Annotated in this window: 52 protein-coding genes and 4 pseudogenes; 29 read left to right on the top strand and 27 right to left on the bottom strand. The window is 70.2% G+C overall.

Annotation, left to right across the window (positions count from 1 at the left end; all coding sequences use genetic code 11):
* The 4 genes and pseudogenes from KUTG_RS62345 to KUTG_RS57280 all read left to right on the top strand — a co-directional run.
* Positions 1 to 339 (top strand): annotated as a pseudogene (locus KUTG_RS62345) (hypothetical protein); the annotation flags it as partial.
* Entirely contained in the window at positions 336 to 1,244 is a 909-nt protein-coding gene (locus tag KUTG_RS43745; protein WP_043725560.1) for an ABC transporter ATP-binding protein, read from the top strand. The pseudogene KUTG_RS62345 and the gene KUTG_RS43745, both read left to right, overlap by 4 nt.
* A gap of 109 nt (positions 1,245 to 1,353) precedes the next feature.
* Positions 1,354 to 2,187, top strand: coding sequence for an ABC transporter permease (locus KUTG_RS43740; protein WP_043725559.1), 834 nt, complete (start codon positions 1,354 to 1,356; stop codon positions 2,185 to 2,187).
* Positions 2,188 to 2,312: 125 nt separating this feature from the next.
* Positions 2,313 to 5,789: an ABC transporter substrate-binding protein gene (locus KUTG_RS57280; protein ID WP_084580495.1), complete on the top strand. Its 3,477-nt coding sequence runs from the start codon at positions 2,313 to 2,315 to the stop codon at positions 5,787 to 5,789.
* A 2-nt stretch (positions 5,790 to 5,791) separates the two neighbouring features.
* On the opposite strand, the gene KUTG_RS43725 is transcribed toward KUTG_RS57280, so the two are convergent.
* The 3 genes from KUTG_RS43725 to KUTG_RS43715 all read right to left on the bottom strand — a co-directional run bounded on the left by KUTG_RS43725 (position 5,792) and on the right by KUTG_RS43715 (position 8,901).
* A complete protein-coding gene (locus KUTG_RS43725) occupies positions 5,792 to 7,081 on the bottom strand; it encodes a TolB-like translocation protein (protein ID WP_232241265.1) in 1,290 nt (429 codons plus the stop codon).
* 242 nt (positions 7,082 to 7,323) lie between these two features.
* Positions 7,324 to 7,941: a lipase family alpha/beta hydrolase gene (locus tag KUTG_RS43720; protein WP_232241264.1), complete on the bottom strand. Its 618-nt coding sequence runs from the start codon at positions 7,939 to 7,941 to the stop codon at positions 7,324 to 7,326.
* A 93-nt stretch (positions 7,942 to 8,034) separates the two neighbouring features.
* Positions 8,035 to 8,901 (bottom strand): inositol monophosphatase family protein, encoded by an 867-nt coding sequence (locus KUTG_RS43715; RefSeq protein ID WP_232241263.1) that lies wholly within the window; start codon positions 8,899 to 8,901, stop codon positions 8,035 to 8,037.
* On the opposite strand from KUTG_RS43715, the gene KUTG_RS62340 reads away from it, so the two are divergent.
* Both KUTG_RS62340 and KUTG_RS62335 read left to right on the top strand, forming a co-directional pair.
* The gene (locus KUTG_RS62340; protein WP_198047513.1) at positions 8,900 to 9,376 is read left to right on the top strand and encodes an Lrp/AsnC family transcriptional regulator; all 477 of its coding nucleotides are present in this window, start codon (positions 8,900 to 8,902) and stop codon (positions 9,374 to 9,376) included. The two genes, KUTG_RS43715 and KUTG_RS62340, sit on opposite strands and share 2 nt — an antisense overlap.
* Positions 9,377 to 9,402: 26 nt before the next feature.
* Positions 9,403 to 9,861, top strand: coding sequence for an Lrp/AsnC family transcriptional regulator (locus tag KUTG_RS62335; RefSeq protein WP_198047512.1), 459 nt, complete (start codon positions 9,403 to 9,405; stop codon positions 9,859 to 9,861).
* On the opposite strand, the gene KUTG_RS43705 is transcribed toward KUTG_RS62335, so the two are convergent.
* Entirely contained in the window at positions 9,812 to 10,705 is an 894-nt protein-coding gene (locus tag KUTG_RS43705) for an NAD(P)/FAD-dependent oxidoreductase (protein ID WP_043725555.1), read from the bottom strand. The two genes, KUTG_RS62335 and KUTG_RS43705, sit on opposite strands and share 50 nt — an antisense overlap.
* A gap of 68 nt (positions 10,706 to 10,773) precedes the next feature.
* Between KUTG_RS43705 and KUTG_RS43700 the strand changes: the two genes are divergently transcribed.
* Together KUTG_RS43700 and KUTG_RS43695 are read left to right on the top strand one after the other, a co-directional pair.
* Entirely contained in the window at positions 10,774 to 11,724 is a 951-nt protein-coding gene (locus KUTG_RS43700; RefSeq protein WP_043725553.1) for a threonine ammonia-lyase, read from the top strand.
* An 8-nt stretch (positions 11,725 to 11,732) separates the two neighbouring features.
* The gene (locus tag KUTG_RS43695) at positions 11,733 to 12,440 is read left to right on the top strand and encodes a class I SAM-dependent methyltransferase (protein ID WP_063753638.1); all 708 of its coding nucleotides are present in this window, start codon (positions 11,733 to 11,735) and stop codon (positions 12,438 to 12,440) included.
* Here KUTG_RS43695 and KUTG_RS43690 read toward each other — a convergent pair.
* The 4 genes from KUTG_RS43690 to KUTG_RS43670 form a co-directional block, all read right to left on the bottom strand.
* The gene (locus KUTG_RS43690) at positions 12,350 to 13,825 is read right to left on the bottom strand and encodes an FAD-dependent monooxygenase (protein WP_052396101.1); all 1,476 of its coding nucleotides are present in this window, start codon (positions 13,823 to 13,825) and stop codon (positions 12,350 to 12,352) included. The genes KUTG_RS43695 and KUTG_RS43690 overlap by 91 nt on opposite strands.
* 35 nt (positions 13,826 to 13,860) lie before the next feature.
* Entirely contained in the window at positions 13,861 to 14,667 is an 807-nt protein-coding gene (locus KUTG_RS66745; protein ID WP_052396100.1) for a TetR/AcrR family transcriptional regulator, read from the bottom strand.
* A 272-nt stretch (positions 14,668 to 14,939) separates the two neighbouring features.
* A complete protein-coding gene (locus KUTG_RS43675) occupies positions 14,940 to 16,328 on the bottom strand; it encodes an MFS transporter (protein ID WP_232241262.1) in 1,389 nt (462 codons plus the stop codon).
* Positions 16,329 to 16,382: 54 nt separating this feature from the next.
* Entirely contained in the window at positions 16,383 to 17,303 is a 921-nt protein-coding gene (locus tag KUTG_RS43670; protein WP_043725548.1) for a hypothetical protein, read from the bottom strand.
* Positions 17,304 to 17,440: 137 nt separating this feature from the next.
* On the opposite strand from KUTG_RS43670, the gene KUTG_RS43665 reads away from it, so the two are divergent.
* Both KUTG_RS43665 and KUTG_RS43660 read left to right on the top strand, forming a co-directional pair.
* Entirely contained in the window at positions 17,441 to 18,085 is a 645-nt protein-coding gene (locus tag KUTG_RS43665) for a response regulator (protein WP_043725546.1), read from the top strand.
* Between the two features lie 201 nt (positions 18,086 to 18,286).
* The gene (locus KUTG_RS43660) at positions 18,287 to 18,652 is read left to right on the top strand and encodes a hypothetical protein (RefSeq protein ID WP_157495210.1); all 366 of its coding nucleotides are present in this window, start codon (positions 18,287 to 18,289) and stop codon (positions 18,650 to 18,652) included.
* A gap of 92 nt (positions 18,653 to 18,744) precedes the next feature.
* Here KUTG_RS43660 and KUTG_RS43655 read toward each other — a convergent pair whose 3' ends face one another.
* Together KUTG_RS43655 and KUTG_RS43650 are read right to left on the bottom strand one after the other, a co-directional pair.
* Positions 18,745 to 20,373 carry a GAF domain-containing sensor histidine kinase gene (locus KUTG_RS43655; RefSeq protein ID WP_157495209.1) on the bottom strand — a complete coding sequence of 543 codons (1,629 nt, stop codon included), beginning with the start codon at positions 20,371 to 20,373 and terminating at the stop codon, positions 18,745 to 18,747.
* A gap of 84 nt (positions 20,374 to 20,457) precedes the next feature.
* Entirely contained in the window at positions 20,458 to 20,880 is a 423-nt protein-coding gene (locus KUTG_RS43650; RefSeq protein WP_043725543.1) for a pyridoxamine 5'-phosphate oxidase family protein, read from the bottom strand.
* A gap of 87 nt (positions 20,881 to 20,967) precedes the next feature.
* Between KUTG_RS43650 and KUTG_RS43645 the strand changes: the two genes are divergently transcribed.
* The 3 genes and pseudogenes from KUTG_RS43645 to KUTG_RS43635 all read left to right on the top strand — a co-directional run.
* On the top strand, positions 20,968 to 21,801 hold the full coding sequence (locus tag KUTG_RS43645) for a patatin-like phospholipase family protein (protein ID WP_043725541.1): 834 nt from the start codon (positions 20,968 to 20,970) through the stop codon (positions 21,799 to 21,801).
* 74 nt (positions 21,802 to 21,875) lie between these two features.
* Complete coding sequence (locus KUTG_RS43640) at positions 21,876 to 22,115, top strand: hypothetical protein (protein WP_043725540.1); 240 nt, start codon at positions 21,876 to 21,878, stop codon at positions 22,113 to 22,115.
* 116 nt (positions 22,116 to 22,231) lie between these two features.
* Positions 22,232 to 22,771: pseudogene (locus tag KUTG_RS43635) on the top strand (IS630 family transposase); the annotation flags it as partial.
* A 118-nt stretch (positions 22,772 to 22,889) separates the two neighbouring features.
* Here KUTG_RS43635 and ltrA read toward each other — a convergent pair.
* Positions 22,890 to 24,323: a group II intron reverse transcriptase/maturase gene (gene ltrA / locus KUTG_RS43630; RefSeq protein ID WP_043714528.1), complete on the bottom strand. Its 1,434-nt coding sequence runs from the start codon at positions 24,321 to 24,323 to the stop codon at positions 22,890 to 22,892.
* 624 nt (positions 24,324 to 24,947) lie between these two features.
* On the opposite strand from ltrA, the gene KUTG_RS43620 reads away from it, so the two are divergent.
* Positions 24,948 to 25,490 carry an IS630 family transposase gene (locus KUTG_RS43620; RefSeq protein WP_369794618.1) on the top strand — a complete coding sequence of 181 codons (543 nt, stop codon included), beginning with the start codon at positions 24,948 to 24,950 and terminating at the stop codon, positions 25,488 to 25,490.
* Here KUTG_RS43620 and KUTG_RS43615 read toward each other — a convergent pair.
* The 4 genes from KUTG_RS43615 to KUTG_RS54700 all read right to left on the bottom strand — a co-directional run bounded on the left by KUTG_RS43615 (position 25,487) and on the right by KUTG_RS54700 (position 28,744).
* Positions 25,487 to 26,638 (bottom strand): ABC transporter substrate-binding protein, encoded by a 1,152-nt coding sequence (locus KUTG_RS43615; RefSeq protein ID WP_198047511.1) that lies wholly within the window; start codon positions 26,636 to 26,638, stop codon positions 25,487 to 25,489. The two genes, KUTG_RS43620 and KUTG_RS43615, sit on opposite strands and share 4 nt — an antisense overlap.
* Before the next feature lie 194 nt (positions 26,639 to 26,832).
* Positions 26,833 to 27,780, bottom strand: a complete 948-nt coding sequence (locus tag KUTG_RS43610; protein ID WP_369794582.1) for a sigma-70 family RNA polymerase sigma factor — start codon at positions 27,778 to 27,780, stop codon at positions 26,833 to 26,835.
* A gap of 185 nt (positions 27,781 to 27,965) precedes the next feature.
* On the bottom strand, positions 27,966 to 28,121 hold the full coding sequence (locus KUTG_RS59705; protein WP_157495208.1) for a hypothetical protein: 156 nt from the start codon (positions 28,119 to 28,121) through the stop codon (positions 27,966 to 27,968).
* Positions 28,122 to 28,414: 293 nt separating this feature from the next.
* Entirely contained in the window at positions 28,415 to 28,744 is a 330-nt protein-coding gene (locus KUTG_RS54700; RefSeq protein ID WP_052396097.1) for a hypothetical protein, read from the bottom strand.
* A 196-nt stretch (positions 28,745 to 28,940) separates the two neighbouring features.
* Between KUTG_RS54700 and KUTG_RS66740 the strand changes: the two genes are divergently transcribed.
* From KUTG_RS66740 to KUTG_RS43590, 5 genes are all read left to right on the top strand, one after another.
* Positions 28,941 to 29,090 carry a hypothetical protein gene (locus tag KUTG_RS66740; RefSeq protein ID WP_369794581.1) on the top strand — a complete coding sequence of 50 codons (150 nt, stop codon included), beginning with the start codon at positions 28,941 to 28,943 and terminating at the stop codon, positions 29,088 to 29,090.
* Between the two features lie 19 nt (positions 29,091 to 29,109).
* A complete protein-coding gene (locus KUTG_RS43600; RefSeq protein WP_369794674.1) occupies positions 29,110 to 30,294 on the top strand; it encodes a CocE/NonD family hydrolase in 1,185 nt (394 codons plus the stop codon).
* 67 nt (positions 30,295 to 30,361) lie between these two features.
* Positions 30,362 to 30,574 carry a CocE/NonD family hydrolase C-terminal non-catalytic domain-containing protein gene (locus KUTG_RS66735; protein WP_369794580.1) on the top strand — a complete coding sequence of 71 codons (213 nt, stop codon included), beginning with the start codon at positions 30,362 to 30,364 and terminating at the stop codon, positions 30,572 to 30,574.
* A 125-nt stretch (positions 30,575 to 30,699) separates the two neighbouring features.
* Entirely contained in the window at positions 30,700 to 31,218 is a 519-nt protein-coding gene (locus KUTG_RS43595) for a carboxymuconolactone decarboxylase family protein (RefSeq protein ID WP_043725535.1), read from the top strand.
* A complete protein-coding gene (locus tag KUTG_RS43590; RefSeq protein WP_043725534.1) occupies positions 31,211 to 31,738 on the top strand; it encodes a TetR/AcrR family transcriptional regulator in 528 nt (175 codons plus the stop codon). The genes KUTG_RS43595 and KUTG_RS43590 overlap by 8 nt, the downstream gene beginning before the upstream one ends.
* 66 nt (positions 31,739 to 31,804) lie before the next feature.
* Here KUTG_RS43590 and KUTG_RS65770 read toward each other — a convergent pair whose 3' ends face one another.
* The 5 genes from KUTG_RS65770 to KUTG_RS43565 form a co-directional block, all read right to left on the bottom strand.
* Positions 31,805 to 32,404 carry a pentapeptide repeat-containing protein gene (locus KUTG_RS65770; RefSeq protein ID WP_052396096.1) on the bottom strand — a complete coding sequence of 200 codons (600 nt, stop codon included), beginning with the start codon at positions 32,402 to 32,404 and terminating at the stop codon, positions 31,805 to 31,807.
* Complete coding sequence (locus tag KUTG_RS43580; protein WP_043725531.1) at positions 32,401 to 34,029, bottom strand: dipeptide ABC transporter ATP-binding protein; 1,629 nt, start codon at positions 34,027 to 34,029, stop codon at positions 32,401 to 32,403. The genes KUTG_RS65770 and KUTG_RS43580 overlap by 4 nt, the downstream gene beginning before the upstream one ends.
* Positions 34,030 to 34,102: 73 nt before the next feature.
* A complete protein-coding gene (locus tag KUTG_RS43575; RefSeq protein ID WP_043725530.1) occupies positions 34,103 to 35,095 on the bottom strand; it encodes an ABC transporter permease in 993 nt (330 codons plus the stop codon).
* 1 nt (position 35,096) lies between these two features.
* Positions 35,097 to 35,993, bottom strand: a complete 897-nt coding sequence (locus KUTG_RS43570) for an ABC transporter permease (protein WP_043725527.1) — start codon at positions 35,991 to 35,993, stop codon at positions 35,097 to 35,099.
* 32 nt (positions 35,994 to 36,025) lie between these two features.
* Positions 36,026 to 37,726: an ABC transporter substrate-binding protein gene (locus tag KUTG_RS43565; protein WP_043725525.1), complete on the bottom strand. Its 1,701-nt coding sequence runs from the start codon at positions 37,724 to 37,726 to the stop codon at positions 36,026 to 36,028.
* A gap of 146 nt (positions 37,727 to 37,872) precedes the next feature.
* On the opposite strand from KUTG_RS43565, the gene KUTG_RS43560 reads away from it, so the two are divergent.
* From KUTG_RS43560 to KUTG_RS43520, 8 genes are all read left to right on the top strand, one after another.
* Positions 37,873 to 38,643 carry a class I SAM-dependent methyltransferase gene (locus tag KUTG_RS43560; RefSeq protein ID WP_043725523.1) on the top strand — a complete coding sequence of 257 codons (771 nt, stop codon included), beginning with the start codon at positions 37,873 to 37,875 and terminating at the stop codon, positions 38,641 to 38,643.
* A 37-nt stretch (positions 38,644 to 38,680) separates the two neighbouring features.
* On the top strand, positions 38,681 to 40,759 hold the full coding sequence (locus KUTG_RS43555) for an alpha-galactosidase (RefSeq protein ID WP_043725521.1): 2,079 nt from the start codon (positions 38,681 to 38,683) through the stop codon (positions 40,757 to 40,759).
* Between the two features lie 563 nt (positions 40,760 to 41,322).
* Complete coding sequence (locus KUTG_RS43545; protein WP_043725519.1) at positions 41,323 to 42,036, top strand: 3-keto-disaccharide hydrolase; 714 nt, start codon at positions 41,323 to 41,325, stop codon at positions 42,034 to 42,036.
* Positions 42,037 to 42,198: 162 nt separating this feature from the next.
* A complete protein-coding gene (locus KUTG_RS43540) occupies positions 42,199 to 43,092 on the top strand; it encodes a GNAT family N-acetyltransferase (protein WP_043725517.1) in 894 nt (297 codons plus the stop codon).
* Between the two features lie 40 nt (positions 43,093 to 43,132).
* On the top strand, positions 43,133 to 44,476 hold the full coding sequence (locus tag KUTG_RS43535; protein WP_157495206.1) for an apiosidase-like domain-containing protein: 1,344 nt from the start codon (positions 43,133 to 43,135) through the stop codon (positions 44,474 to 44,476).
* Positions 44,477 to 44,518: 42 nt separating this feature from the next.
* Complete coding sequence (locus KUTG_RS43530; RefSeq protein WP_043725513.1) at positions 44,519 to 45,295, top strand: isocitrate lyase/PEP mutase family protein; 777 nt, start codon at positions 44,519 to 44,521, stop codon at positions 45,293 to 45,295.
* A 53-nt stretch (positions 45,296 to 45,348) separates the two neighbouring features.
* The gene (locus KUTG_RS43525) at positions 45,349 to 47,244 is read left to right on the top strand and encodes a hypothetical protein (RefSeq protein WP_043725511.1); all 1,896 of its coding nucleotides are present in this window, start codon (positions 45,349 to 45,351) and stop codon (positions 47,242 to 47,244) included.
* Complete coding sequence (locus KUTG_RS43520; RefSeq protein WP_043725510.1) at positions 47,241 to 47,513, top strand: hypothetical protein; 273 nt, start codon at positions 47,241 to 47,243, stop codon at positions 47,511 to 47,513. The genes KUTG_RS43525 and KUTG_RS43520 overlap by 4 nt, the downstream gene beginning before the upstream one ends.
* Here the strand turns inward: KUTG_RS43520 and KUTG_RS43515 are convergent.
* The 6 genes and pseudogenes from KUTG_RS43515 to KUTG_RS43490 form a co-directional block, all read right to left on the bottom strand.
* Positions 47,510 to 48,370, bottom strand: coding sequence for a diacylglycerol/lipid kinase family protein (locus KUTG_RS43515; protein ID WP_043725508.1), 861 nt, complete (start codon positions 48,368 to 48,370; stop codon positions 47,510 to 47,512). The two genes, KUTG_RS43520 and KUTG_RS43515, sit on opposite strands and share 4 nt — an antisense overlap.
* Positions 48,367 to 49,311, bottom strand: coding sequence for a twin-arginine translocase subunit TatC (gene tatC, locus KUTG_RS43510; RefSeq protein ID WP_052396095.1), 945 nt, complete (start codon positions 49,309 to 49,311; stop codon positions 48,367 to 48,369). Before tatC ends, KUTG_RS43515 begins: the two co-directional genes overlap by 4 nt.
* On the bottom strand, positions 49,308 to 49,565 hold the full coding sequence (locus KUTG_RS43505; RefSeq protein WP_198047510.1) for a hypothetical protein: 258 nt from the start codon (positions 49,563 to 49,565) through the stop codon (positions 49,308 to 49,310). The genes tatC and KUTG_RS43505 overlap by 4 nt, the downstream gene beginning before the upstream one ends.
* A 168-nt stretch (positions 49,566 to 49,733) precedes the next feature.
* Positions 49,734 to 50,713 (bottom strand): annotated as a pseudogene (locus KUTG_RS43500) (helix-turn-helix transcriptional regulator).
* Entirely contained in the window at positions 50,710 to 51,696 is a 987-nt protein-coding gene (locus KUTG_RS43495) for a helix-turn-helix transcriptional regulator (RefSeq protein WP_043725500.1), read from the bottom strand. The pseudogene KUTG_RS43500 and the gene KUTG_RS43495 overlap by 4 nt, the downstream one beginning before the upstream one ends.
* Before the next feature lie 9 nt (positions 51,697 to 51,705).
* A complete protein-coding gene (locus tag KUTG_RS43490) occupies positions 51,706 to 52,125 on the bottom strand; it encodes an SRPBCC family protein (protein WP_043725499.1) in 420 nt (139 codons plus the stop codon).
* 63 nt (positions 52,126 to 52,188) lie between these two features.
* Here KUTG_RS43490 and KUTG_RS43485 point away from each other — a divergent pair, with 63 nt between their 5' ends.
* On the top strand, positions 52,189 to 52,932 hold the full coding sequence (locus tag KUTG_RS43485) for a UbiA family prenyltransferase (RefSeq protein WP_043725496.1): 744 nt from the start codon (positions 52,189 to 52,191) through the stop codon (positions 52,930 to 52,932).
* 151 nt (positions 52,933 to 53,083) lie between these two features.
* On the opposite strand, the gene pafA is transcribed toward KUTG_RS43485, so the two are convergent.
* Positions 53,084 to 54,442 (bottom strand): Pup--protein ligase, encoded by a 1,359-nt coding sequence (gene pafA / locus KUTG_RS43480; protein WP_043725495.1) that lies wholly within the window; start codon positions 54,440 to 54,442, stop codon positions 53,084 to 53,086.
* 115 nt (positions 54,443 to 54,557) lie between these two features.
* On the opposite strand from pafA, the pseudogene KUTG_RS43475 reads away from it, so the two are divergent.
* Positions 54,558 to 55,944, top strand: a pseudogene (locus tag KUTG_RS43475) (bifunctional phosphatase PAP2/diacylglycerol kinase family protein).
* Positions 55,945 to 55,957: the final 13 nt, after the last annotated feature.

Below are 55,957 nucleotides of genomic sequence, written 5' to 3'. Positions count from 1 at the left end.
GGCTTCCCGCTGCCGGCCCAGCTCGCCGGGCGCCCGTTGCAGACCGACCGGGTCGGCGGCGGCCGCGGACTCGGCTTCTACGGCACCGGTTTGTCGGCTTTCGTCGCCGTGCCGCTGCCCCGCAATGTCGGTGCGGGCGTGGTGAACTCGATGGGCAAGGTCGGCGCGAAGACCGTGCCGCTGCCGATCGGCCAGGGCACCCTGCTGACCATCAACCCTTTGTCGGTGCTGGTCGAACGGGCCGGCTACCGCACGTTCCTGCTCGCCGGCGCCGTCGATCCGGCGCTGCTCACCCAGGCGGCCGCCGAGCTGTCGACGCTGCCCAGGAGGCGCCCATGATCGTCACACGCGGGCTGACCAAGCGCTACGGCTCGGTCCTCGCGGTCGACGCCGTGGACCTCACCGTGCGCGAGGGCGACCGCTACGGCTTCCTGGGCCCCAACGGCTCCGGCAAGACCACGACAGTGCGAATGTTGCTGGGCCTGGTCTTCGCCACCTCCGGCGAGATCGACGTTCTCGGCTCGCGGATGCCGCGGCGGGCGGCCGAGGTGTTGCCGCAGATCGGCGCCATGGTCGAGGGTCCGGCGGCCTACCCGCACCTGTCCGGCCGGCGGAATCTGTCCCTGCTGGACGCCAGCGGCCCCGGCGGCAGCCGCCGGACCCGGCGCGCCCGCATCGAGGAAGCCCTTGCCCAGGTGGGACTTTCGGGCATCGACCGACGGCCGGTGAAGGCCTACTCGCTCGGCATGCGGCAGCGGCTCGGGCTGGCCGCCGCACTGCTGCGCAAACCCCGGCTGCTGATTCTGGACGAGCCGACCAACGGCCTCGACCCCAAGGGAATTCACGAGGTCCGCGACCTGCTGATCGAGCTGAACCGGGCCGGCACCACCGTTTTCCTGTCCAGCCATCTGCTGTCCGAGGTGGAGCAGCTGTGCACCCGGGTCGGCGTCGTGGATCGCGGTCGCCTTGTCCTGGAAGAGGAATTGGCCACCCTTCGCGGCGGCACCGGCCTGGTCGAGGTGCGCAGTCCCGACGCCGCCGACGCGGTTTCCCTGCTCAACGGCCAACTCGTCGCCCGTGACGGAGAGAACCTGGTGATACGACACGGAGATCCGGCCGCGCTGAACGCGATGCTGGTGGCCGCGGGGCTGCGGGTGGCCGCGATCACCGAGCAGCGGCGGACCCTGGAGCAGGTCGTGCTGGACGTGACCGGCGCCGGCTCGGACCGGGTGGACGCCTCGTGATCACGGTCGAGCGGCAACCAAGGCACGCGCGCAGGACATCGGGCGGACGCCCCACGAACACCGTCGAGCGGCAACCACGGTGCCGCGCGGGGCATCGGGCGGTCGCCGCATGATCACGGTCGAGCTGCGCAAACTCGTTCTGCGGCCCCGCATCTGGACCAACATCCTGCTGCTGTGCGCGCTGCCGATCATCGTGGGCGTGTTCCTCAAGACCGCCGACTTCGCGCCGCCGCCGGGGCAGGGCGGCGCGTTCCTGTCGGCCGTGCGGGGCAACGGTTTGCTGTTCCCGGCCGCGGCGTTGGCGTTGGTGCTGCCCATCTTCCTGCCGCTGTCGGTGGCCGTGGTGGCGGGCGACTCGATCGCCGGCGAGTCCGTCGGCGGAACGCTGCGGTACCTGCTGATCCGGCCGGTCGGACGCTCACGGCTGCTGGTCGCCAAGATCGTCGCCCTGGTGGTTTTCGTGTTGCTGGCCATCGCCTGCGTGGTGATCAGCTCGCTGATCGTCGGAGTGATCCTCTTCGGCACGGGGACCAGCGCGGCCGGCGGCGCGGCGGCCGGGGCGGCGACGTCGCTGTCGGGTGTCTCGCTGACCCACGGCCAGCTCACCACGCGGTTGCTGTACTCCATCGGCTACATCGTGGTGGCGATGATCGGCTTCGGCGCGATCGGCCTGTTCCTGTCCACGCTGACCAGTTCCTCGCTCGGCGCGGCCCTCGGCGCGCTGTCGATCCTGATCACCAGCGCCGTGCTGCAGACCCTGGACGCGGCGGCGGTGATCCGGCCGTACCTGCCGACCAACTACTGGCTCTCGTGGATCGACTTCTTCCGCGACCCCATCTTCTGGGACTCCATCGACAAGGGCCTGTTGCTCCAGGCGGGGTACGTGGTGGTGTTCTTCGGCGCGGCGTGGGCCAACCTGGCCACCAAGGACGTGACCTCCTAGTCCCTGGTGTGCGGGAGATGGACCAACGGTCACGGTCCGTTCGGGTGATGTGATCACCGCATCCGTGCCGTACCAGGGCGGGTCTGCGATACATGGGAAAGAAAACCTCCCGTTCGGAGGGACCCGTGCCCGACGAAAGACGCCTGCCCCCGGCCACGGCGCTGGTCGCCCGGCTGCTGTGGAACCGCGACGCCGGCGGCCCGCGCCGCCGGCAGCCGGTCGTGGTGCTGCTCGGCCCGACCGGGGCCGGCAAGAGCTTCACGCTGCGCTCCATCGGCCGCAGCTGCGACAACGACGTGGTACACACCGACTACGACTTCCAGCGCACCACCCCGGCCGACACGATGGAAGTGCTGACACAGCTGGCTTACAGCCTCAGCCGCAAGTGGCCGCAACGGGGACGGCCGCGGTTCGCCCGCCTGGTCACCGGGCTGATCGCGGTGCGCACCCAGCTGACCGACCTGCACCACAAGAAGGCCAAGGAGAAGCTGCGGGCCGAGTTCGCCCAGTACACGGGGCGGCAGCGGCCGGCCCTGGGCGCGCTGCTGCGCGGCGTCGTGGACACCGCCGTGCACGCCGACATGATCGACAAGAACGTCGGCGCGGTGCTGAGCACCGCCCTGCCCGAGCTGGTGAACGCGGCCGGCCGGGAGTCGCTGCGGCGGGCGATCCGGTGGCACGGCGAGCATCCCGACCCACGTGCCGAGGACCCGTACGACGCGCTGCTCGACCTCAACCGGATGCCGGCCGCCGGCCGGAACGTGTGGCTGATGGCCGCGTTCCTGGCCGATGTGCGGGAGAGCCAGGAACGGCTGTCCCGGGCCGATCTGGGCAGCCGGTGCCGGTGCGACCGGCCGAGCCGGCGCCGGCACTGGCACAACTGGTTGCTGCTGCTGGACAACGTGGACCATCCCGACGGCGAACGCTTCCTGCGCGACCTGACCACCGCCCGCGAGCAGGTGCTCGCCCACGACCGCAACGCCCACGACCCGCTGCTGGTGATGGCGACCAGTGGGCGCTGGAATCCCGGCTGGGAACCGGATTGGCGGCCGCCGTGGCTGTCCGCGGCGGCGGTCAAGGCACGGACCGTGCAGTCCTGCCGCCACGCCGACTACGACGACTGGGCCGCCGAGCCGACCAGCCCCTACTATCCCGTGCTGCTGGAGGCGCTGACCCTGCGCGAGACGGCGCATATGCTTGGCGTGCCAGAGGATTCCCCGGCGGCGCTGCTGGCCTTGCGGGCCACCGGCGGGTTGCCGGCGGCGGTGAAGAGTGTGCGGCCGCTGTTGGAGAAGGCCACGCTCACGCCCGGCGCCCGGGACGTGCTCGATCCCGGTGATCACCCGTGGCAGCAACGACTCACCGACCTCGGCCTAGCGCGGCACGCCCCGGATCTCGGCATCGAGGAGTTCGTCAGCGCCGCCCCGTTCGCCACCGCGCCGTGGCTGCTGCCGTCGGCGGCGACCCGGGTCGACCACCGCAACGTCGGCCGGATCCTGACCGAGCTGCGCAATGCCCTGTGGGTGGTGGAAAGGCGGGACGGCAGCGCCACCGCCGATCCGGCCGTGCTGCAGCCGTGGATCGCCGGCAATCTGGTGCTGGCGTTGACCCATCGCGATCCGACCTCGGGCCTGCCGTCGTACGAGGAGCAGTTCTCGGTGCTGCTCAACGACTTCGGCACCGACCGGGCCCGCCGTGCCTACTGCCAGCTGGCGCTGGGGCGCGTTGTCGCCGTGGTCGACGACTTCGCGAAGGCGTTCGACAACGAACCGCACCGGGACTGGGTGGACCGCATGGAGATGGTCTGCCGCGCGCCCGACGCGCAGCCGCTGGGCCGGACCGTCACGCAGCTGTTCGACACGTTGGTCAAGCAGGCCAACCGGGATCGCGACCGGAGCCAGGTGGTGCGCAACGTGGTCAGCCGGCTGGTGGTCGCCAACTGGTTGACCACCAACCTGTTCACGGTGCCGTCGCCGGAGCGGGACATCGTCGAGCACGCCTACCGCCAGGAGCTGCCGCCGCAGTCACGCGAGGGCGACGTCAACGCGCTGCTCAACGCCGCCCGCCGGGCCGCGGAACCGTTGGTGGAACGGGGAGTCATCGCCCCGAGCGCACCGTGGCTGCTGACCCCGCGCAGCCGGTTCCGCCGCGCTGTCCCCTACGTCGCCGTGGGCATCGTCGCCGCCGTGGCCGCCGCCCTGATCTCCTTGCACCCGTGGCAGACCTGCGGCCGGGGCCTGACCGATGCCGGCGGTGCCGCCGGGTGCGTCGGCCTGAACCTGGATGCCACGGCATTCCGTGACCACGATCCGCTCTTCGACCTCGAACAGAAGGTGGCCGGACTGAACCCGCCGCGGACCGGCGCGTACGCCACGGTCGTGCTGCTGGAGGACATGACGCCCGATCCGGACGCCGACAGCCTGCTGGTCCAGGTCACCCGGCACGACATCGAGGGCGCGGCGGCCGCGCTGTGGCGGGCCGACAACTCCTCGGCCGCGTTCGGCACCACGCCGCGGATCCGCTTGCTACTGGCCAACTTCGGCAGCAACGGCGACCAGCAGGAGGCCGCCGTGGCGGCGATCGTCAAGGCCAGGGCCGAGGAGCACATCGTCGCCGTGGTCGGGCTCGGGCAGAGCCTGGACAGCACCCGCGCCGCCGCCGCGTCCCTGTCCGCCGCCGACATCACGGTGATCGGCTCGCAGGTGACCGCCGACGACATGAACCAGGACCTGGCCGGGCATCCCATCGACAACTTCTTCCGCGTCTCCCCCACCAACAGCGAGGAGGTTCGGGCCGGTGTCGGCTACCTCAGGCAGCGGGGCTACCAGCACACCTTGTTGGTGCAGGACCTCAATCCCGCCGACAGCTACACGCGGACGCTGACCAAGGCCTTCACCGCGGCGATGAAGCCCGAGTACCAGTCGCCGTACAAGGCGCCGCCGCAGCTGACCGGGCAGACCCGGGCCGACTACATGACCAACGTGTTCGCGCAGAAGTACAGCAACATCTGCGCGGACAAGCCCGACGTGGTCTACTTCGCCGGCCGTGGCAGCGATCTGAAGTACTTCCTCCAGGCGCTGGCCGACGGCGGCACGTGCGGGCTGGGTCCGATGGACATCGTCACCGGCGACGACGCCTCCAGCCTGGTCGGCGTCAAGGACCTGGCCCTGTCCAAGGACATCCACGTCTACTACACGGCCATCGCGCACGGCGGCCAGTGGCGGGCCTTCCCGGCCGGCTCCGCGTACGTGCGCAACTACGACGCCTTCGCGAAAGCGTTTGCGGACAACGGCTTCCCCGCCGCCGACCTCGACGACGGGCAGGCCATGTCCGAGCACGACGCCGTGTTCACCGCGGCCGTCGCCACGCGCAGGGCGAAGGACGTCACCACGGTGAACACGGTCGCGCCGTTCGTGATGCAGTTGCAGTGCAAGAACCCGGTCGGCGGGGCCACCGGCTACATCGCGTTCCCCAACACCGGGGGCAGCGACCCCGTCGACAAGGCCATGCCCATCATGCAGATCCATCCGGACGGGTCCGCGACGCAGGAGGGCCTGGTGTGGCCGTCCGGCACGCCGCTCGACCCCGACACCACCTGCTGAGCTCAGCCCAGGTCGCGGACGAACGTGTTGGCCGAGGGCTGCGGGGTGTCCGGCGCGAACGTGGTGGCGTAGGTCTTGAAGGCCAGCTGCCGGCCGTCCGGCGTGATCGACGGCTCCAGGGAGTCGCTGTCGCCCTGGGTGCCGTTGGTGGCCACGCTGGCCAGCGCCGTCGTGCCGGCCACGGTGTCGCGGACCACCACGTCCCAGTGGCCGTTGCTGTCACCCGGCACGAGGAAGTCCTGGGGCGACGAGAAGGCGACGTAGCGGCCGTCGCCCGAGATCGCCGTCCGGCCGCCGGTGTAACCGCCCACCACCGCACCGGTCGGGTCCACGTTCACGCGGGTGATCGTGTCCCAGTACTCCACCTTGGCCGTGAACAGGTCCGAGCGGTTGTTCGTGTCGCCCGGCACCAGGTTCGTCGCGTACGACTCGAACACGATGTGCCGGCCGTCGGCCGAGAGCCTCGCGCCGCGGCTCGTGCCGTTGCCCAGCGCGCCGTCGCTGCCCCGGCTGACCAGGCGGGTGTCCCCCGGCTGGCGCACGAAGACGTCCGTCGAGTGGTTGGTGTCCGCCCGCAGGTCCAGGTTGTCGGCGTCCGAGTTGAACGCCACCGTGTCCCCGTTGGCCGAGATCGTGGGCGCCCAGCTCGGCCCGTCCGCCTCGCGGAAGTAGTCGTCGAGGTTGATCCGGTAGTTGAACAGGTCCCCCCGCTTCCACTGGAAGATGTCCGACACGCCGTTGGTGTCCCCGCTGGCCAGGTTGCTGGCCAGCGAGTCGTACACGATCGTCTGCCCGTCCTGCGAGATCGCCGGATCCGCGCTCTCGCCGTTGGCCTGCGTCCACGGGTCGCCGCTGACGCGGGTCGTCTTCCCGGTCACCAGGTCGCGTTCGAAGATGTCCTGCACCCCGTTCGTGTCACCCGGCACCAGGTTCGTCGCCAGGGACTCGAACACCACGTACCGGCCGTCGCCCGAGATCACCGGGTTGCCGCTGGCCCCGTCGCCCTCGACGCCGGCCGTGCTCACGCTGACCCGGGTGGTGGCGCCGTTCTGCCGGTCCCGCACGAAGATGTCCGACACCCCGTTGCCGTCACCCCGCACCAGGTTCTTCGCCGACGACGAGAAGGCCACGAACCGCCCGTCCGTCGAGATCGCCGGCCGCCCGCTCATCCCCGACGCCGGCGTGCCGTCCACGGTGACGCTGACCAGCGTCGTGTCCGCCGTCGTCGCGGCGAACGCGACTCCCCCCGGCGCCAACGCCATGACCGCCAGGACGGTCCCGATGCGTCTCATCAACAAGCCCCTCTGCTCGGATCTGTGCCGCCGGAGCATGCCCAGCCGACCCCTCGCCCAGCATCGGGACATTCCCTACTAAACACCCTCCCTAGGACAATCGGGCAATCCGCTCCGCACGGACGCCCGCCGCAATACCCCCGCAGTTTTCCGAAGTCAAACGCCCCCTCCTCAGATGATCTTCTTCCCGCCACCCCGTCGGCCCACCATGCTTGGATCGATTCGGGGGCTGCTCAGAACGATCACGTGGGGCAGTCGGTCGGCGTCGTGCCGGCCAGGCTCGCCAGCACCAGTCCGATGACTCGGGGATCGGTCGGCAGCTGCCCGTGGTCCACGCTCGCGCCGGGGCAGATCTGCTGGAGCGGCAGGTTGATCGCCCCCGGCAGCCGGGCGGAGTCGGGCGGGGTGACGGTCTGGTCGTCCTCCGTCCAGATGGACACCCAGGGCACGTCGGCGGCGCCGGCGATGGGCTTGAGCACGGGGCTGCCGGGAGCGAGCTGCTGGCACGCGGTCGGGCAGGCGCTGGGGGCCAGCGCACCGCCTTGGGCTGCCAACTGCGTCCCGTGCAACGGCGAACCCAGCGTCACGACCCGCCGGACGCCCTTGTGACCGGCCACCCACAGCCGCGCCACGACGCCGCCGGCCGAGTAGCCCACGATGTCCACCGAGGACGTGCCGCCCGCAAGGGCGGAGTTCACGGCGGCGTCCAGGACCTGGGTCTGCTGCTGCAGATCCCCCGTCCCGTCCCCCGGCAACGTCAGGACAACGGCGTTCTTGCCGTCCTGACGGAGGCGTTGGGCCAGCGGCTCCAGGGAGGTCCGGTCACCGCCGAAGCCCGGCACCCTATTACGAATGGCCAAGGTAGCTTTGAATACGAACAGAAGTGAATCAGTAGCCCAATAAGACAAGGCAGCGCAACAGCATCCGCCGCCGGGGACTCAACCCTTGCCAGCTCACACCCCATCATGCAGCAGCGGCAACACCTTGTCGTGCAGCGTCGGCGGCGCGGCCAGGAAGCTGCGATCCCCGGTCCGCCACGGGAGGCCGTTCAGATCGGTGACGAGCGCGCCGGCCTCGCGGGCGATGAGCGCGCCCGGCAGCAGGTTGGTCTCGTCCCGGCCGAACTCCCAGAAGGCATCGATCCGGCCCGCGGCGGTATCGGCGATCTGCCACGACGTCGGCCCGAGATTGCGCACGGCGCCGACCTTCGGCAGCACGGCGGCGAGTGCGCGGCCGGCGCCGGCAATCGCGGCGGGTTCGTCGGCCACGGTCGGCGGCTGGCTGGTAGCGACCAGGCACACTGACAGGTCGATCTTCGTGGACGGCGCGATCGGCTCGCCGTTACGGAACGCGCCGCGGCCCCGCTCGGCGGTGTAGGTCTCCCCCAGCACCGACGAGTGCAGCACGGTGGCAATCGGTTCGCGGTCGCGGACCAGCGTGACGCTCACGCACCACTGCGGCAGGCCCTGGATGTACTGCACCGCGCCGTCGATCGGGTCGACCACCCACACCTCACCGGTTTCCGGCACCTCCGTGCGCATCTCCGCCGCCCACGGCACGTCCGGCCTGATCCGGTCGAGGTGCTCGGCGAGCAGCGCGGACGCCGGCTTGTCGATCTCGTCGAAGACGGCCATGAACTGGGGCATCGAGTCGGGCCGGGTGATCGGGTGTGCGGTGACGAGCGCGGCGACCGCCTTGGCGGCCTCGGTCAGCTGGGTGATGAGCTCTGAGGTCATGCCCCGAGCATCGCCGCCGTTGGCGGTTTCGGACTGGTCCTCGCCGCTGAACTGAGCGAAACTGGCCGTTGTGGCGTCCGACATGGCGGTTGAGGTCCTTGACGACCGCGATCTGCGGCTGATCGCGGCCCTTCAGTGTGACGGGCGGTTGACCGCCGAGCGGGCCTCCGAGGTGCTCGACATCAGCACTCGGATGGTGCGGCGGCGGTGGGCCGAGCTGCTGGGCACCGGGACCATCCGAGTCACCACCATCCCCGACCGCCCGGCCGGCACGGGTGCGATGCTGCTGCGGATCAAGGTGCTGCGTGGCAAGGTCGACTCCATCGCCGCCGCCCTCGCCGTCCGCGACGATGTGCCGTTCATCGACCTCACGGCCGCCGGCGACGAGATCAGCGCCGTCATGCTCACCCGGGACGGCGCCCACAACGGCTTGCTGCACAACCAGCTTCCCGCGACGTCGGCCGTCACCTCCGTCGAGGCGAAGACTGTGCTGCACGTGTTCTCCGAGGCCCCGCCTGGCGTCTCGGCGTTCTCTCGCACCGTGAACGCACTGATCTGACACCAAAACCCTCCGGTGAGTCCACGGTGGATTGTATCGATGCATCCATTCTGGACTGTCTGGCTTCGGACGCCCGCGAGTCCGCCGCCTCCGTCGCCGCGCAGACCGGCCTCCCCGAATCCACTGTGCGACGCCGGATCGGCGCGCTGGCCCGAAGTGGCTCGCTGCGCACCCAGGTGTTGTTCGATCCCCGGCGCGCCGGTCTCGCCGTCGACGCCAACCTGTGGATCCAGGTCGAACCGTCCCGTTTGGACCACGTCGGCCGCACCATGGCCGTGCACCCCGCCGTGCACGGGTGCGTGGCCACCACCGGCCAGTCCAATCTCCAGGTCGCCATCTGGATCCGCGATCTCGACGAGCTCTACCGCCTCGTCACGCGGGAGCTGGGCGTCCTCGGCGTCACCGCCGTCGACACCGTTCTCGTCGGCCGGGCCGTCAAGCGGCCGGAAACGCCTTGGCTACCGCCAGTTCGGTCTCCTCGGTGATCAGGTCCGCATTGATCGCCGCCCCGGCCCGCACGCCCGCGGCCGCCGCGCCGATGACCTGCTCCATGAGGTTCGTGACGTTGCCCGCGACCCACACGCCGGGGACCCCGGTCGCCTCGCCGTCGGCCGGGATGCAGGTGCCGGCCGGGTGTTCGGCGGCGGTCAGTCCGAGGGCGGTGAGCACGTCAGCGTTGGAGCGGGCGTTCGGGGCGATGACAAAGGCATCGTGGTCGAGGTCATCCAGACTGCGCACGACGCCCTCGACGACGAGGATGCCTCGCGCCTCGAACTGCTTCCGTTGCGTGTCGTCGAGTTCGACGATGCCGTTGAGGTAGAAGGTGATGTCGTCGCTCCACTGCCTCCACATCAGGGCCTGATGGACGGAGATCGGGCTGCACGCGATGACGCCGATGCTCCGGTCGCGCACTTCCCAGCCGTGGCAGTACGGGCAGTGCAGCACGTCCTTGCCCCACCGCTCCGCCACGCCTTCGATGTCGGGCAGCTCATCGGTGAGACCGGTCGCCACCAGGAGCCTCCGGCCGTCCACAGTGGACCCGTCGGCCAGCTCGACCGTGAAGCCGTGCCCCGTTCCGGACGCCTTCACCGCTTCGCCGGCGACGATCTCCCCGCCGTACGACTCGACCTCGCCGCGCCCGATGCGCAGCAGCTCCAGCGGGTTGATCCCCTCCCGACCGAGGTAGTTGTGCGCGTTGCCGGCCGGCGCGTTGCGGGGCCGGCCGGCGTCGATCACCAGCACCGACCTCCGGGCCCGGCTCAACGTCAACGCCCCGCTCAGCCCAGCGGCACCGCCACCGATCACGATCACGTCGTAGTTACTGTTCATACCAGGATGATGCGACCGCCTGGCGCGATCGGCAAAAGAACTTGCTGTTTCAGCAACAGGGAGGGCCAGTGGTCGACATCACGGACATCCAGGCCGCCGCGGCCCGCATCGCCGGGCATGTGCTTCGAACTCCCACCGTCGTCAGCCCCGGCCTGTCCGATCTGCTCGGCGTGCCCGTCACGGCCAAGCTGGAGCTGCTCCAGCTCGGCGGCTCCTTCAAGGTCCGCGGCGCCGCCTCGAAGTTGCTGACCCTGACCGACGATGAGCGGGCGGCCGGGGTCGTCGCCGTCAGCGGCGGCAACCACGCCATCGGCGTCGCCGTCATGGCCGGCGCGTTGGGCGTGTCGGCCACCGTTGTCATGCCTCGTTCCGCCCCGGCCCGTGCCGCCTCCGCCGCTCGTGCCGCCGGCGCCGACGTCCGTCTCACCGATGACATGGCCGGCGCTTTCGCCTTGATGGACCAGCTCCAGCAGGGCGGGATGACCTTGCTGCATCCGTTCGCCGACCCCGTCGTGCTGGCCGGTCAGGGCACCGTCGGGTTGGAACTCGCCGCCGACGCCACCGACCTGACCGATGTGCTCGTCAGCATCGGCGGCGGCGCCCTCATCTCCGGCGTGGCTGTCGCGCTGAAGGCCCGTCGTCCCGGGATTCGCGTGTGGGGCGTCGAAACCGAGGGCGCCCAGGCCATGACCGACGCCCTGGCCGCGGGCGGTCCCGTGCCGACCGAGCTGTCGTCGGTCGTGTCCACCTTGAGCGCCCCCAGCGTCTCTCAGCTCACCTACGACCATGTGTCCACTTTGGTCACCGAGGTGCTGCTGGTGTCCGACGCCGAGGCCGTGCAGGGCACGCTCGACCTGGCCGAGCACGCGAAGGTCTGGGCCGAGCCCGCCGCCGGCTGCCTTGTCCCGGCCGCGCGGCGGGTTGTGGAGCAGTTGGGCGGCGATGTGAAGCTCGGATTTGTCGTGTGCGGTGGCAATGCCACCACCGATGACGTGTTCAAGTGGTCGCGGCTCGGATGAGGAGGAACGTGGACGGAACGGCGAAGGACGGCAGCCCCGTCGGGCTCTACGCGCTGCTGCCGGAGACGGGCGAGGCCACCCTGGTCCACGGCGCGATCCCGGCCGGCGCGACCGTGCTGGAACTGGGCGCGGGTGCCGGCCGGGTGACGCAACCGCTTGCGGCGCTGGGACATCCGGTGCTGGCGGTGGACAACTCCTCGGAGATGCTGGCGCACGTCCTCACGGCCGAGACGATCCGGGCGGACATCGAGTCGTTGCGGCTGGACCGGCGGTTCGACGCTGTGCTGCTGGCCAGCCAACTCGTCAACACCGCCGACGCCGAACTCCGCCGGGGATTGCTTGCCACGGCGGCACATCACGTGCGCGATGGCGGCACGGTGCTGATCCAGTGGCACCCGCCGACCTGGTTCGACCGGGTGGACTCCGTTGCACGGGAGCTGGGCCCGGTGACGATCGCCGTCAAGGACATCGTCCTCGACGGCGATCTGCTCGCCGCGACGGTCCACTACGACGGGGCCGGCCAGCACTGGGAGCACCCGTTCACCGCCCGCCGAATGTCCACATCGGACATGACCGCCGAGCTCGACGCCGTCGGACTTCGGTTCGGCAACTGGCTCACCGACGATCAGACGTGGTTCACGGCGACCCCGAACCAGCGGTCGAGCGCGCCCGAAAGCCCTTCTGTGTCAGGAGACTCGGACGCCCAGGCGACGTAGTTGTCCGGCCTGATCAGCACCGCGGCCGGGATGCCCTCGATCGGTTCGGCCGCGATCACGTCGACGACACCTTGGAAGCGCCCCAGGCTGCCGGTGAAGTCCAGCAGGAGAGGCCGACCCGTGCGGGCGAGTTCGGCCAGGCGCGACGGGCCGTCCGGCGTCATCAGATCCATCGGCGGGGCGAACCGGCCGACCAGCGGATGCGCGTCGGCGACACCCATGTCGTAGCGGATGTCCGAGCCGGCCAGCAGTTCCGCGATGCGCCGGACCGCGGCCGGATCGCCGAGCATCTCGCCGAACAGGACCCGCAGGGCCGTGACGTCGCCGCCCGGCGCCACCAGGGCGTTCGTGGCCTGGCCGTAGATGTGCATGCGTTCGGCGGCGATGCGGCGCTCGGTGTCGTACGTGTCGAGCAGGCCGGCCGGCGCGGTGCCGTTGATCTCGGCGGCCAGCTTCCAGCCCAGGTTGGCCGCGTCCTGCATGCCCAGGTTCAGGCCGCCTCCGCCGTAGGCCAGGATGTGCGCCGCGTCGCCGAGCAGGAACACCCGACCGTCCCGAAACCGCTCGGCGACCCGGTTGTGGCCCTTGGTCAGGCGGTTCATCAGGTGCGGGCCGTCGCCCTCCGGCTCGCCGAGCGGCACCTCCACGCCGAGCACCCGGCGCACGCTGGCCCGCAGCTCGTCCATGCTCATCGGCTCGTCGGCCGGCGGCTGGTCCCACTCCACGGTCGCGATCGTCGGCGGGTGATCCGGCAGCGGCGCGTAGGAGAAGCCGCCCTGCTCGGTGCGCAGTCCCAGGAACGGCAACGCCAGGCCGTAGCCGGGGACCTTCAGGCCCCGCGTGGTCGGATCCACCCAGTCCGCCGGCACCGTGGCGTGGGCCATCCGCAGGGTGCGCCGGTCGTACGTGACGCCGCCGAAGTCGATGCCCGACAGCTTCCGCACCGCGCTGCGGGCCCCGTCCGCCCCGATCAGGTAGGAGCCTTGCAGTTCGTACCGGCCGTCCGGGCCGTTCACCTCGACCGTGACATCGGACGCATCCTGTTCGAGGCCAACCAGTTCGTGCCCGTAACGGATCTCGACACCGAGCTGTCGCGCCCGCTCCGCCAGCACCCGGACGATCTTCTGTTGCGGCGCCGGCAGCACGTACAGCGGGCTCTCGTCGAGCACGCCGAGGTTGAGATACATTCCCGCGTAAGGGAAAAACCCCGAATTCGCCTTCGGCGGCCCCGGCGCCCCCGCGAGCTCCTCGAACAGCCCTCGGTGGTCGACCAGCCGCACCACCTCACCCACGAGCCCGTTCGCCTTGGGCTCCACACTCGGTTCCACCAGCGCCTCCAGCACCACCGGTCTCACCCCGGCCAGCGCCAGTTCGCAGGCCAGCATCAGCCCGTTCGGCCCGGCCCCCGAAATGATCACATTCACGATTCCCCCTCCGGCACGGGCAATCCGCGCCCGATTTCCTCGAAGACCCGATCCATCACGTCGATCACCGACCCCTGGGGATCGTTGACCATCCAGAACCGCATCGCCGTCGCCACGCCCGCCGCCACCACCGACGCCGCCAGCTGCGGAAACAGATCCCGCTCCCGATCCAGCCCCAGCCGCTCGGCAATCGCCGCCGCCAGCTCGTCCTTGGCGATGTCGTCCGCGCGGAGCAGTTCCGCGTGCAGCGACGGATGGCTCAGCACCAGCTTCACCCGCTCCATGTACGCCCCGTCGCGGGCGGGAGCTGTTGCCGCGCTTTGGGTTGAGGCGGGCACCGTGCCGTGCGGCGAAATGGAGGCGGCGTCAGCGGATGAGCCGGAAGCGGGCTCTGTGTTGCTCGGCGAGGCTGACACCGCGTCGCTGGGTGAAGCTCGCGGCACGTCGCGCGGCGAGGCAGGCACTGCGCTGTGGGGCGAGGCAGGTGCCGTGTCGTGCGTCGAGCCGGGCGATCCGGTGACACTCGACCGGACCGCCGCTCGCACCGCCGGCCAGAACGGATCTTCCGCCGGCCGGGACCGCAGTTCGTCGGCGACGACCAGCGCCCGCTCCAGGTGACTGGCCGCCACCGCCTCCGCCTTGCTGCTGAAGTAGTTGCGGAACGTCCGGTCCGACACGTTCGCCGCCGCCGCGATCTCCTCGACGGTCACCCCGTCCCAGCCCCGCGCCACGAGCAGTCCGATCGCCGCCCGGCTCAGCGCCAGCCTCGTCTCGCGCTTCTTCCGCTCCCGCAGCCCCGCCATGCCACCCACACTACCCAGATCCTTTCCATTCTGGCAAGATTTCCAACCCGGCAACTTCCCTAAGGCAAACGCCACATGTGGACCGCATTCGACTCCAGGCGCTGCATGCGGAGCACATGTGGCGAAAAACGGGGGTGGGTGTGCGGGGCGGCGAGGGCCCGTGGGAAGGGTGCGTGGGAGGCCGGGCCAAGGGCGAGACGGGAGTCGAGGGCCATGCCCGGGAACCGCGAGGGGTCGGGGCGGAGCCGGGGTGGCCAGCAGCCGAGCGGCGACTATGCGCGGGTGGCGGAGGTTCGGCGGCCGGCGCTGACCACGGCGCCGTCGGAGCGGTCCAGGCGGAGGAACATCAACGCCCCGGCCAAGGCGATCACGGCACCAACCACGAAACCGAGGCGGAAGTCGAGGACGGTGGGGACGTGGCCGCCGGCGGCCACGGCCACGACGGTGGCGGCGACGGCGACGCCGAGGCCGGTGGCGAGCTGGGTGATGGTGGCGTTGAGGGTGCTGGCGGCGCTCATGGACTCGGCGGGGACGTCGGCGAAGGCCAAGGTGTTGATGCCGGTGAACTCCAGCGAACGGAACGCGCCGCCGAGGAAGCAGACGACACAGATGAGCCAGTACGGCGTGGCGGCGCCGAACAGGGCGCAGGCCCCCAGGGACAGGGCGACGAGGACGCCGTTGCCGACCAACACGCGGCGGAAACCGAAGCGGCGCACGGTCGGGGTGGTGATGGTCTTCATGACGAGGTTGCCGGCGAACACCGTGAGCACCAGGAGACCGGAGGTGACGGCGCTGAGGCCGAAGCCGACCTGGAACAGCAGGGGCAGCAGGAAAGGCACCATGTTGATGGCGAGCCGAAGCAGGGAGCCCTCGCTGGAAGTGGCGGCATAGGTCCGAATGCGCAGCGGGGAGAGGTCCACCAAAGGCGTGGGATGACGCAGTGCATGACGCACGGCGACGACGCCGACGGCCAGGCCGATCACGAGCAGACCGGCGGTGATCAGCCAGTTCGTGCCGGCGGTGCCGGCCAGGTCCAGGCCGTACACGAGGCACGCGATGGACACGGCGCTCAGGGCGAAGCCGAGGCCGTCGAAGGGCCGCCGGGTGCGCTCGGCCGTCCGAACGACCAGCAGCGCGGAGATCAGGGCGGCCACGCCCAAAGGCACGTTGATCAGGAAGATCCAGCGCCACGAGGCGTACGTGGTGATCACGCCACCGATGGGCGGGCCGAGCACGGGGGCGATCAGGCCGGGCCAGGTGATGATGGCGGTTGCCGCCATCAAGTCCGCCTTCGCGGCGCCACGCAGCACCACGGTGCGACCTACTGGCACCATCATCGCCCCGCCGATGCCCTGCAGGACCCGGGCCAGCACGAACTGCCACAGCGTCTGGGACGCCGCGCACAGCACCGAGGCGAGCGTGAACACGACGATCGCGGCGCAGAACACGGGCCGCGCGCCGAAGCGGTCGGACAGCCAGCCGCTGAGCGGGATCATCACGGCGACGGTCAGCAGATACACGGTCACGCCCAGGCCGGCGTCGACCGCGCCGACGTGGAACGAGCCGGCAATGCCGGGCAGCGCCGTGGTGATCACGGTGCCGTCCAGCAGCTCCATGAAGAACGAACCCGCGACGATGACGGCGACCAGTCGACTGCTCACGACCAGCAACCTAGGTCGGCGCGAGTCCGCCTGTCATGGCCGCGGAGACAGCCGTCACACGTTGCTCGGCATGCCTCCGATCCGCAGCAGCGCGTGCGGGTACACGCCGGGCCCGAGCTGGCGGGCCAGGCCCTTGCGCACCTCGTCCAGCTTGATCAGCCGGGTCACCGGCCGGATCGCCAGCCCGAAGGCGGACGCCGACAGCCGGGCGTTCTGGATGGCGGCACCGGCGAGGACGTGGTCACGAGCGGTGTCGCCGCTGGTCGTGACCACAAGGATCGGGTCGGCCACCAGCCGCGCGGCGATCGAGCAGACGGCGTCCGCGTACGGCTCGGCCGACATGGTGGCCAGCGGGCCGAACTGGGGGGCCACTTGCGCGACCGGCGTGGTCTGCTGCGGCTCCAGCCATGGGGCCAGCTCGTCGGCGCACCAGCGGTCGCCGTCCATGCGTCTGCCGGCGTGCAACACGAGCCGGGCGGTCTCCATCGCCGCGGCCCGGTCGCTGAGCAGCCGCAACTCGGTGCCGGGACACCAGTTGGAGGCGACGAGCTTGGCCACGGCCGCCGAGTCGGGCACCCACTCGCCGGGCTCGGCCCAGTACGGCGGCATGCGCTCGATCTGACGGTGCAACAGCGTCTCGCGGTCGGTCGGCGGCGTGGGCGTCAGCGCCTTCACGGTGGCCACCAGGTCGGGGGCCGTGCCGTCGCCGGCCAGCTCGATCGTGGCGCGCCAGCCCAGCACGCGCATGGCCAGGTACAGGTTGGCCAGCGCCGTGCCGCAGTACAGGAGGCGGTTCACGCCGGCCCGCTCGTAGCGCGTGCCCGGGCCCAGCTCGAACAGGGACGCCGACCGCTCGCCCAGCTGGAGCACGTACGGCCGCTCGGGGTGTAGGACGGGGGCGTGCCGAATGGCGTTGAGCAGCGTGGTCGCCTCAAACTTGGTCCACTGGTCACCGGAATTGCGCCGGGTCAGCACAACGGTCCTCCGAACGTCGCCGGGCTGGTGCGAACACTCCCGAACGTGAAGACGCCTGGCGGCCACGTCTTGTTCACCTCAATCGGGGGGACCTTGGACACTGCCGCGAATCCTGGGCGGTTGACTAGTGTCTGCCCGTGCCCACCCGAGTGTTCCTGGTCGACGACCACGAGATCGTCCGGCGCGGCATCGCCGACCTGCTCGACGACGAGCCCGACCTCCAGGTGTGCGGCGAGGCCGCCTCGGTCGCCGAGGCGCTCGCCCGGATTCCCGCCACCAGCCCCGATGTCGCCGTGCTCGACGTGCGTCTGCCCGACGGCAACGGCGTCGAGCTGTGCCGTGAGCTGCGGGCCCGCAACCCCGAGCTGCACTGCCTGATGCTGACGTCCTTCTCCGACGACGAGGCCCTGCTCGACGCCATCATGGCCGGCGCCGCCGGCTTCGTGCTCAAGCAGGTGCTCGGCCACGACCTGCTGGCCGCCATCCGCACCGTGGCCGGCGGGCAGTCGCTGTTGGACGGCCGCACCACCGCCGCGCTGATGAACCGCCTGCGCCGCCAGCGTGACGACGCCGATCCCCTGCGGGAGTTGTCCGATCAGGAACGCACCGTGCTGGAGCTCATCGGTGACGGCCTGACCAACCGCCAGATCGCCGAGCGCATGTTCCTGGCCGAGAAGACCGTGAAGAACTACGTCTCGCACCTGCTGGCCAAGCTCGGCATGCAGCGCCGGACCCAGGTCGCCGTGCTGGCCACGGAATTGCGCAGCCGCGACCGGAACTGAGGGGCGCACGGGTCACGCCCGGCCCCTGGCCTCGGCGGCAGGGGTTGATCGGGGCACTGCTGTCCGAACCGAACGGGCGCGGCGGCAGTTCGACGCGGATTACTTGCCGAAGCACTCGGCGCGCACCGCGCACCTCATTTCCTCCGCCGATCATGATTCGACGCCGTGACCCGCACGCGCGTGAATCAGTTGGAGGAAAACATGAAGAGCCTGGCCACCGTGGTCGCAGCCGTCCTTCTCGCCGGCGCCGGAGTCGCGCTTTCGCCCGCGGTGTCCGCATCCGCGGCCAACGATCCCAATCCGTGGCTGTGGGCCTACCCGCAGGCCGACTTCGGCGGGAACCCGCAGGGCCTGTGGCGGGGCGCCAGCAGCCTGGACACCGGCCGCACCGCGACCATGTCCGTCAAGAACGTCTCGCAGTCCGACGCCTGCGGCTTCCACGACGACGGCTCGTCGGAGAGTTCGAAGGTCAAGTTCCCGTTCCGGGCCCACGCCTCGTGGCCGACCATCGGCAAGCCCTTCGTGAACGGCCAGACCCTGAACCTGTTCTTCTGGGGCAAGTGCTGACGGTGGTTTTGCCACATGCGCTTCCTACTTGCGTCCTGGTGCCACAGAGGAAGCGCATGTGGCGAAAAAGTGGGAGCGGGCGGGGTGGCGGCCTAGGGTAGGGGCACCCGCCACGTCAGCAGGGTGCCGCCGGAGTCGCGGGCCACGACGTCGAGGGTGCCGCGGCACGCGCGGGCCCGCTCGGCGAGGTTGGCCAGGCCGCTACGGCGGACGTCCGGCGGGATACCGATCCCGTCGTCACCGACGCGGATGATCAGGTCCTCCCCCGCATCCACGGCCAGGGTGAGCTCCGAGGCGCGGGCGTGGCGCAAGGCGTTGCTCAGGGCCTCCCGCACGACGGCGTCGGCGTGCTCGGCGACGGAAGGCGGCACGAGAGTGTCGACGGCGCCGGAGATCCGCACGGACGGGGTGGGCGAGGCGTCGGCGGTGAGCTCGGCGACGGTGTCCAACAGCCTGCGGCGCAAGCCTTCCATGCCGTTGCCGCCGGAGGTGTGCAGGTCGAAGATGGAGGTCCGGATCTCCCGCACGGTCTCGTCGAGCTGCTCGACGGCCTTCTGGATCCGGGACCGCACATCGGGGTCGGCGGCCCGGCGCAGGGTGCCCTGGAGTCCGAGCCCGGTGGCGAACAGGCGCTGGATCACGTGGTCGTGGAGGTCCCGGGCGATGCGGTCTCGGTCGGCCAACACGGCCAGCAGCCACTGGGTGCGCTGCTTCTCGGCGAACTCGATGGCCACGGCGGCCTGGTCGGCGAAGCTGCTCAACAACGGCACCTCGGACGGCTCAAGGGCCCGGGATCCCTTGTCCCGCACGGCAATGAGCACGCCGGTGGCCCCGCCGGCCGAGCGCAGGGCGACGGCGACGGCGGGCCCGAACTCCGAGGCGTCGACGCCGAGCTCGCCGAGCGAGGAGGCCAGGTCGGGAATGAGCCGGGGCGAGCCGTCACGGGTGATGGCGGCCAGCACGGAGTCGCCGTCGGACAGCTGGCGGCCGACGAGGCTCCGCCCGCCGGGGCCGGCGTAGGAATGCACGCGGAGGACGTCGTTCTCCTCGTCCACCAACAGAATCAGGGCGTGATCGGCCTCCGCCAGGTCCCGCACCCGCCGGGCCACCATCTGCAGCGCGTCGGTCGCCGTGCAGCCGGCCAGCAGCTCGGCCCGCACCTCCGAGGAGGCCTCCAGCCACCGCTGCCGCCGCCGGCTCTGCTCGAACAGCCGCGCGTTCTCCACGGCCACCCCGGCCGCCGTCGCGAGCGCTTCCACCACAAAAACGTCTTCCTCGGTGAACCCGCCGGAACCGCGCTTCTCCGTCAGGTACAGGTTGCCGAACACCTCGTCGCGCACCCGCACGGGCACGCCGAGAAAGGTTCGCATCGGCGGGTGGTGCGGCGGAAAGGCGGTCGCGGCGGGGTGCCTGGTCAGGTCGTCCAGCCGCAGCGGCTTCGGGTCGTGGACCAGCACGCCGAGAAGTCCGTGCCCGGTGGGCAGATCGCCGATGAGACGGCGGGTGTGGTCGTCGACGCCCACATCGACCAGCTCGGCCAGCGAACGGTCGGGCCCGAGCACCCCCAACGCGCCGTACTGCGCGTCCACGAGGTCGACGGCGGCGCGCACTATTCGGCGCAGCGTCGACTCCAGCTCGATACCCGAGGACACCGACAGCACCGCGTCCAGCAACCCCTGCAACCGCTCCGACCGCGCGGACTCCGGTCTCCGCTCCCGCACAACCTCACTCCAGCTCCGCCCCGCGACCCCATGATGATCCAGATCCGACGCCCTCGGCGTGACCGCCGAACGGCCGTCGGCCGATCACCCTGTCGGCGGGGGCAGCCGGCGTCCGGTGAGCAGCTCCAGCCCGACGGCCACGAAGCGGTCGTGCTCCCCGATTCCCCACCTTCGCAGGCCACTCGCCGCAGCGCGTTCGTCCGGACGCACGGATCGGGTGCGTCCGATGCCCAGCACGCTCCAGCCGCCCGACGGCCCCATCTCGTCGGCCTCGAAGGCGACGACCGCGGCCCGGGTGGCGGCGGCCAGCCGGCCGGTGCCGGACACCCGCAGCAGCACGGTCCGCCCGGTCAGCAGGAAGTACACCGGCAGCACGCACGGCAGCGCGCGGTCGCTCACGGCGATCCGGCCCAGCGGCACGGACGCCAGCAGCCGCAGGCACTCCACCTCGTCGAGCACGGTCAGCCCGGTCGAATCCGTGCCGGTGGCGGACCGATCGAGGCTCATGGGTCCATACTCGACCGGAATCGGCCGCCCCCGGCAGCGACATGAGGCCCTTTCGGGCGGGACCTTCGACCCTGGGATGATCCGGTAATGGGACACGCACTGGTGTTGGGCGGCGGCGGAGTCGCCGGCATCGCCTGGGAGATCGGGTTGTTGGCCGGCCTGGAAGGGATCGGTCTGCGCGAGGCGGACCTGATCGTCGGCACGTCGGCCGGCTCGGCGGTGGCCGCGCAGCTGGTCAGCGGCCTGCCGATGGACGAGTTGCTGGCCAGGCAGACGGATCCGGCCAAGCAGGCGCCCGAGATCCCGGCCGTGGTGGATCCGGAGAAGATGGCCGCGATCTTCGCCTACGACCAGGAGAACCCGCCGGACCGGGACGCGCTGCGGCAGCAGATCGGCCGGATCGCGCTGCTCACCGAGACCGTCAGCGAGGCGGCCCGGCGCGAGGTGATCACCGCCCGCGTGCCGGTCGACAAGTGGCCGGACGAGCGGGAGCTGTTGATCGTCGCGGTGGACGCGAACACCGGTGAGGAGCGGGTTTTCGGCCGTGACAGCGGCGTGAGCCTGGTCGACGCCGTGGCGGCGAGCTGCGCGGTGCCGGGCATCTGGCCGCCGGTGACGATCGGCGACAGCCGCTACGTCGACGGCGGCGTGCGCAGCGCCGAGAACGCCGATCTGGCCTTCGGCGAGGATGTCGTGCTGGTGCTCCAGGCCATGGAGATGCCCGGTGTCACCGATCTCGCTGAGCAGGCGGAAGCGTTGCGGGCGCAGGGGTCCACGGTCCTGATCGTCAAGCCGGACGAGGACGTGCTGGCCGCGATGGGCACGAACCCGCTGGACCCGACCGTGCGCACGCCGGTGGCGGAAGCAGGCCGGCGGCAGGGCGCGAAGCTGGCCGAGGAGATCGCCGCCTTCTGGCGGTGATCCGTTCGGCGGACAGCCAGACACCTGTGTCCGCTGTCACACTTGGTGTTCCGCGGCTCACGGGAGGACCCACCATGCTCGGTCTTCGCACCCTCGCGCGCCTGTTCCGCCGACGCCGGAAGGCCCCCGTGATCCCCGGCCCGAGGCTGGCCGAGGTCATCCCGCTGGCGCTGGCCGAGAAGGCCATGGCCGACGGCTGCCCGACACCGGACCAGGAGCTGATGCTGATGGCGGCGGGCAGCCCGGCCCACAAAGCCCGTCGCCACCCCAGCCTCGTCCGTCCAGAGTGGAAGGTTCGACGCGATATCCGCTGACACCAGAGACGGCTCGGCCCCAAAGGGGCCGAGCCCGCGACGCCGAAGGCGGCGCCAAAAAACACAGAACTAGTGTCCTGCGCCTAAAGTTCGTTGATTAATTGTAGGATTGACGGATGGCAGGTAGAGGCCGGCCGGTGGCCGCTGTGGTGTTAACCGACGAGGAACGCGAGACGCTTCAACGGTGGGCGCGGCGGGCGAAGTCGTCGCAGGCATTGGCACAGCGATGCCGAATCGTGCTCGGGTGCGCGGCCGGCGGATCCAATCAGGACGTCGCCGCCGAGTTGGGGATCTGGCCGCAGACGGTGGGCAAGTGGCGACGACGGTTCCTGGACAGGCGCCTGGAGGGCTTGGTGGACGAGCCACGTCCGGGCGCCCCGCGCAAGATCACCGACGAGCAGGTCGAGGAACTGGTGGTGGCCACGCTGGAACGGACCCCGGCCGATGCCACGCACTGGTCGCGGACCTCGATGGCGGCCGAGAGCGGATTGTCCAAGTCGACGGTCGGACGGATCTGGAAGGCGTTCAACCTCAAGCCCCACCAGGTCGACACCTTCAAACTCAGCAACGATCCGCAGTTCGTCGACAAGGTCCGCGACGTCGTCGGGCTCTACCTGAATCCGCCCGACAAGGCGCTGGTCCTCTGCGTCGACGAGTTGGGTCGGACCGGGGCGCGTTGACGTCCTTACGAACGTTACGTTTCCCCGGCCCGCCCGCCGAACCGGACGTGCCCATTCCTGAGCATCCGGCTCTCCACGAGCCCGTGTCAGCGGATCACTTTGCTGGTTCTGGCGTTATGACTGCCCAGGGTGTAGGGATGTTGGCCGCCCGGTATCGGTAACGGCTGACCGTCACCGTCTGGGGCTGGAACAACGTCACCTCGTCCTCCGTCGGTCGCCACCCCGGAAGGTAACGGCGCATGAGGACGGCCCACTTCGTTTTGTTGTGCCGCTTACGAATCCACCGCACTACCCGATGCCAGGCGTAATCATCGAGGTAGTGGAAGGTCGCCTTCGACACACCATGACGGAAGTAGACGCACCAACCCCGCAGCACCAAGTTGAGTTGGCGCAGCAGGGCGGCAAGTGTTGGATGCGACGACCTGCGGGTCAGCGCGCGGACCCGCCCGACGATCGAGGCCAGCGCCTTCTTCGACGGGTAGGTGTAGACCACGCGCTTGTCCGTGCCCCGCTTCCGTTTCCGCTGGATGCGGAACCCGAGGAAGTCGAAGCCCTCATCGATGTGACAGACCCTCGTCTTGGCTGCCGACAACCGCAGGCCCATCGGGGCCAACAGTCCGGCCACCACCTCCCGGAGGTCTTCGGCATGCCGCTTCGACCCGGACACCAGAACCACGAAATCGTCCGCGTAGCGAACGATCCGATAGGTGGCCGACCCCTTGCGGCGCGCCACGAACCGCCGATACGAGGTGCCGCTGGCCGCCCATGCCCGGGCGAAATGCTCGTCCAGGACTGACAGGGCGATGTTGGCCAGCAACGGAGACAGGATCCCGCCTTGGGGTGTGCCGGTACTGGTGTTCCTGACCACGCCGTCCTCGCTGAGGACGCCCGCATGCAGGAACGCCTTCACCAGAGCCAGAACACGTTTGTCCCCGACCCGACCACGCACCCGGTCCATCAGGGCCGGGTGGTCGATCATGTCGAAGCACGCCTCGATGTCCCCTTCCAGGACCCACTCATACGAGCGGGACGTGAACTGGTGGATCTCCGCGATCGCATCCTGGGCCCGGCGCCGAGGACGGAAACCGTAGGAACACGGTTGGAAGTCCGCCTCGAAGATCGGCTCCAGTACCAGCTTCAGAGCCGCCTGCACGGTGCGGTCCCGCGCGGTCGGGATACCCAAGCGACGCAGATTCGCGCTGCCCGGCTTGGGGATCATCCGCTCCCGCACGGGCATCGGGTCGAACCGCCGCTCCCTGAGATCTCGCCTCAAGGTGGGCAGGAACCACTCCTCGGCGGCGAACACGGCGTCCGGACGGACACCATCCACCCCCGCCGACCGCTTACCCTTGTTGCCCCTGACCCGCGTCCACGCCACAACGAGAACAGCCGGGTCACACACCAAATTGAACACGTCGTCGAACCGGCGACCAGGACCATCGATCGCCCACTGATGCAGCTTGGTCTGGATCCGCAGTACCCGCGCCTCGGCCTCCTCGACCGTCGGCCACAGCACACCCGTATTCACCGGTGATCTCCTGCCCTTCCGTTCCCATCGCCGCGGACTCGCTGCCGCCCTTCGCCATGTGGCCGGCTTTCCCGACCTCGGACTACTACGACGGCTCCGCCACGCCCCGGCCCGCTCAGCCGACGACGAGCCTGCCCGCACCCGACCTGGACGGCCAGCACGCGGGACCAGCCCGGGACGCTTCCCACGTTCACCACACACCGGTCGACGGGGTCGGTGCCCAGCTTTGCCCCTGCGACATCGCCACGAGTACGCCGCAGCCTTTCCTCGCGGCCTCCCTGCCGGCGTCTTCACCCGGCCCGAAAGTCACCCGCCCTGTCCCGGACATCCGGTCAAGACAGGTGTGCGTCGCGCTCCGGCCCGCATCCGCCAGGTTGGAGCCGGTGTATCTCTTGAGAGGCTTTAACCGCTGGTTCCTCACGTACACCTTTCCGTCTCGCTAGGTGAGCCCGAGCCGTCTGGCAGTGCCGGCCCGTCTCCTCGTTGTCAGGGCTGCTCCCACCCTCCCCGGCGCCTCCCGGATCAGGCTGCCCTCAGCTTCATCGACCTGCTGCGACAGGACGACGGCGGAGGTCTCTCACCTCCACCCGATAGTGCAGCGCCTCGTGGCGCACGAAGTCGCAGATCCAGGCGCTGGACCGGTCCGCGCCGATGCTGCCGATGATGCCCGGCCTGCCGCAGCGCCGTACCCATGACTACATCCGGCACGGCATCACCACCCTGTTCGCCGCGCTCGACGTGGCCAGCGGCGAGGTGATCGGCTCCATCCACCGCCGTCACCGCGCGGTGGAGTTCAAGAAGTTCCTCACCACACTGGACAAGCAGGTGCCCGCCGACCTTGACGTGCACCTAATCTGCGACAACTACACCACCCACAAACACCCCACGATCAACAAGTGGCTGGCCGCGCACCCCCGCTTCCACATGCACTTCACCCCGACCTACTCCTCCTGGCTCAACCAGGTGGAGCGATGGTTCGGCTTGCTGACCGACAAACGCCTGCGTCGAGCTGCGCACAAGTCCTTACGTGCACTGGAAAACGACATCCGCGACTGGATCACGACGTGGAACGCCGATCCCAGGCCGTTCGTGTGGACCAAGGACGCTGACGAGATCCTCGACCGCCTCGCCTCATATCTTGACCGAATTCCTGGCGCAGGACACTAGCCTATCCGCTGGCGGACCAGGTCCGATTCCTTCAACGGGTCCACGATGTCCAGGCCGCCGGGGGTGTCCGGGTTGGGGCGCAGCACGAAGGACTGCCGGCTGGACGGGTAGTTCGAGGAGGAGAACAGCAGCGGCGCGGTGAGGCCGCTGGTGTCCACTCCGGTCAGCTCGTGGAAGGCCTTCTGCACGCCGGCCCTGGTCAGGTCCCCCTCGGCGCAGGCGCGCTTGAGGATGGCGCTGTAGCCGATGCCCACGACGTAGCCGTAGTTCACGGCCATCGACGGCTTTCCGTTGGGGTACTTGGCCTTGTAGGCCGTGGCCAGGTCCTCGGCGGCCGGCAGTTTGGCACCGAACGGGGCGACCGACGAGGACACGAGCACCAGCTGCTGGAAGGCCGGCCCGGCCGGGCTGGCCAGCACGGACGGGTCGAAGCCGGGGTTGGAGACCAGGAACGGCACCGTCAGGCCGGCCTGGGCGGCCGTGCCGACGGCGACGGCGGTCTGCTGCGGGTAGGTGCTGATCGCGACGGCCTTGGCCCCGGCCGCCTTGAGCTGGCCGATCTCGGCGGAGAAGTCCTTCTTGGTCGACGGGACCTCGATGGCCTTGAGGGTCAGGCCCAGCTTGTCGGCGACGAACTGGCTGCCCTGCAACGCGTTGCCGCCGTACTCGGGGTCGTCGTTGTAGATGTGCCCGATGACGTCGCCCTTGTGCAGTTTGTCCTGCCGCACGAGGAAGTCGAAGCTGTTGATCACGTCGAGGTCGTAGGTGGCGCCGACCACGACCATGTAGGGGTTGCCGAGCAGGTCGCTCGACCAGGACGTGGGCGCGGCCATCACCTGCTGCTGGAGCATGTCCGGGGTGATCCGGCTGGTGATGTCGCTGCCCACGACCTGGAGCAGGCCCAGCACGGTGGGTTCCTGCTTGAAGTAGAGCTGCACGGCCTTGTCGGTGTTGAAGCCGGTGTCCTGCACGTCCAGTTCGATCTTGCGGCCGCACACACCGCCCGCGGCGTTCAGCTTGTCGATGTAGAGCTGGTTGCCCTGCACCACCGCCTCGCCCAGCGGGCCGAAAGGTCCCGACAGATCGCTGAGCACGCCCAGTCTGATCGTCTTGTCGGTGACACCGGTGCCGGTTTTCACGGCGGGCACGGGCGTTCCGCAGGCGGCAGCCGTCACGGCCAGTACGACCAGTGACACCACCGCTGCGGAACGTGGCCCCAGGAACGACAGTCTTCGGGGGAACACCCCACGAAGGTATCTTGCGGATAGGCCGGGTCACGTTTCCGTACAGCGGTTACCGACAGGATTACGCCACTCGGCCTATCAAGGTCCTGGGGTTCGGCTCAGCTCGCCCACTCCAACAGCGGCCGGCTGTGCTCCGGATTGCGCAACTGGGCCAGTGCGCCCTTCTCGAGCTGACGCACACGCTCGCGGGTCAGGCCGACACGCTCGGCGACCTCCTGGAGCGTGCGGGGGTTGCCGCCGTCGAGCCCGAACCGCAGGCTGACGATCAGGGCCTCCCGCTGCGGAAGGGTGTTCACGACCGCCCGCACGGACTCGGTCAGCGCCTCGCGCTCCAACACATCGGAGGCCCGCACGGAGTCGGTGTCCTCGATGAGGTCGGAGATCGTGGTCTCACCGTCCTCGCCCACGGTGGCGTCCAGGCTGGTCGCCTCGCGGCTGGCCCGGCGCAGCTCGACCACCCGCTCGACCGGCAGGCCGCACTCGTCGGCGATCTCGGCCACCGACGGCTCGCGGCCCAGCTTCAGGTTGAGCTGGCGGTCCGCCTTCGCGATCTTGTTCACCTGCTCGACGACGTGGACGGGAAGGCGGATGACCCGCGAGGTCTCCGCGACCCCGCGCTCGATCGCCTGCCGGATCCACCACATCGCGTAGGTGGAGAACTTGAAGCCCTTGGCGTAGTCGAACTTCTCGACCGCCCGGATCAGTCCGAGGTTGCCCTCCTGGATGACGTCCAGGAACGGCAGCCCGCGGTGGCTGTACTTGCGGGCGGTGGAGACCACCAGCCGCAGATTGGCCCGGATCATGTGGTCCCTGGCCTGCTCGCCGTCCCTGGACACCAGGGCCAGCTCCTCGCGCGTGCGGCCCCCCAGCTCGCCCGTGCGCAGCAGCTCGGCGGCGTACACGCCGGCCTCGATGCGCCTCGAGAGCGAGACCTCCTCGGGGGCCGTCAGCAGCGGGGTGGTCCCGATGTCGGCCAGGTAGTGGCGCACCAGGTCCTGGTCGCCGTCGGTCGCGACCCGCTGCCGGGGCGTCCTCACCTCCGCCACGATGACCTCCTCACGTCTTTCGCCGGTCCCGAGCGCGCAAGGCTGTTGCTTTGCTACGTTCGAGGAGTAGCGGACTCCGGGAGCCGGTCGGCCCCTCTCGGGTTTCCGCATGCTGTCCAACGCGAGTACGGGACGGTTAATTCCACGTAGCGTGACGCCGGAGCCCGGCGTCGGCTACGTCACACTCAGCCTCCGTGCTGGCCGACCCTGACCAGCAGCTCCTCGACGCTGATCCCGTTGCTCACGGTGTCCGCGCGATGGCGGCCCGCGTCCGGATCGGACATGGCCACCCGGTCTGTTTCCGGCTCGGCCCAGCCCGTGAAGTCCCGGTCCACGCTCATCTCAGGTTCCTTTCCCCGACCTACGCCCCTTCTCTTACCCCCTCCACACGGATTTGACTCCCGAAATACGGGTTCAGGTAATTCTGATCACGTCCGTGGTGTCGAAACGGGAAAGAGGCCAGGTCCGGCCGCACCTGTCGAGCGCGCCGTTCCGGGACGCACGGGGTAGTTGTCCCGGAACGGCGACGGGGTCGGCGGGGCGCCGGCGGGCGGCATTCGGGACTGCCGCTATCCGCGGATGAGAGGGGGTTCATCGACGCGGTCACCGCGGCTCGCACGCCGCCGACCATCCCTCACAACGCGGGGCGACCCTGTTCTGTTCCCTCGATGGCGCCATCGATCCGCGGCATCACCGGCAGGTTCTCGGGACTGCCGGCCTGCTCCGGAATGAACACCGACGGGGTGCCCGAAGGTGCGACGCCGGTGCCCAGTTCCGTGAGGCGGGCCCGCAGCATCCCCAGAACGCCGTCGCGCTGCGCGTGCACCCATTCGTAAGCCAACAACTGGTGCAGTTCGTGGGCGGTGAGACTCAGGATTGAGTCCGCCAACTCACCGTGTGTGAGGCGGTTGTAGTCGCGGAGGGGAAGCGCCGCCGAGCTGTCAGGCCCGAGGTTGCTGGCCATTGTGGGTACCTCCTGCCCCTCGCCGGGCCGGTACCAGCAAGAATGCACCATCGAGTTACCCGCTCGCGCGCCCGTTTGATCCGGGTTCATCCAGGACCACACGCTCGGCCTAGCGAAACGGGCAGTAATCACCCGAATGCCGACAGTGTTCGCGGTAGCGGGCGCACACGGAGGGTGAACGTGGCAGGCTGGGCCGATGACGGTGACTGGTTGGGTCGCGCAACGATTGCTGAAGCTGCCGCCGGCGACGACGCGCAAGGTGTCGGTGGAACGTGATCTGCGCATCACCGCCGACGACGGTGTGACGCTGCTCGCGGACCGGTGGTGGCCCCGCGCCAGCATCTGACACGAGCCGCGGCCCGGACCTGCCGACGGCGCTGGTCCGCTCCCCCTACGGCCGCAAGGGCCCGCTGGGCTGGCTGATGGGCCGCCTGCTGGCCGAACGGGGCTTCCAGGTGCTCCTCGTCAGCACCCGGGGCACGTTCGGCTCCGGCGGCGGCGAGTTCCGGGCCATGCGGGAGGAGCGGGCCGACGGCCACGCCGTGCTGCGATGGCTGGCCGAGCAGCCGTGGTTCAACGGCTCGGTGGTGCTGACCGGCGCCAGCTACCTCGGCTACACCCAGTGGGTCGTCGCCGCCGACGCGCCCGTGCAGGTCAAGGCCATGGTTCCGCACGTCACGTCGTCGCGGCTGGCCATGACCTTCCTGCGGCCGGGCCGGATCGAGCTCGAGACGCTGATGAACTGGTCGGTGATGACCGCCCACCAGGAGCGGCGGTTCGCCGGGCTCAGGGCGTCGCTGGAGCGCAAGAAGATCGAGGCGGCGATGCGCACGCTGCCGCTGGCCGACGGCGACAAGGCGGCGCTGGGCCGCGCGTGGCCGTTCTACCAGGACTGCGTGCACCACGACCAGGACGACCCGTACTGGAAGAAGGAGGACTTCAGCGACACCGTCGCCGAGGTCAAGGTGCCGGTGAGCTCGATCGCCGGCTGGTACGACATCTTCCTGGCCGACCAGCTGCGGGACTACCAGGCCCTGGTGGCCGCCGGCCGCCCGCCACGGCTGACCATCGGGCCGTGGGCGCACGCCGACCCGAAGGGGTTGGCCGCGTCGATCTGGGAGACCGTCCGCTGGGCCGGGCCGCTGGCCCGCGGCGCCAAGCCGGCGTATCGGGCCCCGGTGCGGCTGTTCGTCATGGGCGTGAAGCAGTGGCGGGAGTTCGACCAGTGGCCGCCCGCCGGCTACACGCAGCAGCGCTGGCACCTGCGTGAGGGCAGTGCCCTGGGCCAGGTCCCGGGCGGTTTCGTCGCGCCCGACACCTTCACCTACGACCCGTCCGACCCGACGCCGTCGATCGGCGGCGCGAAGCTGGAGCCGCGGGGCGCGGGCGCGGTGGACAACCGGTCCGTGGAGAAGCGGGACGACGTCCTCACGTTCACCTCGGACGTGCTGGAGGCCGACCTGGAGGTGATCGGCGAGGTCGCGGCCGAGGTGTGGCTGCGGGCCGATCAGAAGGCGTGCGACCTGTTCGTACGGAAGTGTGTGACGTGACAAGCGCGACCGGTCGATCAACATCTGCGACGACCTGGTCAAGGTCCGGCCGGACGGGATCACCAAGGTGACGGTGGCGCTGTCGCCCACCGCGCACGTGTTCCAGCGCGGGCACCGGATCCGCGTGCAGGTCGCGGCCGGGGCATTCCCCCGCTTCGCGCGCAACCTGGGCGGCGACGAGCCCGTGGCCACCGCCGCCACCCCGCACGTGACGACGCTGGAGATCTTCCACGACGCCGCCCACCCGTCGGCCGTGCTGCTGCCGGTGAAAGTGAACTGAGCCACACTCGACGGATCTGGACCCCGGAGTCCGGTTAGCTTCGGGCTGACCGGACCCTGGGGTCCGCTTGACCTCCGAGAGGCAGCCATGAGCACCACACGCGCCGAGTCCGCGGTCCCGCGGTCATGACCCGGCTCCCCGCCCCCGACCCGGACACGCTGCCCGCCGACGTGCGGCGGTTCCTGGCTGTCGTGCCGCCGTCGGGCATGGTCCGGATGGCCAGCCACGCCGTGGCCACGGTGCAGCCGTTCCTCCAGCTGGGCCTGCTCCAGTTCGAGGTGCTGGCCCTGCCCGACCGGTACCGCGAGCTGGCGACCCTGACCGTCGCCGCGTGCACCGAGTGCGAGTTCACCGCCGGCCAGCACGTGCCGATGTCGGCGCAGGCCGGCATCACCGACGAGCTGCGCGCGGCCATCGCCCGCAAGGACTTCGACAATCCGGGGCTGGACGCGCGGGACCAGGTGATCATCCAGTTCGCCTCCGAGCTGGTCGCGCGGCCCCGGGTCGGTGACGAGCTCTTCGGCCGGGCCCGGGCCTTCCTGACCGACCGGGAGCTCGTCGAGCTGATCCAGGTCTGCGCCTTCTACCTGGCGTTCAACCGGATCGCCACCACACTGGACGTGCCGGCCGAAGACGATGCCTGAACGCCGACTGGACGCCCGGCTCAACCACGAGCGGGTGCTGGTCGCCGCGGCCGAGGTCTTCGCCGAGCACGGTCTACAAGGGACGGTCCCGGACATCGCCGCCCGGGCCGGCGTCGGCAAGGCCACGGTGTACCGCAACTACCCGACCAAGGACGATCTGGTCGCCGCGGTCGTCCGTTGCCACGTCGAGGAGTTGGAGCGGCGCACGGTCGCCGCGCTGGCCGAGCCCGAGGCCTGCCAGGCGTTCAGCCGCTACGTCGTCGACCTGTTCGCCACCCTGGCCCAGCACCGGCTGCTGGCCGACGCCCTGGCCGCCGGCACCGTGTCCACCGACCGGATCCTGGCCCTCCAGAAGGAACTTCTCGCCGCGGCGGGCTCAAGCCTTCGCCCAGACATCACGGTCACCGACATCCTGGTGCTGGTGGGCGGGGCCGTGCGCCAGATGCTGCGCCTGGACATCGTCGACGAGGCGGCCTGGCGTCGTTACGGCGAGATGGTCGTCGCCGCCTTCCGCCGCTAGTTCGCCACATGCGCTTCCCATTTGCGCTCTGGCGGCAAATGGGAAGCGCATGTGGCATTCCCTTGCTCAGGCGCGGTGCAGGCCCTCGGTGCGCGCGCCGTCGAGGTCGGCCGAGGTGAGGTCGGCGGCTACTGCATGAGCGTGGCTGAGGTCGGCGCCGGCGAGATCGGCCCCGCGCAGGTCGGCGCCGTCCAGCACCGCCCAGCTCAGGTCGGCGCCGCGCAGGTTCGCGCCGGACAGGTTGGCCTGCACCAGTTCGATGCGGATCATCTGCGCGTTGCGCAGGCACGCCCCGTGCAGGTCGATGACCGTGCCGATGTCCGGCGACGCCGGCCGCCGGTTGAGCACACCCAGCGCTGCCTGCACATCCCCGCTCACCGGGCGGTCCGGGCAGTCGGCCGATCCCGCCGTGGACCGGATGAACGCCGCCAATTCGGTCACCACGGCGGGCTGGTCGCCGGGCGAGGCCTTGGTGACCTGTTCCAGCTCGTTCATGCCGCGAATGCGGGCCTCGACGTCGTTCGCCCCAAGGTCTTTCAGCGCCGCCGTGTGCCGCGCGTCCACGGCGGCGTGGTCGATCTGGTCCCAGTACCCGCCGACCAGCCCGATCGTGGCCAGCACGACACCGACCACGATCACCACCGGCCACCGAATCGGGAACCTCACGGGGTCAGCTGTCCGCGTTCCAGCCGCCGCTGCCGCGCCAGCTCTGGGTCGAGCACCGGCACCGCCGTCAGCAGCGATTTGGTGTACGGGTGCGTGGGATTGTCGTACAGCGAATCGGTCTCGCCGAGCTCCACCACGGCCCCCTTGCTCATCACCGCGACCCGGTCGCTGACCTGCCGCACCACCGCGAGGTCGTGGGCCACGAAAACCAGCGTAAGGTCGAACTCGGTCCGCAGCGAGGCCAGCAGCCGGATGATCTGGGACTGGGTCGACACGTCCAGCGCCGACACCGGCTCGTCGCAGACCAGCAGCTTGGGCCGCAGCCCGATGGCCCGCGCGATGCCGATGCGCTGCCGCTGGCCGCCGGAGAACTCGTGCGGGTAGCGGTCGATCCGGTCCGGGTCGAGGCCGACCAGGTCGAGCAGCTCCCGAACCCGTTTGCGGGACGCGTCCTCGCCCTGCACGCGCAGCGGGTCGGCGATGCTCTCGCCGATGGTGCGGCGGGGGTTGAGCGAGGACACCGGGTCCTGGAAGACCATCTGGAGGTCCCGCCGAACCTCGCGGATCTCCTTGTCCGAGGCGATGTCCCGGCCGTCGAACAGGATCTGGCCGGCGGTCGGCCGCAGCAGGCGGACGATCATGCGGGCCAGCGTGGTCTTGCCGCTGCCGCTCTCCCCCACCACGCCCAGCGCCTCGCCGCGCAGCACGTCCAGGGTCACGCCGTCGACGGCGTTCACCTTGGTGCGGTTGAGGAATGAGCCAACCGAGAACACCTGGTGCACGTCCTTGACCTGCACCAGCGGCTCGCCGCCGACCACCTTCGACTCCCGCGGCTGCTCCAGCCGTGGGATCGCGGCAACCAGCTCGCGGGTGTACTTCGCCGACGGGGCACCGAGAACCTCGGCCGCCGGGCCGTGCTCGACGGCCTTGCCGTGCTGCATCACCAGCACGTCGTCGACGTTGCCGGCGGCCACCGCGAGGTCGTGGGTGACCAGGATGAGGGCCATCCCGGTCTCCGTGCGCAGGTCGTGGATCAGGTCCAGGATCTGCGCCTGCACGGTGACGTCCAGCGCCGTGGTCGGCTCGTCGGCCACGAGAACCTTGGGCGACAGGGCCAGCGCCATGGCGATCAGGGCGCGTTGCCGCATGCCGCCGGAGAACTCGTGCGGATAGGCGTTGACTCTCCTGGCCGCGTCGGGAATGCCGACGCGGTCGAGCACCTCGACCGCCCGTCTGCGCGCGGTTCGCTTGTCCGCCTTGTTGTGCGCCCGGTACACCTCGACGATCTGGTCGCCGACGCTGAAGAACGGGTCCAAAGCGGACAGTGGATCCTGGAACACCATGGCGATCCGGCTGCCGCGCAGCTGCCGCACCTGTTCGTTCGTCGCGGTGAGCACCTTCGTGCCGAGCACGTCGATCTCACCGGCGACCTCGGCGTTGCCGCCGCGGTGCAGACCCAGCAGCGACAGGGCGGTCGCGCTCTTGCCGGAGCCCGACTCCCCCACGATGCCCAGGGCCCGCCCGGCCCGCAGCTCGAAGGAGAGCCCGTCGACGGCCCGGACCGTGTCGCCCTCGGTGTGGAAGTCGATGACCAGATCCCGCACCGACACAACGGTTTCACTCACTGCGGCACCTCGCTGGCGCTCGGTGTCCGCGTTCGCGGACGCTCTGCGTTGAATGGTTCGCTCGCAAGCTCGCTCACGAGACGCTCACCCTCTTGTCGACCGCCGCGTAGAGCAGGTCGGCGATCGTGTTGCACACCACGATGACCGTGCCGATCAGCAGCACCAGCCCGACCACCACCGGCAGGTCGACGTTGCGCACCGCCTGCACGGTCAGCTGGCCGATGCCGGGCAGGCCGAACACCGACTCGGTGAGCACCGAGGAGGTCAGGATGCCGGCGATGTCCAGCGCCGCCAACGTGATCAGCGGGCTCAGCGCCCCCCGCAGCGCGTGCCGGCCGATCACCTGCCGCTCCGGCAGGCCGTAGGCGCGGGCGGTGCGGATGTGGTCCTCGGCCAGCGTCTCCAGCATGCCGGCGCGTGACATCCGGACGTACACGGGCATCGTGGTCAGGGCCAGCACGATCCACGGCAGGATCAGGTTCTGGGCCCACAGCAACGGATTCTCGTCGAACGGCACCCAGGTCGGGAACGGCAGCCACTCCAGCGAGACGCAGAAGACCAGCAGGGCCAGCAGCCCGGTGATGAAGATCGGCACCGCCAGCCCGCCGAGCACGAGCGCGTTGACGGCGTGGTCGACCCAGCGGCCCCGGCGCAGCGCCGACAGCACGCCGATCCCGATGCCGAAGGCCAGCCACAGGATCGCCGCCCCGACCACCAGCGAGCCCGACACCGGAAGGCGGTCCAGGATCATCTGCAGCACGGGTTCGGTGTACTGGTAGGAATAGCCGAGGCACGGCGCCGCGCAGTGCACGACGGACGGTCCCATGCTGAAGTCGCGGCCGGCGACCAGTCCAGACAGGAAGTGCCAGTACTGCAGGTACAGCGGCTCGTCGAGGCCGAGGCTGTGCGAGATCAGCGCCAGCCGGTCCGGGGTGCAGCTCTTGATGCCGCACACCAACTGCGCCGGGTCGGACGGCATCAGGTAGAACAGCACGTACACCACCGCCGACATGATCAGCAGCACCGCCGCCGCGCCGCCGATCCGGCGCACCGCGTAGCCGAGCACCTCAGCCCGCCTTCCTGGTCAGCCGGGTGGTACGCGGGTCGAGCGCCACCCGGACCCCCTCACCCATCAACGTGAACGACAGCACGGTGAGGAACACCATGAACGCGGGGATGAGCACGTACATCACGTCGCTACGGAACCACGTGGTGGCGGTGGACAGCATCTGACCCCAGGACGAGGTCGGCGGCCGAACGCCGACGCCGAGGAAGGACAGCGCCGCCTCGGTGATCACGTTGGAGGGCAACAGCAGCGCCGCGTAGGTGATCACCGGCGCGGCCAGGCCGGGCAGGATCTCCCGCCGGGCGATCCGGAAGCCGCCGGCCCCGGACAGCCGGGCCGCCGCCACGAAGTCCCTGGTGCGCAAGGACAACGTCTGGGCGCGGCTGATACGGGCGGTGCCGCCCCAGCCCAGCACGCCGATCACCAGGGCCAGCAGCAGCGGCCGGGGGAAGCTGTCCGGCACGATGGTCAGCAGGGCCAGCGAGAAGATGATGACCGGGAAGGCCAGCGAGATGTCGGCCAGCCGGGTCAGCACGGTGTCCAGCCACTTGCCGCCGAGCCCCGCGGCCAGACCGACGACCACGCCGAGGAAGACCTGCACCATGGTCGCGCACACGGCCACCAGCAACGAGATCTGCGCGCCCTGCGCCACCCGGGCGAACAGGTCACGCCCGGTCTGCGGCTCCACACCCAGCCAGTGCTGGCCGCTGATGCCGCCCAGCGAGCCGATCGGAACGCCGCCGCGCGCCGAGTCGACCAGGTCGTTGTGGAACGAGGCGATGTCCTGGCCCTCCAGCGCGGTCAGCACCGGGGCCAGGATCGCCAGCAGCACCAGCAGGCCCGCCACGACCGCGCCGAACACGGCGGCGCGGTCGGTGCGGAACCGGCCTGTGAACACCCGGAGACCGGGCCGTGCATCGGATGGAGCGGTCACTTCACGGACACCTGGGAGAGGTCGTAGACGCCGGTCCAGTCGCTGACGAAGGCGTTCTTGACGTTCTTGCCGTACAGGCGCAGCTGCGTGGTGTGGAACAGCAGCACGGCCGGCGACTGCTTCATGATCTCCGCGTCGAGCTGGCCCCACCGCTGCGCGGCCTGGGCCGGGTCGGTGATCTTGTTGATCTCGTCGATCTCGGCGTTCACCTTGGGATCGTTGAAGTGCGCGGTGTTGAAGTTGCCGCCGCCGGCCAGGTACTGCCGGCCGTCGAAGATCGGCACGATGAACGGGCCGCCGGACGGCCAGTCGGCGCCCCAGCCCTGCAGCGCCATCTGCGGCTGCGTGGCCGGATTGTCCACAGTGGTCGAGTAGCTGTCGGTCTCGATGCTCTGGAGCTTGACCGTGATCCCGGCCTTCTTGTACGCGTCCTGCACCGCCGTGGCCACCTTCGGCCCGTCCTGGTTGAAGTCGGCGCTGCGGTGGGCCAGCGTCACGGTGATGCCGTCGGGGAAGCCGGCCTCGGCCAGCAGCTGCTTGGCCTTGGCCGGGTCGCCGTTGCGGCCGGCCGGGAAGTAGTCGAACGGCTGGTAGCCCATGGTCTTGTTGTCGGGCAGGAAGGTCGTGGCCGGGTAGGCCAGCGAGCTGCCGCCGGCCGCGTTGACCACCGAGGTGCGGTCGATGGCGTAGCTGAAGGCCTGGCGCACCTTGGGGTTGTCGAACGGGGCCTTGGTGTTGTCGAAGGCGATGTAGTACGTGTACGGGAAGCCGCCCTTGGCCACGCGCTTGGCCAGCTCGGGATTGTTGTCCAGCTGGGCCAGCTCCGACGGGCCGAGGTCGGTGTCGGTGGTGACCGCGTCGGCGTCCTTGCCGGTGCCGGTGGACAGCCGCTGGTTGATCACCGCCTGGTCGAGGCCGTACGTGCCCTCGATGCGGTCCGGGCAGGCCAGCCGGTTCGGGTCGACGGCGCGCGACCAGTTGGTGTTGCGGACCAGCACCACGCTCTTGCCCTTGTCGTACGTCTCGATCTTGTACGGGCCGCTGGAGATCGGATGCTTCTCGTAGTCGGCGCCCTTGTCCAGCGCCTTGGGCACCGGCGCGAACTGGGTGGCCGTTGCCAGGTAAGGGAAGTCGCCGTGCGGGGAGTTCAGGTGGAACACGATGGTCTTGGCGTCCGGCGTCTCGATGGCCGGGATGCCGTTCGGATCCTTGTACGGGCCCGGGTAGTTCTGCGCGTTGACCAGCCAGTCGTGCAGGTAGGGGGCGCCGCCCGGCAGCTCGGCGGCGAAGCCCCGCTCGATGCCGTACTTCACGTCGGCCGAGGTGATCGGGGTGCCGTCCTCGAACTTCAGGCCGTCGCGCAGGTGGTAGGTCCACACCGTGGCGTCGGCGTTGGGCTGGCCGGTGTCGGTGGCGAGGTCGGGGGCGACCTTGGCGCCGTCCGCGCCGGCCTTGCGGGTCCTGGTGGTCAGCGTGCGGAACAGCAGCGACGGGATGTTGCCGCCGCCCGAGGTGTAGAGCCGCGCCGGGTCCAGGTGCGAGCCGGCGTCGTCCTGGTTGAGGATCTCCAGCGTGCCGCCCTGGCAGTTGTTCGGGTCGAACGCTGTGGCGGTGCTCTGGCCGCCGCCACCACACGCGGTCGCGGTGCCGGCGAGTAGCACACCGGCTACCAACAGGGACGGTCGTCGCCAAGTCATGGGTGTTCCCCCACCTCGATACCAGTCAGTACACGGATGGTCGCAAACCCTATCCGGCGACCACACCCGTCGATCGGCCGTCCACCCCTTGAGAAGCGACCCAGTTGCAACTAGGTTGCAGTAAGGATCGAACATGGGGAGGGGTCATGACCAGCACCGATATCGTGGATCCGGCCGTCGCGGCCGAGTGGCTGCGCCGCTGGGACGCGCAGCAGGAGCACTACATCCCCGATCGTGAGCTGCGGTTCACGGTGATCGGGGATGTCCTTTCGGACACGCTCGGCCAACATTCGTCGCCCACCGTCCTCGATCTCGGCTGCGGGCCGGGCTCGCTGGCCGCCCGGCTGGTGGAGCGCGTGCCGGCCGCCCATTTCGTGGGAATCGACACCGATCCCCTGCTCCTGGCCTTCGCCCGGGCCACCGCTCCGTCGTCCGTCCGGTTCGTGGAGGCGCGGCTGGGCGTGCCGGGGTGGGCCGACACGGCCGGGGTGACCGGCAAGATCCAGGCGGCGGTGTCGACCACCGCGCTGCACTGGCTGTCGGCCGAGGCCCTCGGCCAGCTGTACCGGGATCTCGCCGACCTGATCGAGCCCGGTGGCGTCTTCATCGACGGCGACCACTTCGCCGAGGCCAAGCCCCGGCTGCGTGAGTTGCAGCGCCTGGTCCGGCACCGGCACGAGGCGCGGGCCGGCGTGAAGGCGAACGAGGACTGGGACCAGTGGTGGGACGCCGTCGAGGCGGAGGAAACGTTTGCCGACCTGCTGGCCCAGCGGCGCGAGCGGGCCGTGCCGGCGCACGACCACGGCATCGGCCCCGACCTGGAGACGCACGTGGAGTTGCTCCAGCAGGCCGGGTTCCGCGAGATCGGCACAGTATGGCAGTCCGGTGACGATCGGGTGCTCGTGGCCGTCCGGTAGTTGAAAACGTTCTCGGTCGTCGCCTAGGTTGCCGCTCATGAGCGAGCTGATCAGCCTGGCGGCGAACGGGACCGGTCTGGTCGTCGAGACCGGTCCGGGGCTGCCCCGGGTGCTGCACTGGGGCGCCGACCTCGGGCCGGTCGACGAGGACCTGGTGCTGGCGGCGACGCCGGGCGTGCCGCCGAGCTCCGTCGACACGCCGATCCGGCTCACCCTGCTGCCGTCCTCACGGGAGGGGTGGCTGGGCCGGCCCGGCGCCTCCGGGCACCGCGACGGCTCCTTCCAGCACCTGCGGCCCGAGCTGCTGGGGCCCGTCGCCGTCGACGGCAACTCCCTGTCGTTCACCGCCGCCGATTCCGCTGCCGGCGTCGAGTTCCACGTCGAGCTGCACCTGGATCCCTCCGGCGTGCTGCGGGTTCGGCACGAGGTCGTGAACACCGGCGCCGACACCTGGACCGTGGACGCCCTGCGGCTGCTGCTTCCCGTGCCCGCGCATGCTGTTGAGCTGCTCGATCTCACCGGCCGCTGGTGCCGGGAGCGGTCGCCGCAGCGCAGTCCGTTCCTGCATGGGCTGCGGGCGCGGGAGAGCCGGCGTGGGCGCACCGGCCACGACGCCACCGGGCTGCTCGTCGCCGGCACCGACGGCTTCGGCTTCCGGCACGGCGAGGTGTGGGGCGTGCACCTCGCGTGGAGCGGCAACCACGAGCACTTCGCCGAGCGGCTCCCCGAGGGGCTGAGCCTGCTCGGCGCGTCGGAACTCCTTGACCCGGGCGAGATCCGGCTCGCCCCCGGCGAGTCCTATGCCACCCCGTGGGCCTTTTTCGTCTGGTCCGACCAGGGCCTTGACGGCTTGAGCGCGCGCCTGCACGCCTGGATGCGGGCCCGTACCTCGCACCCGTCGACGCCGCGTCCGGTCGTGTTGAACACCTGGGAAGCCGTCTACTTCAACCACGACCTGGGCCGACTCCGGGCGTTGGCCGACCGGGCCGCCGAGATCGGCGTCGAGCGCTTCGTCCTCGATGACGGCTGGTTCCGTGGCCGCCGCGACGACTCCGCCGGCCTCGGCGACTGGTTCGTGGACTCCGACGTCTGGCCCGACGGCCTTTCGCCGCTCGTGGACTACGTGCGGGACAAGGGAATGCAGTTCGGCCTGTGGTTCGAGCCCGAGATGGTCAACCCCGACTCCGACCTGGCCCGCGCCCATCCCGACTGGCTCCTGGCCGACGCCCTGCCCTGGCGCCGCCAGCAGGTGCTGAACGTCGCCCTGCCCGCCGTGTACGACTATTTGTTGGAGCGGTTGGATTCCCTCGTCACCGAGTACCGCATCGACTACATCAAGTGGGACCACAACCGGGACCTTATGGAGTCCCTCACGCACGACCAGACCGTGGCCGTCTACCGCTTGTTCGACGAGCTCCGCTCGCGGCATCCCGCCCTGGAGATCGAGTCCTGCTCCTCCGGCGGGGCCCGCGTCGACCTCGGCGTTCTCGCCCACACCGACCGCGTCTGGGCCTCCGACACCAACGACGCCGTTGAGCGCCAACGCATTCAGCGCTGGATGGGTCTGCTGATCCCGCCCGAGCTGGTCGGCAGCCACGTCGGTCCGCCCGAGGCCCACACCACCGGCCGCTTCGCCGAGCTCCCTTTTCGTTGCGCCACCGCGTTGTTCAACCACGCCGGCCTGGAGTGGGACCTCACTTCCCTGTCGTCGGAGGAGCTCGATGCTCTGACGGCGTGGATCTCCGTGTACAAGCGCCTTCGTGGCCTCCTCCACACCGGCGTCACCGTTCGCGCCGACCACCCCGACCACGGTTCCCTCCTGCACGGCGTCATCGGCCCCGACCATGCCGTCTTCTGCTACGCCCGCCTGGAAACCTCCCCCGACGCCCTCCCCGCCCGCCTCCGCTTCCCCGGCCTGGACCCCACCCGCCGCTACACCATCCGGGCCATCCCCGAACTCCTCCCTGTCTCCGGCCACTTCGTCACCCAAACCCCGTGGATCACCACCGGCCTCACCCTCTCCGGCGCCGCCCTGACCCACACCGGCCTCCAACCCCCTCTCCTAGCCCCCTCCCAAGCCATGCTCTTCGAACTAACCCCCGCGAGTCCCGCCTAGCGTCACACCGAATTACGTTTTCCCGCGAGTCCCGCTCCCGGGCAACCCTGTGTCGAGTTCCGGTTGGGCCGTGGCCGCTCGCCGACGGATCCCGGTCGGAACCTCCACGCCGAGTCTGGGAGAAGCTCGGGTTCCGCGAAACGGGCTGAGTGGAGCCCAACTCCGTCCACCTACCTTCCACGCCGTCATCTTCGACCACGAGAACAGGCATGCGTTCGCGCTGATCGACGAGCCGTTCGCACGCGTGCCGGAAGGCGGTCCGAGCCGACCAGGTCATGCAGCGCGACCGGCGGGCTTGGTGGACGCGCCACTGGCTGTTGAGGACCACCTGCATCCAGACCCGCGAGGTCTTCGAACACAGCGAGCCCATCCTGTGGATCAGCCACGACGCCGACGACGGCATCGGGAACTGAGCTCCGAGGCTCAGTTCTGCCTGAAACCGTATTTCGGTGTGCCGGAGAGCGAGACTCGCGGGGGTGGGTTGACGGGGTGGCGAGGGTGCTCGTAGCCTGGGACGGCCGCGCATGAAAAGGTTTACAGTCCTATTCACGCTCGGAGGGATCATGGTTCGTCGTCCACTATGGATAGTCACCATCGCGATCTCCCTGCTCATGGCGGTCGCCGTCGCCCCGGCGTCCCTGGCATCGACCAAGGCCGACAACCCGTACAACGACCCGAACCTCGTCTCCATGTTCGACGGGAAGACGCTGGACGGCTGGACGGCGCAGGCCAACGGCCAGTGGTCGGCCAAGGACGGGGTGATCCACGGCAACGGCACCTCGCGGGGCTGGCTGTACTACAACAAGGCGCAGGCCGGCACGTTCCGCTGGATCTTCAACGTCCGGCAGGTCAAGGGCAACCACGCGCCGACGGTGCTGATCTGGGGCACCACCAGCCCGCTCAAGGACGCCCTGAGCGCCATTCAGTTCCAGCCGCCCAACGGCGGCCACTGGGACTACCGCCCGGGCCACAACAACGGCGGCGGCAAGCTGTTCAAGCAGCTCCCCCACGACAAGTTCGACATCCACACCTGGTCGCAGTGCGAGCTGATCGGCAACAAGACCACCGGCGTGGCCAGGATGGCCTGCTGCCCGCTCAAGGGCACGGCCGCCACCTGCAAGGGGACCGAGGTCCTGGACTTCACCGACAAGACGGCCGGCCGTGACGGCCCGCTGGCCCTGCAGGTGCACAACAGCGGCATCCAGGACGAGTACCGCAGCCTGTACGTCGAGTCGCCCGTGGTGACGAGCCCCGACAAGTTCATCACCACCGGCTGATAATCCGTTCGCGAGGGCGCGTCGGCGTCGCTAGAGTCGCCGACGCGCCCTTTCGAGACGGCAAGGAGGTGGGAGCGATGTGCACTCGACTGCTCATGTGCTCCCACCGAACCCCGAGGGCGTGACCCGGGAGCACACCCACACTCCCGGAGATCACCACACATGTCTGATCTGATCGTCCGGCCGCTCCAGGCCGGCGAAGAGCACCTGTTCGACTCGCTCGACGACCCCAACCTGGTCGGCTACGGCGCCTTCGGCACCACGTACGCCACCGGCAACTACCGTCCTGAGTGGACGTGGGTCGCGCTGCGCGACGGCGTCGTGGTGGCCCGCGCGGTCTGGTGGGCCGGCCCCGAGGACACCGAGCCGAAAGCGTTGGACTGGTTCGACTTCACCGATGCCGACGCCGCCGCGCACCTGCTGCGCACCGCGCCCTTCCGCACCGAGTACTCGATCCCGCTGCCGCCGAACTGGCGGGACGACCCGGCAACGCATGCCGCCGCAACGGCCCGTCTCGACGCGGCGACAGCGGCCGGGCTGAAATACCTGGTGGAGCGCTACACCTACCGCTGGACGCCCGAGTGCGGTCTACCGGAACGCAGCACCCGCCTGGAATTCCGGCCCGAGCCGGACGACGACGCCATCTTCGACGTCTTCCGACGCGTCAACGCCACTAGCCTTGACGCCCATGTCCGGCAGATCATCGCCGAGAAGGGCCTGGACGCCTCCGCGCTGGAGGAGCTCGACTACCTGCGCTGGATGCCCAGCCCACGCGAGTGGTGGCGGCTGGCGTACACACCGGACGGCGAACTCGTCGGCCTGGCCGCGCCCTGTTTCCACTACAGCGCCCACGTGGTCGGCTACATCGCGGTCGTGCCCGAGCAGCGCGGCCACGGCTACGCCCTCGATCTGCTCGCGGAAACCACCCACATGCTGGCCGCGGAGGGGGCGCGGAAGATCGTGGCGGGCACCGACGTCACGAACGTGCCGATGGCCAAAGCCTTCGCCCGTGGGAATTATTTGGTCGCACACCACCGCATAGATCTTCTGCCGTAAGCACTGCGGCCTCGCGTCGGGATCCGTACGATCCGAAGTTGTGCGGATCCCGATCTTGGTAACAGCCACGGTGCTGGTGTCGTCGATGCTGGCGACGCCCGCGGTGCAGGCGCCGGAGAACGCGGGGCGGTTCGCCTGGCCGACCTCGGCCAGCGCGAACGGCCGATACCTGCTCGACCAGGCCGGCCAGCCGTACCTGATCTCCGGCGACTCGCCGCAGGGCCTGTTCGTGACGATGTCCGAGGACGAGGCGGCGGACTACTTCGCCAACCGGCGCGCGGGCGGCTTCAACACACTGTGGATCAACTCGCTGGTGCCGCCCGACCAGGGCGGCCACCCCGACGACGCCACCTACGACGGCATCACGCCGTTCACCAAGGCGGGCGACATGGCCACGCCCAATCCGGCCTACTGGGACCGGGTCGAGCACATGGTGGCCGCCGCCCGCGACGACGGGCTGACCATCTGGCTCACGCCGGTCGAGACCTGCGGCCACCTACAGTTGTTGCGGGACAACGGGGTCGACAAGGCCTACGATTTCGGCAAGTTCCTCGGGCAGCGATTCGCCAAGTACCCCAACATCGTCTGGTTCAACGGCTGCGACCTCCAGACCTGGCAGGACCCCAAGGACACCGCGCTGGTGCAGTCGGTTGCCCGTGCCCTCAAGGAAACCGACCCCCAGCACCTGCAGACCGTCGAGCTGAACTACATGACCAGCGGCTCGCTCGACGACCCCACCTGGCGGCCGTACATCCAGCTGGACTCGGCCTACACCTACTACCCGACCTACGCCCAGGTGCTCAAGGAGTACAACCGGGACAACCCGCTCCCGGTGTACATGGTCGAGGCCAACTACGAGGACGAGCACGAGTACACCGGCCCGAAGACGTTGCGGCGCCAGGAGTACTGGACGATGACCAGCGGCGCCACCGGCCAGCTCTACGGCAGCGGCTGGACGTGGCAGTTCAAGCCGGGCTGGCAGGACCACGTGAACACCCAGGGCACGCGGGAGTTCCGGCTGATGACCGACCTGTTCCGCAGCAGCCGCTGGTACGACCTGGTGCCGGACCAGCAGCACAAGCTGCTCACCGCCGGCTACGGCACGGCCAACACCGTCGGCTCGGTCAACGACAACGACTACGCCACCGCCGCGAGCACCGCCGACGGCCGGCTCGCGGTGTTCTACCTGCCGACCACCCGCTCGATCACGGTGGACATGTCGCAGCTGCAACCGGGCGCCATCGCCTTCTGGTACGACCCGACCGACGGCGCCTACCGGCTGGCCAACCCGCCCGTCGGCCGCGGCGAGGTGACCTTCACGCCGCCCGGCCGCAACCACGGCGGGGACGACGACTGGGCGCTGCGCATCTCCTCGTTCGGCTGAGGTTCGGCGCGCGCCGAACCGTTGCGTGCCTACGCTCTCCGCATGACGAGCTTCCGGGAGCTGCACCAGAGTGGGTTCTTCGTGCTGCCCAACGCCTGGGACCCGGCGTCGGCGCGGCTGCTGTCGACCGTGCCGGGCGTGCCGGCGCTCGGCACGACCAGCGCCGGCGTGGCCGCGGCGCTCGGGCTGCCGGACGGCCAGCGGATGCCGATGGCCACCATGATGACGGCGGTGGCGGCCATCGTGAACGCCTCGGTCGTGCCGGTGTCGGCCGACCTCGAAGGCGGCTACGACGACGTGCGCGCGACCATCCGCGCCGCCCTGGACGTCGGCGTCGTGGGCGTCAACATCGAGGACACCCGGTATCCCGAGACGGTGCTGCGCGAGCCGGCCGAGGCCGCCGACCGCATCGCCCAGATCCGCTCGCTCGACGCGGATCTGGTCATCAACGCCCGCACCGACGTCTGGTGGTTCGGCGACGGCGGATTCGACGAGGGCGTCTCCCGACTGCGGCACTACGTCGAGGCCGGGGCCGATTGTGTGTTCGCGCCCGGTCTCCCGGAGAAGCTCATTCCGGAGATCCTGGCCGCGCTGCCCGGCGTCGCGCTCAACGTGCTCGCCTCCCCCACGCTGCCGTCGCCGGAGTCGTTGGCCGCCATGGGGGTTCGGCGGGTCTCCACCGGCTCCTCGCTGTGCCGGCTGGCCTGGGGCGGCGCGCGAGATGCCCTCACGTCCGTGCTCGGCGGGGCCGGATTCGGCGGTCTGGCCGGCAGCCTCAGTTATCACGATCTGACCGAAGCGCTGGATAAACGCTATTAACCCGTGACCTTGGCCTGACATCATTCCGCCCGAACCTGTAGGGGGGATTGATCATGGACCAGGAGTCCATCGAGCCTTCGCGCGCGCAGACGACGCCGGAGGACCCGATCGCCGAGCCGCCTAGATACGACCTTCCGGACGCCTCGGCGACGGCCAAGGACCAGGCGGCCACGCCGATCGTCGAGGCGCCGCAGCCCGCCGACGCGCAGCAGGCCATCCCGGCCGTCGACGCGCAGCCCCAGATCACGGTTTTTTGTCGCGGAGGTGCCCGCGAGCCCGTGGCAGCAGTCGACGGCCCCGGTCGGACAGCCGGCAGCGCCCGTTTTCGGACGTTCCGCAGACTCCGTGGCAGTCGTTTTCAGCAGCCCACCCAGCCACAGGACCAGTGGCAACACAGCGGCGCTGGGCAGGCGTCCTACCAGGCGCCGGCCGGCTGGGACAGCGGGCAGCCGACCGCGTGGCAGCCGAACCCCACCGTGGCCAACCTGCCGCAGTCCCAGTGGCAGCCGGCCGGGCAGATGACGCAGGCCGGCCCCGCGACACCGGTCGGGCCGCTGGGGGCCGGGCCGAACCCGGCGATCGGGCAGCCGGTGCAGCTGTCGTGGCCGACGCCGGTCAAGCCGTGGCACCCGCCGCTCGTGGCGACGGCGGACCTGCCACCGGGCTGGCATGCGCCGCTGCGCACCGACCTCGTGCCGATCAAGCCCCGCAAGCGCCGGAGCAAGCGGTTCATCCTCACGGCGGCGGCCGTGGTCGTGCTGCTGGTCGCGGGCGTGACGACGTGGCTGGTGTGGCCGCCGGACCGCAGCCCGTTCGAGCAGGCGGTGGCCAACCTCGCGGCCCAGCCGATCGCCGACTACCGCTCGGACCTGCCGGACGGCAGCCAGTTCGACGGCCGCGTCACCAACGAGGGCGACGCCGCCGGCTGGCTCATGACCAGCAGCGTCACCCAGATCAAGTTCCAGTTCCTGCTGGTCAACGGCAAGCTGTTCGTCAAGCTGAACGGCAACCTGCTGCCGCCCGGCACCGCGCGGGACGCGTTCAACGATGCCGGCCTGCAGAACCGGTGGATCACCGGCGACGTCGGCGAGCTGAAGCCCCTGGTCAAGCAGTCGGTCACCCCGGCGGCGATCGCCGGCAAGCTGCGCGACGAGGTGGCGCGCACGGAGAAGCTGCCCACGCCCAGCGACGACGGCACCACCATCGACGGCGTGCCCGTGCTCAAGGGCGACACCCCCGACGGCACCCTGTACGTGGCCAAGGAGCAGCCGTACCGAGTGGTCCGCTGGGTCGACAAGCAGACCAAGAAGGCGGCCTCGGCGTTCACCAACCCCGGCAACAAGCTGCTGCTCAACGGCGAGCGAGCGGGCTACACCGGCCTCGGCACCGCCGACTTCACGCCGATGAACGCCGACAACAACGACCAGCTGTACGACGAGATGCAGACCGACGTCGGCCAGCTCGGCGACGCCATCGACACCAGCGTGCGCTACACGGTGAGCTCCGTGGACAATCTGGAGCACTTCGACGACTGCGAGGCCGCGGGCTGCCAGGTCGTCGCCCACTTCACCGCCACCACGGCGGCCGGCACGTCGCCGCCGGCCGAGGTGACCACGCAGATGTCGGCCAGCGTCACCATCGACGACATCGCCGCCGGCTCGTGCAGCGCCACGACCAAGGTGGCCACCACGGGCACGGTCACCATGCAGTGCCTGGACAAGGACATGCACGGCGGTTTCACGCAGGCCAACGACAAGGCCGAGGCCGACGCCAGGGCCAAGTCCGGCGGCAGCGGCTACTACTTCTGGTTCCTCCAGGTCCGGGCCAAGGTGCACGCCCTGGCGCTGGCCCGGTGGACCTCGCGGCCGAGGGCAAGCGGCTGGAGTCGCTCCGTCCGGACCGCGCCTGCGGCTGGACGGAGAAGGGCGGCAGCGGTCGCACACCCGTGAACCTGTACGACAAGTTCACGGCCCGACTGGACACCGCGCGGTTCCCCGACTTCGAGATCCACGTCTTCCAGGGCGGGCAGGCCTACGGCGACTTCGGGCCCAGCGGCTGGTTCGCCAAGAACGGCGCGGCGACGCCGTCGGATCCGCCGGCCAAGCTCCAGCAGATGCTCAAGGACGCCTCGGTGGCGTTCATGAAGACCGCCGGCACGCTCAAGGACGGCGACTCCACCGACGGCGACAAGTGGAAGCGGCCCGCACAGAAGTGTTAAGCCACAACCCTTAGCGCCTTCGGCACGCACTCGATGGTGAGCGGCAGCTCCCGCTGCCGCTCACCGTCGGCGTAGCCGATCCAGTCGTTGCCGGCGATGGCCACCGAGCTGGCCCGCAGCGTGGTCACCACCGGGTGGTCGACGTGCCGACCGGTGCGCAGCTTGGGCAGGATCCGCATCAGCTCGGTGCGGCTGGCCCGCCCGGCGATGGTGACGTCGAGCAGCCCGTCGCCGGGGTCGGCGTCCGGGCAGATGGGCACGCCGCCGCCGTAGAACGGGGTGTTGCCGACAGCGATCAGCGTCGCCTCCAGCTCCACCTCGCCGGCCGGCGTGCGCACGGTCAGCGGCCGAGACCGCAGCTGCGCCAGCTCCAGCACGATCGCCAGGTCATAGCGCCTCGGGCCACGGGGCCACCGCATCCGGTTCACGCGTTCGTTGACCGCCGAGTCGAAGCCGGCGCACAGCACCGTGCCGAACCAGGCCCCGCTCTGCACGTGCCCGAGGTCGATCGCCCGGCGACGGCCCGTGCGCAGCGCCTCCACGACGCCGTCCAGGCTCAGATCCAGGGCGCGGGCGAAGTCGTTGCCGGTGCCGGCCGGGATGACGGCAAGTGCGGTTTTCGTGCCGGCACAGGCCTGCACGCCCGCGTGCGCGGCGCCGTCGCCGCCGAGCACCGCCAGCACCTCGACGCCGTCCCGGACCGCCTTGTGCGCCAACCGGTTCGTGCCCGCGGCGTCGGAGGCGACCAGCAGCTGCACGTCACCGCACACCGCCCGCAGGCGGTCGGCCACCGTGCCGGCGATCCGCCCGGCGGCGCCGAGACCGGCCGCCGGGCACACCAGCAGAGCTACCGTCACGTGGCGTCTTCGTCGTACTTCGTCGCGCGGACCTCGGACTCCGGCGTGGCCTGCTCCGGCTGCGGGTCGTAGTTGAGCGGCGAGGCCTCGTCGTCATCGAGGTCGGACCACTCGTTCTCCTTGTCCTTGTTGCGGTCGTTGAGGCGGGAGATCTGCACCGCCACCTCGAACAGCACCGTCAGCGCGCCGGCCAGCACGCACATCGAGATCGGGTCCTGGCCGGGGGTGACCACCGCGGCGAAGCAGAACAGGCCGAAGATGATGCCCCGGCGCCATTTCTTGAGCTTCTGGTACGGCAGGATGCCGACCTTGTTCAGCATCACCACCAGCAGCGGCAGCTCGAAGCTCACGCCGAAGATGACCAGCAGCGCCAGGATGAACGAGATGTACTTGTCGGCGGTCAGCGCCGTGACGAACTCGCTGGAGCTGATGCTCGACAGCACGGTCAGTGCCTCGGGCGCGACCAGGTAGGCCAGCACCGCGCCGCCGACGAACAGGACCACCGCGCACGCGACGAAGATCCGGGCGAACTTCTTTTCCTTGTTGTAGAGGCCTGGAGTGATGAACGCCCACAGGTGGTAGAGCCACATCGGGCTGAACAGCACCGTGCCGGCCGCGATGCCGACCTGCAGGCGGACCATGAAGCCCTCGAACGGGCTGTTCTGGAGCAGTTTGCCTTCGGTGCCCGGCAGCAGCAGGTGCTTGGGGATGTTGTTGTACGGACCGATCAGCAGGTCACCCAGCGTCGGAATGGGCCAGACCGAGGTCTCGAACCAGATGAAGCCGATGATGCCGCCCAGCGCGACGCCGAGCAGCGCCATGCCGAGCCGGTACCGCAGCTCGAACAGGTGCTCCATCAAGGTCATCGTGCCGTCGGGATTCTGCCGACGGCTGCGACGACGCCGCTTGCCCTTGCGTTCGGTCTTCTTCTCGGACGTCACCGATGCCGCCCCTCAGCGTCCGCCGCCACGACGGCGACCTGTTGCTCCCTGCCGATCCTACGGCGTTGGGCCAGCGCCACCCCCAGCGCGGCGATCCTCGCGCGGACCAGGCCCCGCCGATCGGCGATGTCGGCCTGCGCCCGCGCCGCCGTGGCCTTCAACCGGGCGGCCTTGATATGTGCGAAATGCTGAGGATTGACGGCCAGGGGCACCAGCCCCAGCACGATCACCAGCGCGGCGATGACGTACAACACCAGCACACAGTAAAGGTTCCCGAATACGGCCGGGGTACAGCCCACCCCACCCCCGCGAGTCACGCTCTGGGGCACACCGAAATACAGTTTCGGACAGAACCGAGACTCGGGGCTCAGATCTGCCTGAAACCGTGTTTCGGTGTGCCGGAGAGCGTGACTCGCGGGGGTTCAGCCGGCGAGTTGGCGGCCGGCGCGGGCCAGCGCCGCCGAGGTGCGCTCGCGGATCAGGTCCACCAGCTCGACGGGCCCCTCGGCCACGGCGAGGCCGCCGGTGCCGACCACGAGGCGGGCCATCCACGTGGGGTCGGTGTAGCGCATGACCACCCGGCACCGGCCGCCGTCGAGCTCGGTCTGCTCGTCGACGGCGTAGTACTCGGAGATCCAGCGGGCGTCGGGCTCCAGCCGCAGCACGGCGACCTGCTGCCCGGCCTCGGGGCGGAACAGGCCGGCGGAGACGTCGGTGGGCTCGGCGTAGGGCGGCGGGGCGGCGGGCTCGTCGAGGACCTCGATGGCGTCGATCCGGTCCATCCGGAACAGGCGCATGTCGCAGGCGTAGCGGCACCACGCCTCCAGGTAGTTGCGGCCCTCCACCAGCAGCGCCCGCATGGGGTCGACGACCCGCTCGGTCATCTCGTCCCGCGACGCGGTGTAGTACCGGATCTTCAGCGCCCGCTTGCGGCTCAGGGCGTCCCGGACGATCTCCCGCACCTCGGCGGTCGCCTCGGCCTCGGGGGCGGCGAGCCCGACCACGACGCCGGCCGGCTGGGCGGCGCCGGCGGCGGCCTCGACCTTGGCCAGGGCCCGGCGCACGGCGTCGGTGTCGGCCACGCCGGGGGTGTCGGCCAGCGCCCGCAGCGCCACCAGCAGGGCGGTCGCCTCGGGCGCCCGGTCAGCCGCAGCGGCTTGTTCATGCAGGCGTCGAAGGTGACGGTGATCGTCTCGCCCTCGAAAGGACAGATCGATCAGGTCACCCGGCCCCGTACCCCGGCAGGCCGCACATCCACAAACAGCTCCAGGTCCTTGCGCAGCTGCCGGGCCGTCACGCCGAAGTCGGCGGCGGCCTCGTCGACCGGGATGCCCGGCCGCGCGATCAGGTACGGCACCAGCGCCAGCAACCGGGTCAGCCGGTCGGTCCCGCTGGAGCTCACGACGCCTTCCCGTCCGCCGCGGCCAGCGCGCCGAGCAGCCGCTCGTACACCGACTTGCGCAGCAGCTCCGGCTCCAGCACCTCGACGTCCGCGCCGAAGCCGGCGATCCAGCCGGCCGCCGACTCGGGCTGGGTCAGCTCGATCTCCAGCAGATCCCCCTCGATGCCGTCGACGACGTCCGCGCCGACCACCCGGGCCCGTCGGCGCAGCCCCTGAGCCTGCCCCTTGGCCACCCACAGGCGGGCCAGCGTGCCCTGGGCGCTGTCGTCCTCGAAGCCCTTCACGTAGCTCATCAGGTCCACGCCCACCGGCGTCTGCACCTCGCCCGGCTTGCTCACGGCCTTGGCGTCGCCGACGATCCGTTGCAGACGGAAGCACCGCGCGGCCCGGCGGTCGCGGTCGTGCCCGACCAGATACCAGCGGCCACGCCAGGACACCACGCCCCACGGCTCCACGGTCCGCGTCCGCACCTCGGCCGGCACCGGGCGGCGGTAGTCGAACGTGACGACCCGGCCGGTCTGCACGGCCTGGAGCAGCGTCGCGAACGCCGGCTCGCTGGCCCGCACCCGCGGCTCCACCGCGGCCGGCGCGGCCTGGTCCACGTCCACGCCCGCGGCGCGCAGCTTGAGCAGCGCCACCTCGGCCGCCCCGGTCAGCTCCGGCGAGTCCCACAGCCGCACGGCCAGCGCCACCGCGGCCGCCTCGTCCGGCTCCAGGTCGATGTCGCCGAGCTCGTAGTCGCGGCGAGCGATGCGGTAGCCCTCGGCCGGGTCGAACGGGTTGTTGCGGCCGGTCTCCAGCGGGATGCCCAGGTCGCGCAGCTCGGCCTTGTCCCGCTCGAACATCCGGTAGAACGCCTCCGGGTTGGCGTCCTCGGGGTAGCCGGGCACGATCGTCCTGATCCGGTCGGCCGTCAGGTACTGCCGGGTGGACAGCAGGCACAGCACGAGGTTGACGAGACGTTCGGCGCGGGCTATGGACACGTCAGCACCTTAGTCCTCCAGCCTGCTGGTCAGGATCGCTCGCCGCGCCCGCATCACGCCGAGCGCCTGGGACGCGGCGAAACGCACCAGCCCGAACGGGGCGGTCAGGTGCATGCGCTCCACGACCTCGCAGCCGTCGGCGTGCCCGGACAGCTCGAACCGGTGGGCCAGCCGCACGCCGCCGGGGCTGCGCACGTCGCTGGCCACCACATTGTCCCCCGCGGTCAGCGTCACCCGAATGTGGTTGTCGTGCTTGAACGGCCCGAGCCGGAACCGCTCGACCGCCGTGTAGCCCGTGTCGTCGATGTCGTACACGTCGACGACCAGCGGCGACAGGCCCACGTAGCTGGCGGGGTCGGTGATGTGCGCGTACACCTTCTCGGGGCGCGCGGGCACCACGTAGGTGTGGATCAGATCGGTTGCCGGCACCGTGTTCTCCTAGGACGGGCACGCTCCCGGGCCCAGATTCCGGCAGAGTAGTGGATCGTGCCCATGGTCAGCGGACTGGTCCGAGCGAGCCACCCCGCGCCGGCGGTCGCCGTCACGCTGATCTCGGTGGGGCTGGCCGTGGTGTGGGGCCGGTCGCCGGGCGGCATCGCCGCCGTGGGGGCGACCATCCTGTCCGGGCAGCTGTCCGTGGGCTGGCTCAACGACTACCTGGACCGGGATCGCGACGCCGCCTCCGGCCGTGCCGACAAGCCCATTCCCAACGGCGAGGTCGGTGCGAAGGCGGTCTTGGTGGCGTATGTGGTGTCAGGTGTGGCCGTCGTGCCGCTGTCGTTCCTGTCGGGGTTGATCCCCGGGCTCGTGCACCTGGTGGCCGTGGCCAGCGCGTGGAGCTACAACGCGCTGCTCAAGGGCACCGTGCTGTCGGTGCTGCCGTACGCCGTGTCCTTCGCCGGCGGGCCCGCTTTCGTGGTCCTGGGCGTGCCCGCGACGCCGCCGTGGTGGCTGCTGGCCGCCGGTGCCCTGCTCGGTTCCGGCGCCCACTTCGCCAACGCCCTTCCCGACCTGGCCCAGGACCTGGCCACCGGCGTCCGGGGCCTCCCCCATCGCCTGGGGCCGCGGGGCAGTTGGGCCGCCACCTGCGTCCTGCTCCTGGCCGCCGCCGCAGTCCTCAACCCCTACGCCGTGGCCGCCTCGGCCGTGGTCCTGCTCTTCGGCCGCCGCCACCCCTTCCAGGCCGCCATGCTGGTGGCGCTCCTGGACGTGGTCCTCCTGATCATCACGACCTGATCATCACGCCATCCCTGAAGATCAACTTCTCCAGGGATCCCCCAGATTCGATTTTACTCGGCGAAGCCGGCCGGCCGGGTCGGCGCGATCTTGGTCCGGGGACACGGAAAGGCCCGCCCCAGGTGGGGCGGGCCTTCGCGTTGTCAAGCGGTCACAGGCTGGAGATCAGGCGTTCCACGCGTTCGTCGACGGCGCGGAAGGGGTCCTTGCACAGGACGGTGCGCTGGGCCTGGTCGTTGAGCTTCAGGTGCACCCAGTCGACGGTGAAGTCCCGGCCGGCGGCCTGGGCGGCGGCGATGAAGTCGCCGCGCAGCTTGGCCCGGGTGGTCTGGGGCGGGGTGTCCTTGGCCGCCTCGATCTCGCCGTCGTCGGTGACCCGGTGCACCAGGTCCTTGCGCTGGAGCAGGTCGAAGATGCCCCGCCCGCGCCGGATGTCGTGGTAGGCCAGGTCGAGCTGGGCGATACGCGGGCTGGACAGCTCCAGGCCGTGCTTGGCCTGGTAGCGCTCGATCAGGCGGTGCTTGACCGCCCAGTCGATCTCCCGGTCGATCTTGGACAGGTCCTGCGCCTCGACGGCGTCCAGGACCTTGCCCCACAGGTCGACGACCCGCTGCGAGGTCGGGTCGTTGGTCCGCGACGCCACGTGCTCGACGGCCTTGGCGTGGTACTCGCGCTGGATGTCCAGCGCGGAGGCCTCGCGGCCGCCGGCCAGCCGGACCAGCCGGCGGCCGGTCAGGTCGTGGCTGATCTCGCGGATCGCCCGGATCGGGTTGTCCAGGCTGAAGTCCCGGAACTGCACGCCCTGCTCGATCATCTCCAGCACCAGGTTGGCGCTGCCCACCTTGAGCAGCGTCGTCACCTCGGACATGTTCGAGTCGCCGACGATCACGTGCAGGCGCCGGTAGCGCTCGGCGTCGGCGTGCGGCTCGTCACGGGTGTTGATGATCGGACGGGAGCGGGTGGTCGCGCTGGAGACGCCCTCCCAGATGTGCTCGGCCCGCTGGGACAAGCAGTACACCGCGCCGCGCGGGGTCTGCAGCACCTTGCCGGCGCCGCAGATCAGCTGCCTGGTCACCAGGAACGGCAGCAGCACGTCGGCGATCCGCGAGAACTCGCCGGCCCGGGCCACGCAGTAGTTCTCGTGGCAGCCGTAGGAGTTGCCGGCCGAGTCGGTGTTGTTCTTGAACAGGAAGATGTCGCCGCCGATGCCCTCGTCGGCCAGCCGCCGCTCGGCGTCGACGAGCAGGTCCTCCAGGATCCGCTCACCGGCCTTGTCGTGCGTGACCAGCTGCGTGAGGTCGTCGCACTCGGCGGTCGCGTACTCCGGGTGGGAGCCGACGTCCAGGTACAGGCGCGAGCCGTTGCGCAGGAAGACGTTCGACGAGCGCCCCCACGACACGACGCGCCGGAACAGGTACCGCGCCACCTCGTCGGGTGACAACCGACGCTGCCCGTGGAACGTGCAGGTCACCCCGAACTCGGTCTCGATTCCGAAGATCCGCCGCTGCATCCCTTCACATTAGGCGGTCCGGCGCGCGCTGACCGTGCGCCGTTCGGGGATCGGCGCGAAAATTCGGCTACCTTCGCATAACGTGCGCTCCGTGAACCGCCTCGACGAGGCTTTGATGCGCAGGTCGGCGGCCCTGCGGCCGTCCCGCGCGGATGTTGTGGTCAAGAAACTGTCGACTTCGGCGAACCACAGCTTGATCTGGTTCACCGCCGCGGCGGTGCTGGCCACCATGCCGGGCCGGGGGCGGCGGGCCGCGATGCGTGGCCTGGTCGCCATCGCCGGCGCCAGCTTCACGGCCAACGCCCTGGGCAAACAGGTCTTCCCCCGCCGACGGCCCGCCGCCGACCTGGTGCCGCTCGCGCGGCGGCTGACCAGGCGTCCCACCTCCTCCTCGTTCCCGTCCGGGCACGCCGCCTCGGCCGCCGCCTTCACCACCGCGGTGGCCATGGAATCGCCGGTGGCCGCCGCCTTCGTCGCCCCCGGTGGCCGCCGCCGTGGCCTACTCGCGCGTGCACACGGGCGTGCACTGGCCCTCGGACGTCGCCTTCGGCGCGGCCATGGGCGTCGGTGTCGGGCTGCTCACCCGGCGCTGGTGGCCCCTGGGTGTCGGCCAGCCGGCCGAATCGGACACGCCCGTCCACACTCCCGTGCTCCAGGACGGGGAGGGCCTGACCATCGTCGCCAACCCCAACTCGGGGCCCGACGACACCGACCCGGCCGACGAGATCAAGGCCGCGTGGCCCCAAGCCACCGTGATCCGCATCGACGAGCTCGCCGACCAGGACTTCTCCGCCGTCCGGGCCCTCGGCGCGGCCGGCGGCGACGGCACCGTGGCCGCGGTGGCGTCGGTCGCCGCCGACACCGGGCTGCCGCTGGCCGTCGTGCCCGCCGGCACCCTCAACCACTTCGCCCGCGACATCGGCGTCAGCAGCCTCGAACAGAGCCGCACCGCCACCGAATCCGGCACGGGGATCGCCATCGGCCTCGGATCCGTGTCCGTGGAGGGCGGTGAGCCGACGATCTTCCTGAACACCGCCAGCCTCGGCGGCTACCCCGACCTGGTCCGCCTGCGCGACAAGCACGCCAAGCGCCTCGGCAAGTGGCCGGCCGGCGCCTACGCCCTGGTCCGCGTCCTGCACGAGGCCGAGCCGCTCACGGTGACCATCAACGGCCGCCGGGCCACGGTCTGGATGGTCTTCGTCGGCAACAACCCCTACCTGCCCAAGGGCTTCGCCCCCGCCACCCGCCACCGCCTCGACTCCGGGCTGCTGGACGTGCGCTTCATCCGCGCCGACATCCCCTTCTCCCGCACCCGCTTCGTCTTCGCCGCCCTGGCCGGGGCCCTGCACCGCAGCCACACCTACCGCCAGCTCGACCTGCCCGAGTTCGAGGTCCGCGTGCACGGCCGCGCCGTCGCCATCGCCACCGACGGCGAGGTCCACCCCGAGGGCTCCGTCTTCGCCTTCAAGGCCCGCCGCACCGCGTTGACGGTCTACCGCTGACACCAAGGTGCCC

The sequence above is a fragment of the Kutzneria sp. 744 genome (assembly GCF_000568255.1).
In the GTDB taxonomy this organism is placed as follows: Bacteria; Actinomycetota; Actinomycetes; order Mycobacteriales; family Pseudonocardiaceae; genus Kutzneria.
The sequence above is the reverse complement of the archived record's forward strand: the minus strand, read 5'-3'. Positions and strand labels throughout refer to the sequence as shown.

Coding starts and splice junctions, on each gene's coding strand:
- KUTG_RS62340 (WP_198047513.1), top strand. CDS start 8,900: ATGGCGGTTGAGGTCCTTGACGACCGCGATCTGCGGCTGATCGCGGCC.
- KUTG_RS43530 (WP_043725513.1), top strand. CDS start 44,519: ATGACGAGCTTCCGGGAGCTGCACCAGAGTGGGTTCTTCGTGCTGCCC.
- KUTG_RS43545 (WP_043725519.1), top strand. CDS start 41,323: ATGGTTCGTCGTCCACTATGGATAGTCACCATCGCGATCTCCCTGCTC.
- KUTG_RS66745 (WP_052396100.1), bottom strand. CDS start 14,667: ATGGCGGGGCTGCGGGAGCGGAAGAAGCGCGAGACGAGGCTGGCGCTG.
- KUTG_RS43725 (WP_232241265.1), bottom strand. CDS start 7,081: ATGAGACGCATCGGGACCGTCCTGGCGGTCATGGCGTTGGCGCCGGGG.
- KUTG_RS43660 (WP_157495210.1), top strand. CDS start 18,287: ATGAAGAGCCTGGCCACCGTGGTCGCAGCCGTCCTTCTCGCCGGCGCC.
- KUTG_RS43690 (WP_052396101.1), bottom strand. CDS start 13,825: ATGCTGGCCTGCGAACTGGCGCTGGCCGGGGTGAGACCGGTGGTGCTG.
- KUTG_RS43540 (WP_043725517.1), top strand. CDS start 42,199: ATGTCTGATCTGATCGTCCGGCCGCTCCAGGCCGGCGAAGAGCACCTG.
- KUTG_RS43560 (WP_043725523.1), top strand. CDS start 37,873: ATGACCAGCACCGATATCGTGGATCCGGCCGTCGCGGCCGAGTGGCTG.
- KUTG_RS43715 (WP_232241263.1), bottom strand. CDS start 8,901: ATGTCGGACGCCACAACGGCCAGTTTCGCTCAGTTCAGCGGCGAGGAC.
- KUTG_RS43745 (WP_043725560.1), top strand. CDS start 336: ATGATCGTCACACGCGGGCTGACCAAGCGCTACGGCTCGGTCCTCGCG.
- KUTG_RS59705 (WP_157495208.1), bottom strand. CDS start 28,121: ATGAGCGTGGACCGGGACTTCACGGGCTGGGCCGAGCCGGAAACAGAC.
- KUTG_RS43650 (WP_043725543.1), bottom strand. CDS start 20,880: ATGAGCCTCGATCGGTCCGCCACCGGCACGGATTCGACCGGGCTGACC.
- KUTG_RS43705 (WP_043725555.1), bottom strand. CDS start 10,705: ATGAACAGTAACTACGACGTGATCGTGATCGGTGGCGGTGCCGCTGGG.
- KUTG_RS66740 (WP_369794581.1), top strand. CDS start 28,941: ATGACGGTGACTGGTTGGGTCGCGCAACGATTGCTGAAGCTGCCGCCG.
- KUTG_RS43640 (WP_043725540.1), top strand. CDS start 21,876: ATGCTCGGTCTTCGCACCCTCGCGCGCCTGTTCCGCCGACGCCGGAAG.
- KUTG_RS43525 (WP_043725511.1), top strand. CDS start 45,349: ATGGACCAGGAGTCCATCGAGCCTTCGCGCGCGCAGACGACGCCGGAG.
- KUTG_RS43485 (WP_043725496.1), top strand. CDS start 52,189: ATGGTCAGCGGACTGGTCCGAGCGAGCCACCCCGCGCCGGCGGTCGCC.
- KUTG_RS54700 (WP_052396097.1), bottom strand. CDS start 28,744: ATGGCCAGCAACCTCGGGCCTGACAGCTCGGCGGCGCTTCCCCTCCGC.
- KUTG_RS43565 (WP_043725525.1), bottom strand. CDS start 37,726: ATGACTTGGCGACGACCGTCCCTGTTGGTAGCCGGTGTGCTACTCGCC.
- KUTG_RS43645 (WP_043725541.1), top strand. CDS start 20,968: ATGGGACACGCACTGGTGTTGGGCGGCGGCGGAGTCGCCGGCATCGCC.
- KUTG_RS43590 (WP_043725534.1), top strand. CDS start 31,211: ATGCCTGAACGCCGACTGGACGCCCGGCTCAACCACGAGCGGGTGCTG.
- KUTG_RS43555 (WP_043725521.1), top strand. CDS start 38,681: ATGAGCGAGCTGATCAGCCTGGCGGCGAACGGGACCGGTCTGGTCGTC.
- KUTG_RS43595 (WP_043725535.1), top strand. CDS start 30,700: ATGACCCGGCTCCCCGCCCCCGACCCGGACACGCTGCCCGCCGACGTG.
- KUTG_RS43740 (WP_043725559.1), top strand. CDS start 1,354: ATGATCACGGTCGAGCTGCGCAAACTCGTTCTGCGGCCCCGCATCTGG.
- pafA (WP_043725495.1), bottom strand. CDS start 54,442: ATGCAGCGGCGGATCTTCGGAATCGAGACCGAGTTCGGGGTGACCTGC.